Source organism: Pseudomonas sp. TMW22090, from assembly GCF_022496665.1.
GTDB classification, from domain to species: Bacteria; Pseudomonadota; Gammaproteobacteria; order Pseudomonadales; family Pseudomonadaceae; genus Aquipseudomonas; species Aquipseudomonas gregormendelii.
The window spans coordinates 1-55,917 of sequence record NZ_SCFH01000014.1 but is presented as its reverse complement, the minus strand read 5'-3'; the positions used below and the strand labels follow the sequence as shown (position 1 = coordinate 55,917).

The following is a 55,917-nucleotide window of genomic DNA, read 5'->3' as shown; positions in this document are numbered from 1 at the left end:
CGAGCATTCCCGAAGGTCAAGTGAGACTCGTGCTCTCGTTGCTTTTTGATCATCTCCGAGATGGCTTCGAAGTCTTCTTTCAAACGCTGTGTGAGCTCAATGGACTTGAAGGAAAACTCTTTACTTTTCTCAATAATCGCCAAAGAAAGTTCCGAGTCTTCATGGACGTTGTGCGCATCAATGGCAATGCTTCTGACCAAACCTACCGCTTCATTTTGCAAGTTGCGGAAGTAGGGCGGCAGCAGATTCAGGATGCTGATGATTTTGTGCGTCTCCAGAACCTCATCGATCTGTTTGACCGTTACTTTAATAGCCTCTGCCCGATTCTTGAGCTCCCGTAGCGGGATCAATATGGAGTCCGCTTCTCGTAATGCGTTTTCAAAGCAGCGATCGGCATAGGAGGGCATGACCCAGCGACGGCCATCGAGCAATGCTTCAATGACGGGCACATCCCGGGCTGCAACGGCCTTATTAAAAATGCGGTCGTACTGTGCTGAAAATGGATCGCTTAACCACTCCCTGAGCGCTTCGGAAACACTCACTCGCTCGATAAAATCGAGGGGCGACCACTCTTCGTCCAGAAGGAAATGGTTGATATCGCCTTTTGACAAAAACTCCAGAAGAGGTTTGCACTTATATACTTCCCAGTGATGGGAGGCGACCTCTATGTCGGACAGCTTTTCCGCTAACTCAATCGCCTTTGAACGATCGACAGTTAGCCCAGGCATCCAATGTAGTTTTCCCTCCTCAAGCTCAATTTCCTGAAGTAACGTCTTTTTCCATTTTTGGACAACCTTGGGTTCAAGATCACCGAAATCGAAGTCTTTCGGGCAATTCAGGAGCTGGAAAGGGTTGATGTAGATCGAGTACCACTGATCTTCCGCCTGGCAGAGTGACTTTCGGGACGATTGAACCTTGCGAGCCAAATCCAAAAGTGGAGCCTTGACAGACAGGATGCGGTTTGGCGCCTTTTCGTTAGACTCGTCTTTGCGCATGACCAAGCGCCAACAGTCAACGGCATCAACGTCTTGGGACACGTCATCCAAGTTGTAGGCGAGGCCCAGGTTGAAAAGCGATGCGGTGTCATCGCTTTGGTGCGCGTTGCGCGACCAGTATTTGATGGCATCAAAGCCATGGTTGTTGAGGAAATGTAGGATGCCTAATCGATTCAGGTGCCATGGACTGAGACTCTCAAGTTCATCGAGCTTGGTGAGTACTAGAATTTCTTCCGCTCGCTTCTCAGTGTCATTGTTCTGTCCGTAGATATGAGCAAGCCCTCGTAGCGCCTCAATCTCTTCATTGTCACAGTTAAGTGCAGTCTCGAACGAGCTTGCTGCTTCCTCAGGAGCCCCCAGATCAAGCTCCAAGCTGCCCCGTTTTGCCCACGCTTGGGCAAAGTATGGGACTTTGTCGTTGGTTTCCTTGAGAGCTTCTAGGGCAGCCTCTTTCCTGCCTAGGGAAATATTGTTGAGTGCCAGAAGCCACCAGCCATCAGCATTGTCGGGATCCTGGACCGTGGCTGCTTTGGCAGAAATTACTGCTTCCTCGTATCGATCGCGCCTACGTTGATCTCTAGCCTTTTCTATTAGCTCTTCTACGTCCATATTCGTATTTTGGATCCAGTTATGGCAGTGGCGAAACTGCCATGATTCTGGCAATTTCGGATATGCGCAAGAGCAAGCCGACCTCCCGCGACCAGCGCCGCATCAGAGTAGGGTCGATTTCTGCATTTCCTGACGCTCCAGCGTCCACCTCTATTGCCTCAACCTGACAGGCGAAGCGCTTAGCGTACGATTTATTCCGTCTTCTCTATCGTCCCCACGCCGATCTCCCGGGCGAAGCCCGCACCTTTCAGCCTGCGGATCCAAGGGGGGCACCCCCTTGGTCGCCGAAGGCATTCCGATGCAACAGCCAGCGCACGCAAAATCGCCCAGCGAGCGAGGCCCAACAAAGGCCAGAGCGAGCGGTGCAGTTGTCCACGGGCCGGGCGGCTTCTTGCCCGGGCGGTGGGCAACTGCAGGGTGATTTCCTGAGCCGGGCACAGATCCTGATCGCGGCTGTTGCATCGCCCGGGCGGGCCCGGGCCAACAGCGATTCGCCTGTATCGTACGTTACAAATTCCGGGTACGGCTCGCCCTGGCGCAATGCAAGCGGAGCGCGCAGCCCGGCACGGGCGAAGGCGTGAGGATGGAAGCCCGAAGGGCCAAGACTCGGCGCGCTCTTGGCCGGGGCTTGGTTCACGACAGCCGGTGAGGCGAAGCCGAGCACGCCCGGGGTATGCGGTGGCCACCACCCAACCGTGGCCAAAAACCCGCCGAAGCGGGTTTGATGGTTTCAACACCTGCAGCACGTTGAAATCTGACGCTGCTGCAGGGCAGTAGTACCGCAGATTTCAAGCAGACGCAGGGCGTTGCTTGCACTGGAAGCAAGTGCAGGCCATGCCTTCACTTTTGAGCTGAGCGCCTTTCGCGTAAACCTCGGTATACACCTGGTAGCTGATCCGGTTTTCGGTGTAGATCCGCATGGCCGTACGAGAGTCGTCGTGATAACCGGCAACAGTGATATGCGCAATCGCGTCTTTTCGTTTCATGAGTCCTCGCCCTACCAAAGAGGGGAGCGGCTTGCCGCTCCCTGGCTTCGTTACTGGTTTTGACGTGAGGCCAGCAGCGCAGGTGCTGCAGCTTCGACCAGGCGCACGACGTCTGCATGCGGAGTGGTAAAGAGGTCGGCGAACCGAAAGAAGTTTTCGCCGAGGCGAACATAGATCCGAGTTACTCGCCCGTTGTCGCGCTCGATCATCTTGAACGACTCGCAATCACCAGCGCGAACCCAGCCCGCAGGCGGCAGAACATTCAGCGCGTATTCAAACTGTTCACGATCGATCAGAACCGGCGCGGATTTAGCCGCGGCTTCGATCTGCTGCCACGCCTCATCCTCAGTGCAAACGATCATGTCGGGCTGTTTTTCCTTCAACTGATCGAGCGTGCGGCCGCTGCGTGTTACCCATTCGCCGCCGTCGAGCTGGACGGCGTAGTCATGCACCCAGCCCGTGCCAGGCTGATAGAAAACGTGGGAGGTGGTAGACATTGGTTCGCTCCTTCGCGATCCCCCAGGGCGGTTGCCGCCGCCTGGCCGGGGGGTTGGGTGAGTGTTTATGCTGCGTGGCGGATGCCGTGGGTGAATCGGCGGAAATCAGCGGTGGTCAGCCAATCCAAACGAGGCAGGCCATCTTCAATGGCGTCCTGCTGCGCTTTCGGCTCGACCTGGGCCAGCACTTCGGAATCAACATCCATGCCTTCAGGTTCTACACACAATCCAAGTACGTGAGTCATTTTGAAGCTCCTTCGCAGATTTCCCGGAGCGGTTGCCGCCGCTGGTTCCGGGTGTCGAAGCGGTATTGCTTCGACGGGATTAGTATCTCAAACGGCCTTCGACGCGTCAACTATTTGTAAAATGATATTGTACAGATAGTTATTGCCTTTCCGTAATTTATAAACTACAATGCTCCTATGAAAACGATCAAACAAACCGCTACTTACATGACGTGGGAACGCAAGCTGAGAGATCAGCGGGCAAAAGCGATCATCGCGGCGCGGGTCTTCCGGGTAGCCAACGGCCTATTGGGCGATGTTGAGCCGGTCGGCCAGGGTGTTAGCGAGTTGCGTATTCACTACGGCCCCGGCTACCGGGTTTATTTTCAGCAGCGTGGTAACGAGCTTGTATTGCTGCTGTGTGGTGGCGACAAAGGCAGCCAGACCCGCGATATCGAAACCGCCAAACTGCTTGCCAGCCAGTGGAGTGAGGATGAATGAAAGAGCCAATCTATGACTATGATCCAGCGGTTGCGCTGGTCGATCCTGAAACCATCGCCCTGTTCATGGCCGATGCTTTTGAAACCGGTGACGCTGGCCATATCGCTAAAGCCCTCGGCGTAGTCGCTCGCGCCAAAGGCATGACAGAGCTGGCCAAAGAGTCGGGGCTATCCCGCGAACAGCTTTACCGCTCGTTCAGCGACAAGGGCAACCCTACGTTGAAAACCATGCTCGCAGTGATGCGCGCCGTTGGCCTGGATCTGACCACACGGCAACACGTCCACCCCTGATTTCTCGCACGCGAGAAAGGCGGCAACGTCACTCGACGCCGTCGCTCTTTACTTCTTGCCTCCAGGTTGAGCATATGGCGCGGCCATCTGCTTGACCTGCTCGGCTAACTCAGGCGGCAACCAGACCATGACCGGCACCAGTTCTTGTGCCTCGTGTTCCTCTAGGATGTTGCGAACCCGCTTCACGGCGGCATAGACCAACTGCCGCGACACGTCGGCCTGTCTCGCCAGATCTGCAGGGCGCTGGCCATCGACCAACACGGCCTTGGCCATCTCGACAGTACCGACAGCCAACCCGCGAAAGGCAGGGGATACTTTTTCCCATTGATCGGCGGTGTACTTTGGCTGCATTCATATTCTCCATGGGTGAAGCGCCCGGTGATCTACCAGGCGCTTTTAGCTTCTAGTGTGAGTGGGTTGCGTAAGCCTGTCTAACTTCCGGCCCGGCTCCTGCAGCGCTCAGGGTGACGCGCTGGACAATCATTTGATGCGTGAGGGTGGCCAGGCCCACAAACGTCCAATACCGGCCATTGCAACGCGCATAAATTCGCGTGAGGTTCCCGACCTCGAATTTTTCCAGCTTGAACGAAAAGTCTTTGCCGACAGCGGCGAAGTCCAGCACCTGCAGGCGGGTTAGCGCGTACTCATAGCGGGCTTCGCTGATCTCCTGGGGCTGCGTTCCTAGCGCGGCTTCCTGGGCCAGCAAGAACGATTCTTCATCGCCAAGAACAGCGCCGGGATGGCAGATATGCAACTCGGCCAGCATCAGCATTCTGCAGCGGGTTGCCCACTGGTTCGGGCCGATCTCGCGGGCATAGTCAATGATCGAAGGTTGGCCCGGTACATAGAAAACTTTGGACATGGCTGTATCTCCCTACCACATGAAACCGGGCGCACTTGGCGCCCGGCTGGTTGGTTATGCGGCCTGCTGAGTGCGCAGAGCCTGTGCCAGAACCCACAGGGCGCGATTCAATTTCACGTCCTGGTCAATGCCATTCACGGCGCGGGTAGTTGTCCGGCGTCCTTGCTTATTGCGGCCACTCAAGCCGCCCTTGATGGTGTTTTCTTGTACGCGGTTGAAGGTCGTCCAGAGGTCGCTGCTCCTGTCCTCGCTGCGGCGTGCGCGCAGCAACTGCGAAGGGGTGACAGGCGCCGGGCCTTCGGATGGGTCGTAACGGTAGGCCAGTGCGGCCATGGCGAAGGCTTCTTGCTCTTCCGGGCGCAGTTGAATCTGTTTCATGCAGTCGCGTTTGTCGTCGATCTGCGTGAACTGGTTGAGCACTTCATAGGCTCCCTCGATCACGTCACCGACAACATCACCACGGCCACTGTGACGCACTTTCTGATCCATTGAGCAATCGCCCAGCACCAGGCCATTAGCACACACAAAACGAAAGCTACCGGCCATCATCTGATAGCTGCTGCTGCCATCATGGCTGTTCAGCAGAATGATTTCGTTCGCCTCTTTGTCCATGATGTTGCTGGCATGGCGCAGACGAATCATGTGTTTGGTGTGCTCGCGTTTGTCGGTGTTGCGCACACGGGTTTGGCAGGCCATGAACGGCTGGAACCCTTCGGCGCGCAGCGCATCTAGCACCTTTACAGTCGGGATATACAGGTAACGATCGGAGCGGCTGTCGTGTGCTTCCTCGGCAAAGATCGACGGCGCTACGCGGGCGATCTCGTCATTGCTCAGAGGTGCATCGCTGCGGACCATGCAAGGGTTACGGAAGTTACTGGATAGACGCATTTTTGAATCTCCTTCGCAGAATTCCCGGAGCGGTTGCCGCCGCTGGTTCCGGGTGACGAAGCGGTATTGCTTCGACGGGATTAGTATCTCAAACCCCGCTTATCATGTCAACTATTTGTAAAATATTACTTTACTAAACATTCCTGTTTTCGCGTGCGAGAAATTGCCCTTTCGACTTGACGCCGCCGCTCTCCCGGGCTGCTCCGAGGCTGAGTGTTGCGAGCGGTAAACAAACGCTTTTCAGCGCGTTCGCGCAGCGGACGCCGCAAGACCCTTCGCCCTGGAGCGCGCTGCCGGTGGTGGTCTGCTCGTCAGCGTCGGTCGGTCGCGGTAAGCCCGGACTATCCAGAGCTGGGCCGCGTGCAATGGGTCGTGGAATACCGGAGGGAGCCTGCGACCGAGGATATGCCGCGAAAGCCCGTTGCAGGCAAGGCGCGGCGGCGGATAGGCCATTGGGGCGTTCGCTACCGAACGATGATGATGAGCCACCTGGTGAACGCGGATGGGCGGCAAACCGTCCTGCAGGACGGTGCGCAGGCCGAAGGCCGGAGGCAAGCAGAGCGCGCAGCCCGGTACGGGCGAAGGCGTGAGGATGGAAGCCCGAAGGGCCAAGACCTGGCGCGCTCTTGGCCAGGGCTTGGTTCACGACAGCCGGTGAGGCGCAGCCGAGCACGCTCAGGAGGTGGGTGCATCGGGCAGAAAAAAGCGGGCCATCAAGACCCGCTTTCACTGGATAACCACTATATCTAGTGGCTAGATCAGCTGTCGGCGACACAAAATCTAGTGCTATTCCCTCCCTCAATTATCCCGCACGTCACCACGTTTTATTCTGACCAGCTCACTCAATAACAGCTCTCGTTGCGCTGCACTGATGATGCCGAAGTTCTGCAGCTTCCTGACACACCCGAGTGCTAGGCCATACCCTTTCAACGGATACGATAAGTCATGCTCTCGCCGCTTCAGCGAATCCTCTAGCACGTCCATAGCTTCTGCTAACTCGATGTGTTGGCTCCGAAGTCCCGACAACGTGACTCGATTTGCGAGCAGTTCGGGAAAGTCGTTCGCCAGGGCCGGACGGTCTGAATCCATCATGCACCTGATCGCCATTTTCAGGTCTTCTTTGGTGACACCAGATGCGACCAACATAGCGCCTTGAATCTCGGCAACCGAGGCGGTTTCCGTCCAGAAAAGGAGGCTTAGGTAGTCGTTCAGTTCACGCTCAGTCTGTTCGTCCATGCTTGCAGATCCTCAAATATCCATTTCGTCTGGAGTGTCCACGTCAACCAGCGAGCGGCACTGTTCGGCCTTGCGCAACAGCTCGGAACCGTTGCCGTGCGGCCATATTGACGCTGCAGCTTCGTAAAGTTCCGCAGCTGAATAATACTTCCGCCGATGTTCTGCCAGTCGAGCAGCCGTTTGCAGGGCAGCGCTGGAGCGTTGGGATTTGCTTGGGGTGAGGTCACGGAATTGCATCGGTGTATCTCCTTCGCAGTGTACCGGAGCGGTTGCCGCCGCTTGGCCCGGTTGGGTGCGCCCTGGTCTACAGGGCGCGGTTTGTTATTGCTGTTGAGTTGCGACCGTCAGACCGACCGCGATTGGTCGGACCCACACCGGCATATGGCTTAGCAGGAACGTTTCGCCTTGCTTGGCCAGCAGCAGCGTTCGGGCCATCACACCCGCGATGGCTTCCGCCGCGTCGGGCGGCACGGCGTTGCCGATCCGTTCACGCCATGCCTGATCGCTCAAGCCGTCCAGCTCTAACTGTTCCTCTGGCTCGACCAGGCTTTGCAGCGCCGCCATTTCAAAGGTGGTGAACGGGCGATGCCATGTACCGTCCAGGCTCTCGATCACACACGAAAGCCGATCATTAGCTGTAACGACCTGCAAACGAAAACGTTCCGACCTGCAATCAGCGCCGTTTTCGACCAGGATTAACTGCGACTGTCCGGCCCGGCAAACCAGCGTTAGCTGCGAATGAACCTGCATTGATCCACACCGACCTGCATTCCATCGTCGCCAACCAGCATTAACTGCAAGTCAGAGGATCTTGTGGGTAGGGATCACAGGTTTCGACGCAGACTTAATACCATGTTTGCCAACGAGCGGATTCCCCGGAATTTTTGTCACATTATGAGCTTGATGAATCCTTTGCATGTCTTAAATTAAATAACGGGTTAAGTGACAATTTTTGACGGCCAGAGCTTTCCGACTCAAACTGTCACATAATCGAACGTATATGTGACAGGTGAAGAGATGTTGATCGGCTATATGCGGGTGTCGAAAGCGGACGGATCCCAATCCACCGATCTGCAGCGCGATGCACTGATCGGAGCTGGGGTGAGTCCTTCACATCTCTACGAGGATCTGGCTTCAGGCCGACGTGATGATCGACCGGGGTTGGCTGCTTGTCTGAAGGCGCTCCGTGAAGGCGACACGCTGCTCGTGTGGAAGCTCGATCGGCTCGGCCGCGATCTACGCCATCTGATCAACACCGTGCATGACCTGACTGCGCGTAGCGTGGGATTGAAAGTCCTGACCGGTCACGGTGCTGCGGTCGACACGACGACTGCAGCAGGCAAGCTTGTGTTCGGTATTTTTGCTGCGCTGGCCGAATTCGAGCGGGAGTTGATTTCCGAGCGCACGATGGCAGGATTGGCATCGGCACGAGCACGCGGCAGGAACGGCGGGCGGCCGTTCAAGATGACCGCAGCGAAACTGCGATTGGCCATGGCGGCGATGGGGCAGACGGAAACCGTGGTTGGCGATCTGTGTGAGGAACTCGGTGTCACTCGACAGACGTTGTACCGGCACGTCTCGCCAAAGGGCGAGTTGCGTCCAGATGGCTTGAAGTTGCTTTCACGGGGCTGATCTTGGCTTGGTGGCGAATGGCTCACTACGGCCAGCAGCGGAAATTCGAGAGCCGAACCACCATCTGACCTGGCATCGGCTTTGATAAATGATGTGCCGCTCCTTGATCTTTTTCGTCTACAGCATATCAACCAACTCAGAGCTGCCTGAGCAAAGCCGCTGCGACTCTACCTGCCGTATTTGCCGGTAGAGGTTTCTTGAGAAGCAGCATTACGATCGCCTTGGTTAAAGGGCCAAAGCCTCTAGCCCTTGTTGGGCAAGTACATCTTTTTCGGTTCAGCGAGCTGACTCAGCAAGGTTCCAAGTTGCTCCGCTGGCAGTGGGCGGGCATAGAGGAAACCCTGCAACAAATCGACGTTCAACTGCTGCAATATTTGCGCCTGACCCGCTGTTTCTACCCCTTCGGCGACCACGGTCAGCTGCATGCTATGCGCCATATCCGTGACCGCTCGGACGATCGCCTGATCGACGTGGTCGTCCGCAATGTTCATTACAAATGACCGATCAACCTTAAGCGTGTCGACCGGGAATCGCTTGAGATAAGCCAGAGAAGAGTAACCAGTACCAAAGTCATCAATCGAAATCTGGGCACCGAGATCGCGCAATGCCTGCAGCGTCGTGGCAGCGGCTTCTGGATCACACATCACCGCCGTCTCGGTCACCTCGAAGCCAAATTCGATGCGGGTTGGATCGAAGGTGTTGGCGCGGAAGTACATCCGCCGGATTTTTCCCAACATTTCCATGCTGATCACCCTGTGTTCTCCTGCTCGGAAAGTGAGCAGAAGCAGTTGAACACCTGGGTCAGTTTTCAGTCGGCAGAACAGCCTTTACTGGGTCAGTTTTCGGTCAGCGGCAACAGATTGTCGTCACTGGCTGCCTGTCCGGCGCCACAGGCTGTACAGCGCAGATAGATTCCGGTCAGCAGCCAGTGCCGCGAATGCTCCGCACCTGCTGACCAAGTGCTGAGGGCCCGCCGCTAGCCTCTCAGAGGCAATGACGGAAGCCCGCAGAATTCGGAAAAATCGTACGCGTGCGGCAATTGAGGGACGCATGACCGGCCAAGTCCACAACTACTTGGGCTTGTTAGTTCGTCTTCGTGATTTTCGCGGACACGAAAAGACACAAAAAACTACAGATCAACTCCTCGCGGTAATTTAGTGCCGTGCACACACGGCAGATGACTTTCACAGGTTTCTGCCCCACGGCGCTGGCCCTATCTCGCAAGTCTACATCAATCATTTGCCAGCGCCGCGAACGCTTAAGCCCTTGCTAATCCAGCGTTTGCGGTGCTACGGCGCTGGATATTAACCCTACAGTTCACCCGTTGAATTTACGTACCGGATCTAGCAGTCTGGGATCGTCGCTCATGGATAGTGGCATTGCGCAATCAACGGCCAATGGCTGTGGCTAGCAATCGAACAGAATAGGACAGCCCACCACGATCCCTCCTCTTCAAGGCTACCGACATCATGTTGTTCAACGCCTCTAAAAAAACCATTAATGCGCAGCAACAGACCATCGCCCTGCAAGCCAGTCAGCTCGAAGCCATCAACCGCTCAATGGCGGTCATCGAATTCGACCTGAATGGCATCGTCCTAGCGGCGAATGAGAATTTTCTTAAGACCATGGGGTATCGCTCAGAGCAAGTGCTTGGCCAGCCGCACCGGCAGTTCTGCCTGCCAGACTACGCGCGTAGCGGCGAGTACCAAGCCTTCTGGCAGCACCTCAAAAGCGGCCAGTTCGAATCAGGAACCTTTGAAAGAGTGGGTGCTAATGGCCAGCCAATTTGGCTGGAGGCCAGCTACAACCCGGTCAAGGACGAGCAGGGCAACGTGGTGAAGGTGATTAAATATGCGTTTGACGTCACGTTGAAGGTACAACACGAGAGCCAAACCAAAGGCAAGTTGCAAGCCCTCGACCGGGCCATGGGTATTATCGAGTTCAACCTGGACGGCAGTATTGTTGATGCCAACCAGAACTTCTTGAGTCTGGTCGGCTACAGCTTGGCCGAACTCAAGGGCAAGCACCATCGACTGTTCTGCAAGCCTGCACTGGCGAACAGTAGCGAATACCAGGACTTCTGGCGGCGACTGAATCAAGGCGAGTTTTTCAACGGACAATTTGAACGAGTCGACAAACGCGGGCAAACCCTGTGGCTGGAGGCCAGCTATAACCCGGTGTATGACGCCAGCGGGCAGTTAAGCAAAGTGGTGAAATTTGCCTCGGACGTCACCGCGATGGTTGAGAAGCATAAGCAGGACACTCTGAGCGCTAGTCAGGCGTATCACATCTCAGTCGAGACACGCCAAGCTGCCGAACATGGCACGGGGGTTATCCAGCAAGCAGCGAGCGAAATGCGGGAAATCGCCGCTAATATCGAGGATTCGTCAGTCATCATCGCCAAGCTCGGAGAGCGCTCTGAGCAGATTACCGCCATCGTCAAGACCATTCACGGGATTGCCGATCAGACCAACCTGCTGGCTTTGAACGCGGCCATCGAAGCCGCCCGAGCGGGTGAGCAGGGTCGTGGATTTGCGGTGGTGGCCGATGAAGTTCGGCAATTGGCCTCACGTACCAGCGGCTCGACGATGGAAATTTCCGGGATGGTTAACATGATCCAGAGCGAAACTCAGCTAGCAATCAAGAGCATGGACGTCACCCGTGAACGGGCGACCAAAGGTGTCGACTTGGCGAATCAGGCCGGTGCGGTGATCCAGCAGATTCGCGATGGAGCAAACGATGCGGTGCAGGCGGTGAGCATGCTTGCCCATGAGCGTGGTCAGTGAGCATGGCGCTTGATTTGCTGGAAGCCATGTCCAGATGTGCAGTCGTCTTTTGGAAATGACTGGCGGCAACCTGGCAGATTGAGCACTTACGCATAATGACGTTTTCGTTCAGTCGCCCCCACAAAAAAACCCACTCAGTGGGTTTTTTTTTCACCTGCTGTACGCCAGACATGGGGGGGCTGGCCTAGCCTTCACAGGGTGAGTGGTATGACGTACAGGCCACCCCTTACTCTATAAGGATCTGATCCATGTCAAGCGATCCAACTGACCGTAATGTGTTGAATTCTCCCGCCGCGTATGAGGCTGTTTTGGGGCTAAGCAGCGGGCAGACGGCACAGTGGGGGAACCTGCTGCTCAAGATTATCGAAGGCAGATCCCTGCACCAGGTGATGGAAGTGGCCGGTCGTGCTGAGGGGTATGCCTTGGGCTTACGCGATGCGGGAGTCATCACTGAAATTCAGCGTGATCGAATGGCATGTGTGGCCATGGCCGTGGCCGCTGAAAAAATCCAGAGTTTGCCTAACGATGCGTGAAGGTATCCATGAGGACGCGCTGCGATCTTGGGCCAGCCTGACAGACAAAGCGCTTAGCGTACGAAAATTTCCGTTTTCTCTATTAGCCCCAAGATTGCCCGCAGCGTCCATGAAGCCGCTCGTGATGTGGCTCGGCGCATCGCAGCAGCGACGCCGGAGTACGCGCGCTCTCGCCACGAATGTAAGAAAAGTGAAATGTTGTTTGCCCACCTCAAACGCATCTTGAAATTGGATCGCTTGCGACTACGTGGCATGAGTGGCGCAAGCGATGAGTTCACTCTGGCGGCAGCGGTACAGAACCTGCGGCGATTGGGCAAACTTGCTTTTCAAGGGCCGCCAGTTACGGGATAGGTGCACCTGCTGTGCAGTCCGCTTCTGATCCTCAGTGCTGTTGCCTTTTGAAAGCGACAGAATTGAAGCGATGGAGGTTTTGCAGCGTATCCAACTACAGTCTCCATCTTTCAGCATCCGACTACACTGAGTTATCGCTGAATAGTTGGACAACACCATGTTGATTGGATACGCCCGTGTCTCAACCGACGACCAACTCCTCGATCTGCAACGCGATGCGCTGGCGAAAGTCGGTTGCGAGCGCCTGTTCGAGGATACCGCCAGCGGCGCCAAGGCCGAGCGGGTCGGGCTGACTGCCTTGCTGGCCACGCTTCGCCGTGGCGACAACGTGGTGATTTGGCGCCTGGATCGCCTCGGACGCTCGCTGAAGGATTTGATCCGGCTGGTCGAGCAACTGGACGCCGCCGGCGTCGGCTTACGCAGTTTGCAGGAGAATATCGACACCGCCTCGATTGGTGGCCACCTGGTGTTTCACCTATTCGGTGCCTTGGCCGAATTCGAGCGCAACCTGATCCGCGAACGTACCCAAGCCGGTTTGTCCGCCGCGCGGGCTCGCGGCCGCAAGGGCGGCCGTAAGAAGCGGCTTGATCCGGCCAAACAGGAGATGGCCCTACGCCTCTATCACGAGCGGCAACACACGGTGGCGGAAATCTGCCGGATGATGGGCATCGGCCGCTCGACGCTCTACAACTACCTGACCGAGGCCGAGCGTGATGCCCAGCGGGCGGCGTAAAATCATTCCGACCGATTCGCTGATTCAATTGCGGCAGCGGCTCGACCGCCTGCCGAAGAAAAGCCCGGAACGAACTACCCAGGTGGCTGCGATAGCCGAGTTGTACGGCGTGTCCCCAAGCACCGTTTATCGGGCGTTGAACTTTATCCATAAACCCCACGCGGCCCATCGCGCCGACCACGGCAAGCCGCGCGTATTGCAGCAGGCCGAGCTGGAACGCTACTGCGAGCTGATCGCCGCGCTGAAACTGCGCACCACCAACAAGCAAGGGCGGCACCTGTCCACCCGCCGCGCCATCGAGCTGTTGGAGGAATACGGGGTGGAGACCGAGCAAGGCTTGGTCAAGCCCCCCCAAGGGGTACTGACCCGCAGCACGGTGAACGAATACCTCAGCCGCTGGCATCTGGATCAGTCACGGTTGTTGCGGCAACCGCCAGCCACGCGCTTTCAGGCGGAGCATAGCAACGACTGCTGGCAGTTCGACCTGTCGCCCTCCGACCTCAAACACCTCGACAAACCGGACTGGATCGACCCGGCCAGGGGTGAGCCAACGCTGATGCTGTTCAGCGTGGTGGACGACCGCAGTGGTGTGGCCTATCAGGAATACCATTGCGTGTATGGCGAAGACGCCGAGTCGGCGCTGCGCTTCCTGTTCAAAGCCATGTCACCGAAGGCGGACCCGACCTTTCCGTTTCAGGGCCGCCCCAAGATGCTCTACCTGGACAACGGCCCGGTGGCCAAGCGCCGCGTCTTCCAGAACGTCATGCAGGCACTGGGTATCGAATGGCAGACACACATCCCGGCCGGCAAGGATGGCACCCGTACCACGGCTCGCTCGAAAGGCAAGGTGGAGCGGCCCTTCCGCACCGTGAAGGAAGCCCACGAGACGCTGTATCACTTCCATAAACCGGAAACCGAAGCTCAGGCCAATGAGTGGTTGCTGCGCTATTTGGTGCGCACCTACAACACCCAGGATCACCGATCCGAACCGCATTCGCGGATCGAGGACTGGCTGGCTAACTTGTCGACCGAAGGTCTGCGTGAGATGTGCACCTGGGAGCAATTTTGCCGCTTCGCCCGTGAGCCAGAACGGCGCAAGGTCGGCGTCGATGCGCGCGTCACCATCGAGGGCACAGCCTACGAGGTGGAGCCCGACATGGCGGGCGAAACTGTAATGTTGCTCTGGGGCTTGTTCGATGATGAACTCTATGCCGAGTTCGAGGGGGAGCGCTTCGGACCTTACTACCCTGTCTCCGGACCAATTCCATTGCATCGTTACCGCGCTTTCAAACGCGGTAAGGCGGACGAGCGTTCTGATCGCATCCGCTCGCTGGCCGACCAGCTTGGCCTGCCCATCGCCGCATTGGCCGGTAACGATGTACGCCTGACACCTCCCGCCACGCCTATGGCACTGCTGCGCCAACCCTTCAATGCCGAGGCGCACGAATATCGGTTTCCCAGCACCATCGCCGCCAAGCTCGCCATTGCCGATGATTTGGCGCAGCCGTTGGCTAAGCTTTCACCCGACGATCAAGCCTTCATCCACCAGGTGCTGAGCGAAACCCTGACACGCCGTATTGTGTTGGAGCGCGTGCGGGGCTACTTCCGCCACAAGAAAGCAGGAGAAGAACATGCGGGCTGAAGTGATGCAGCACTACGGACTGTCGTTGCCACTGAACCAGGCCGGCTACTTTGAAACCGCCCACCATCAGCAGTTGATCAAGGATATCAAGGGGGCGATCTTCGAAGGACGGTTGATTGCACTGTGCGGCGTCATCGGCAGCGGCAAGACCGTGATGCTGCGCAGACTGCAACAAGCGATGGAAGAGGAAAAGAAGATCACTGTCTCCAAGTCTCTCGCCATTGAAAAGCACAGCATCAAGCTGGCTACTTTCATCGCAGCGCTGTTCTATGACCTCTCCACCGAGAAGCAGGTACGCATTCCCACCCTAGGCGAAAAGCGTGAGCGTGACCTGCGCGAGTTGGTAAGGAAGAACAAGCGTCCAGTCGCTCTGTTCGTCGATGAGGCCCATGACCTCAACGGTCATACCCTGACCGGCTTGAAACGCTTGATGGAGCTGGTCGAGGATGGCAACGGGCGGCTGTCGATTGTGTTGGCCGGGCACCCTAAGCTACGTAACGACCTGCGCCGACCAACGATGGAGGAAATCGGCTACCGCACCGACATCTTCTCGCTCGACGGCATCACCGGCAGTCAGAGGGAATACATTCATTGGCTGCTGGAAACCTGCACCGAGGGAAAGGTCGAACCCGAGTCGATCCTGACCGAAGACGCCATTGACCTGCTCGCCACTAAGCTGCGCACGCCACTGCAAATCCAACTGCATCTCAGTTTAGCCTTGGAAGCGGGCTACCTGACCGGCGAGAAACCCGTGTCGGCAGATCTCGTGCTCTCGGTGCTGTCGCGCCAACTGGATGACCTGGAGCCGACCCTCACGCGTCACGGTTACCGCATCAAGGACCTGGTGGAACAGTTCGATGCCAGGCCCACGGAGATCAAGGCGTTGTTCAGCAACACGCTCGACCCGACTCGGGCCGTCGAATTACGCGACAAGATGCTGGCAGCGGGCTTACCGATCTGAGCCCCGTCATTTGCAGTTAATGCTGGTTGGCGACGATGGAATGCAGGTCGGTGCGGATCAATGCAGGTTCATTCGCAGCTAACGCTGGTTTGCAGGACCGGACAGTCGCAGTTAATCCTGGTCGGAAAACGCCTTGATTGCAGGTCGGGGAGTTTTCAAATGCAGGCCGTTACAATTAGCGGCGGGCATTCGCGGGTCGGCTACGCTCCAGCGGCCATTGTCCTGGCGAGCGCTGGCCGATACCGCACCGGATTGGCCATCCCAGCCAATGACGCCGTAATGGCCCCCAGTTAGGTACGCATCGCCCTTGCCACGGCGCAGGCCGGAGCGAGGATCCTGCACAGCAAAAGCCCCTTGGCCGGTTGTGCTACCGGCAATCACCGTCCGGGCGGAACCGTCCCAGCGCGTTACGTTGTATTTGCCGTGGCCCATAGCTGAGCCACGCGGATCCGCAACGCTGAAGGTGCCCTGCCCTGGTGATTTGACGCCGATGATCGCGCCGCTGCTGTCGTCCCAACGCCGGACGCCATACTGTTGGTATTGCAAAGCGCCTGCCTTGCTACGTGGATCCGCGACCGAAAATGCCCCATTAGTTGGGCCGGATTGCCCGGCGACGGTGCCTGCAGAATCGTCCCAGCCGTGGACGCCCAAGTACCCGGAGTACGCTTCGGGAACGATCACAAAGTCTCGTAGATAGCCGTCCTCGATGGCCAGCCGGTCAAGGCTGCGCCAATCCTTGCCAGCTTCGACCAAGGCCAAGCGCACCCACGTCTTCCACTGCAGCGCTGGAATGCGGTGCATTGGGCCTGCTAGCTCAATGTCGCCCGGCATGGGCATACGCCCGAGCACTGCGCCGACCGGCTGCAGCGACTTCTTGTCCGGCTCGTACAGGAACGGCGGCACTTTCTCGACGTGGCGTGCGACCAGTAGGAAACGCTTGCGGCTCTGCGCGAGGCCGCCAAGCTCGCCGCAATCATGCGTTGTCTCTGCCACGGCATAGCCATAGAAGCCGAGGATCTGCGCGATCTGATCGAGCAGATGACGGCCACGGGTGGCCAGCCTTGGGACGTTCTCGAAAACAATGAGGCCGGGCGGGTTGTGTCGCCATGCTTCGCACATGAGCCACACACAGCGCAGGGTCAGTTCGTTTAGTGCCTGATACTTCGGCGTCAGGCTCAACGCTTCGGAAAGAAGCCCGCTCGCGCCCTTGCATGGGCTGCTGATGAAAACGGTGTCGGGATCCTGAAAACCTGCAGCGCGGCGAATGTCTTCCGGCGTGGCTTCTGTCCAGCCAAGTGGCGGCTCTTTACCGTGAAAACGGATGTACTGATCGCGGGTGAAAAGATCCATCTGCGTGCCAGGCACACCGGCCAGGCGCTGGAAGTCACGCAAGGCCCCGGCATCAACATCGACACCGCCAATGCAGCGCCACTCTGCCTGCAGGTGGCCGACGATTTCTTTGTTGCGGTTGAAGCCTTTGGCCCCACCACCCAACCCACAGCAGAAATGGAAATGCTTGAGCACATACTTTTTCGGCATGTTCATCATGGTGTTCCTTCACAAAAGGCCCGGACGTTAGGGCATCCGGGCCTTGCGGGTCAGACTTGGGAGGCGGTTGCCTTGGCCATGTCGCGGAAGATCTCGGCGTGCAGTTCGAGCGGGAATTCCGCGACGACCTCACGTTGACCGCCATCGCGGCGCTCGCCGACGACCATGTAAAGGGTCACGGTGGCGGGATCTTGCCCTGGTCGTGCCTGATGGGTAGGCATGACGGTGAAGGTGCTGTAACGGCGCAGCTCTGCCGCGTCGCTGAAGTAGAGGATATGGGGCTCAAAAGCCATGAGTGAATCTCCTTCGCAGAATTCCCGGAGCGGTTGCCGCCGCTGGATCCGGGTATCGAAGCGGTATTGCTTCGACGGGATTAGTATCTCAAACCCCGCTTATCATGTCAACTATTTGTAAAATATTGTTTTACTAAATATTCCTATTCTCGCGTGCGAGAAATTGCCCTTTCGACTTGACGCAGCCGCTTTCCTGGACTGCTCCGAGGCTGAGTGTTGCGAGCGGTAAACAAACGCTTTTCAGCGCGTTCGCGCAGCGGACGCAGCAAGACCCTTCGCCCTAGAGCGCGCTTCCGGTGGTGGTCTGCTCGTCAGCGTCGGTCGGTCGCGGTAAGCCCGGACTATCCAGAGCTGGGCCGCGTGCAATGGGTCGTGGAATACCGGAGGGAGCTTGCGACCGAGGATATGCCGCGAAAGCCCGTTGCAGGCAAGGCATGGCGGCGGATAGGCCATTGGGGCGTCCGCTACCGAACGATGATGATGAGCCACTTGGCGACGCGGAGGGATAGCTTAGCTTTGACCTATAGATTCAAGGCAGGCATTTGAATGTTCATCGATGTCTTTGCGTTGCGCCGCCTCTGTAACCACGCGGCGAGCGCGGCCACCCGTTTGCATTCAATCTGACCAGTTATTTGCATTCGTTCTGACTACCGATTTCATCGGATTTAAACCAGAACGCTTTGTAACTAGGTTCGGCAGAGAATGGCCAGAAGCGGTCAGTTATGGTGGGCAGGCGAAGCTAGGTTGAATCAATATCGTGATCTGTCCTCGCTTATCCTGAACGATCATAACGCCACGCTATTGGGGGTAACAGCCTTCAAGAATAATGATAGAGGCGTAAATCGTCCTGATCCTTCCTTGTGGGAAGGCCGTTTCGATCAAATTCGATCAAGGAATCATGAGCATTTGAAGATAGCTGCTGATGCGGCTATCTGGCAGACTCACAACGATTTAAAGCGATTGAGATGTCTTTGAGCGTCAATGCCATGAATGCCGAACCTTGGGTTACCGCAATCGATGTTGCCCGGCATCTGGGGCGTAATGAAAGACACGGTTTACCGCTGGCGGGAGCATAAGGGTCTACCCGCGCACAAGATCGAGCGACTGTGGAAATTTCAGCTCCGAGATTAATGAATCGGTGCGCGCGGGTGGTGCCGATGACGACACGGAGAACGGGAACGACAAAATTGAATCCAGCGAGGAAGTATCTGGGCCAGGAAGAACTCTACTCGACAAGAAACTCTTACGGCCAGTAACCAGCAAAACCACGGGGCTGGGACGAAATCGCCGAAGATTGCATTGCTTTGTCAGTGCAATTGGTGACCTGTCTATTAACGGGCACGAAGGAGTTAAAGACGCCCCCGCCCCCGCTGATGACTACACCCAGGCACACCTGCCCGACACACCGCAGCGCCAGCTAACCGAGCCCACCAACGCCCCCAACACCACCCAGTCACTCTCACACACGATGGAGTGGCCAGTAAACCGAATGGAAATAGGCACAACAGTATGACAAGTACCCAACAACGCGCCGCACTGCAACGCCAGATCTGGCAAATTGCTAATGATGTTCGTGGCGCAGTCGATGGCTGGGATTTCAAGCAGTATGTGCTCGGCACCCTTTTCTACCGCTTCATCAGCGAAAACTTCGCCAGCTACATCGAAGGCGGTGATGACAGCATCAACTACGCAGAGCTGCCCGATAGCATCATCACCCTGGACATCAAAGACGATGCTATCAAGACCAAGGGCTACTTCATCTATCCCAGTCAGGTATTCGCCAAGGTGGCTGCCAGTGCCCACAGCAACGAGAGTCTGAATATCGATCTGGCTGCCATCTTTGCCTCCATTGAAAGCTCGGCCAACGGCTACCCTTCCGAGCGCGATATCAGAGGCCTGTTTGCCGACTTCGACACTACCAGCAACCGTCTGGGCAACACTGTCAAAGACAAGAATACGCGCCTCGCCGCCGTGCTCAAAGGCGTAGCCGGGCTGGACTTTGGTGGCTTTGATGCCAGCCACATTGACCTGTTTGGGGATGCCTACGAATTTCTCATCTCCAACTACGCCGCCAACGCCGGCAAGTCCGGTGGTGAGTTTTTCACGCCGCAGCATGTGTCCAAGCTGATTGCCCAGCTCGCAATGCACAAGCAAACAACGGTCAACAAGATTTACGACCCGGCCTGTGGCTCGGGCTCGCTGCTGCTGCAAGCAAAGAAGCACTTCGATGCACACATCATTGAAGACGGCTTTTTCGGTCAGGAACTCAACCACACCACGTATAACCTGGCGCGGATGAACATGTTCCTGCACAACGTCAACTACGACAAATTCAATATCCAGCTGGGCGACACCCTCTGCGAGCCACACTTTGGCGATGACAAACCTTTTGATGCCATCGTCTCCAATCCACCGTATTCGGTGAAGTGGAAGGGGGCGGGCGACCCCACCCTGATCAACGACGACCGCTTTGCCCCGGCCGGCGTGCTCGCGCCCAAATCCAAAGCCGACTTCGCCTTTGTGCTGCACGCACTCAGCTACCTCTCGGCCAAAGGCCGCGCCGCCATCGTTTGCTTCCCCGGCATCTTCTACCGGGGCGGAGCTGAGCAAAAGATCCGCAAATACCTGGTGGACAACAACTATGTGGAAAGCGTGATCTCGCTCGCGCCCAATTTGTTCTATGGCACCACCATCGCCGTGAACATTCTGGTGCTGTCCAAACACAAGACCGACACCACCACCCAGTTCATCGACGCCAGCGGCCTGTTCAAGAAAGAAATCAACAACAACATGCTGCTGGACACGCACATCAAGCAGATCATGCAGGTGTTCGATAGTAAGGCGAACGTGGATCACTTTGTCCAGTCCATCCCTTTTGAGCAGGTGGCTGCCAACGGCTACAACCTGTCTGTCAGCAGCTACATCGATGCCAAGGACAACCGTGAAGCGGTGGATATTGCTCAGCTCAATGCCGACCTTAAAGCCACGGTTGCCAAGATCGATCAACTGCGGGCGGAGATTGATGCCATCGTCGCGGAGATCGAGGCATGAGCAGCGTGAATTTCATGGAAAAACTGTTGGATGGCGTGGCAGTGGAGTGGGTGACTCTTGGATCCGTGGCGGACATTGGTACCGGAAGCTCAAACCGTCAGGATGAAAGCGAAACCGGAATCTACCCATTTTATGTTCGCTCAAAGAACGTCTTAAAGTCAGATACCTTTGAATTTGATGAGGTGGCAATAATCATTCCCGGCGAAGGCGGGATTGGCGAAATATTTCACTATGTAGAAGGAAAGTACTCTCTACACCAGAGGGCTTATAGAATTCGTGTTAAATCAGATGTCGTGAGTACGAAATTCTTGTACTACTTCATGTCGTCTAGTTTTAAGCAGTACATTTTGATGAAAAGCGTGGGATCAACTACTTCCTCGATTAGGAAGCCCATGCTTGAAGGATTCCAAGTACCCATCCCCTGCCCAGAAAACCCCATCAAATCGCTTGAAATCCAAGCCGAAATCGTCCGCATACTGGACGCCTTTATCGAGTTGATCGCCGAGGTAAAAGCCAAGCTAACCGCCGAGCTGACCATTCGTAAAATTCAATACATGCACTACCGCGACGAGTTGATGAGTTTTAAAGAAGGGGAAGTGGAGTGGAAAGCGCTGGGAGAGATTGGCGAATTTATTCGTGGAAAGCGTTTTACCAAAGCTGATTTTGTTGAAGATGGTATTAGCGTTATCCATTACGGCGAGATATACACGCGTTACGGCGCTTTTGCGACACGAGCTTTTTCTCAGGTAAGAAACGATATGGCTGGGTCACTGCGCTATGCAGAGCCAGGCGATGTAGTGATAACCGACGTGGGCGAGACCGTTGAGGATGTTGGCAAGGCCGTTGCGTGGCTCGGAGATGAAAAGGTCGCTATTCACGATCATTGCTATGCTTTTCGGCATTCAATGGATCCGAAATTTGTTTCCTATTGCATGAAAACGACATCTTTCATTGCCGACAAAGCAAAATATATAGCCAGAACCAAAGTTAACACATTGCTGATTAATGGGTTTTCAAAGATTAAAATTCCTGTTCCGTACCCAAGTGATCCAGATAGATCCCTAGCAGAACAGATTCGCATCGTTTCCATTCTTGATAGATTCGACGCGCTCACCAACTCTCTCGCTGAAAGTTTGCCGCGTGAAATTGCTTTGCACCAAAAACAATACGCGCATTACCGTGACTTGCTGTTGAATTTCCCAAAACTAGATAAGGTAGCGGCATAATATGGGCAAGACGCTGACGGAAATCGCCCAACAGCTAAAAGAAGCCAAAAAAAAGGTGCAGCTGATCTATGCCTTTAATGGCACAGGTAAAACGCGTCTGTCGCGTGATTTCAAGCAGCTAATCGCTCCAAAAGAGGATGGAAGTGAAGACGGCGATGAGACGGATCAACCCGGGTTGTCGCGCAACAAAATTCTGTATTACAACGCCTTTACTGAAGACTTGTTCTATTGGGACAACGACTTGGCCGACGATGTTGATCCCAAGCTGAAAATTCAGCCCAACACCTTTACGGATTGGGTGTTGATGGACCAGGGCCAAGATCAGAATATCATCACGACCTTTCAGCGTTACACCAACGACAAGCTCACGCCAAGGTTCAATGCAGAACGAAAAGAACAAGACAAGGACGGTAAAGAGATCACCATCAGAGCCTTCTCGGAGGTCACTTTCTCGATGGAGCGCGGTGATGCGACGCATTCGGGAAATCTGAAAATATCCAAGGGCGAAGAAAGCAACTTCATCTGGAGTATTTTCTACACGCTGCTTGAGCAGGTGGTTGGCGTACTCAATGTTGCGGAGCCGGTTGATCGAGAAACCGACCAATTCAATCAACTGGAATATGTGTTTATTGATGATCCGGTCAGTTCGCTGGATGAGAACCACCTGATTCAGCTAGCGGTAAACCTAGGGCAATTGATCAATTCGAGTGCATCGGATGTCAAATTTATTGTATCCACACATAGCGCGTTGTTTTATAACGTGCTTTACAACGAAGTTGGTGCAAAGAGCGGGTATATTCTGAGTCGCTTGGACGATGGCACATTTGTGCATGAAGAAAAGCAAGGCGATTCGAACAAAAGCTTTTCTTATCACCTGCACATTAGAAGCCTGATCGAGCAGGCTATCGCTACCAATAGCGTGCAGCGGTACCATTTTGCGCTGCTGCGCAATTTGTATGAAAAAACTGCCAACTTTCTTGGATATCGCAGATGGTCTGACCTGTTGCCGGACGACAAAAAAGCGTACTCCAGCCGGATTATGAATTTTTATCCTCACAATACTTTGTCCAACGAAGAGATCGCAGAACCGACACCGCCCGAGAGAGAGATGGTTGGTCTACTGCTTAGGAACCTGAATACCTATGGCTACTGGCAGCAGGAGCAATAAAATGGTTGATTACGCGAAGCCCATTGCTGAGTCCAATAATTTCATTGTTCTGGATAAATACAGCAAGGAATGGCAGGTTGCCGAGAGCTACCAAAGCGAAGGTGATCTGGAGCGCGAGTTTATTCAGGATCTGGTCAATCAGGGCTATGAATACCTGAGCGGCCTGAACACGCCGGAGGCCTTGTTAGCCAATGTGCGCGTGCAACTGCAAACTCTCAACAACGTGGAATTTTCTGATAGCGAGTGGTTGCGCTTTGTCGAGACCTGGCTCGACAAGCCCAGCGATGGCATTGTCGAAAAAACCCGGAAGATTCATGACGATTACATTCATGACTTTGTTTTTGACGACGGCCGCATTCAGAACATCTACCTGCTGGACAAGAAAAACATCACTCGCAACAAGGTGCAGGTGATCAAGCAGTTTGAGCAAAAGGGCAGCCACGCCAACCGCTACGATGTAACTATTCTAGTGAACGGCTTGCCGCTGGTGCAGGTGGAGCTGAAAAAGCGCGGCGTTGCGATTCGCGAAGCTTTCAACCAGGTACACCGCTACAGCAAGGAGAGCTTTAACAGCGAGCACTCTTTGTTTAAATATATGCAGCTTTTCGTGGTCTCTAACGGCACCGATAGCCGTTACTTTGCGAACACTACCCAACGCAACAAGAACAGCTTCGACTTCACCATGAATTGGGCGAAGGCGGATAACAGCCTGATTAAAGATCTGAAAGACTTTACCGCCACTTTTTTTCAGAAACGCACCCTGCTCAATGTGCTGCTGCATTACTCGGTATTTGATGTTAGCAACACGCTGCTTGTGATGCGCCCTTACCAGATTGCCGCCACGGAGCGCATTCTGTGGAAGATTAACAGCACGTATCAGGCAAAGAACTGGAGCAGTACCGAAAGCGGCGGCTTCATTTGGCATACCACCGGCTCGGGCAAAACCCTGACCAGTTTCAAAGTTGCGCGACTCGCTACTGAGCTGGACTTCATTGACAAGGTGTTCTTCGTGGTGGACCGCAAAGATCTGGATTACCAGACCATGAAGGAGTACCAGCGCTTTTCACCGGAAAGCGTGAATGGTTCTGACAGCACGGCTGGGCTGAAGCGTAACCTGGATAAGGACGACAATAAGATCATCGTCACCACCATCCAGAAGCTGAACAACCTGATGAAGAGTGAGGCTGACCTACCTATCTACGGCAAGCAGGTGGTCTTCATCTTTGATGAGTGCCACCGCAGCCAGTTTGGTGAAGCGCAGAAGAATCTAAAGAAGAGGTTCAAGAAGTTCTGTCAGTTTGGCTTTACCGGCACACCAATATTTACAGGCTATAACGCTTTAGGCGCGGAAGATACTGCAAGCGTATTTGGCCGTGAATTACATTCGTATGTAATCACCGATGCGATTCGTGATGAAAAGGTGCTCAAATTCAAAGTTGACTACAATGATGTGCGGCCGCAGTTCAAGGCCATTGAAACTGAGCAGGATGAGAAAAAGCTCAGTGCGGCGGAAAACAAGCAGGCCTTGTTGCACCCCGACCGTATCCGCGAGATAACCCAGTACATCCGGAACAACTTTAGGCAGAAAACCCATCGCCTACAAGCGGGCAATAAAGGTTTTAACGCCATGTTCGCGGTAAGCAGCGTGGACGCTGCCAAACTGTACTACGAGTCTTTCAGGGATCTACAGAAAGGCAGCGACAGGCCATTGAGGGTAGCCACCATCTTCTCGTTTGCGGCCAACGAGGAGCAGGACGCGGTCGGCGATATTCAGGACGAAAGCTTCGATGTTTCTGCCATGAATAGCAGCGCCAAAGAATTTTTGAGTGCTGCCATTGCAGACTACAATATGCTGTTCAAAACCAGCTTCAGCGTGGACAGCAATGGCTTCCAGAACTACTACCGCGATCTGGCCAAACAAGTCAAAGCCAAGGAGATCGACCTGCTCATTGTGGTGGGCATGTTCCTGACCGGCTTTGATGCCCCCATGCTGAATACCTTGTTTGTCGACAAAAACCTGCGTTACCACGGCTTGATGCAGGCCTACTCGCGCACCAACCGCATTTTCGACGCTACCAAAACCTTCGGCAACATCGTCACCTTCCGTGACCTGGAGCAGGCGACCATAGACGCCATCACTTTGTTTGGTGATAAAAACACCAAGAACGTAGTGCTGGAGAAGAGCTATACGGAGTACATGGAAGGCTTTACCGATGTAGTGACTGGTGAGGCGCGGCGTGGCTTTGTGGACGTAGTTCGAGAGTTAGAGCAACGCTTCCCTGATCCCTCTGCCATTGAAAAAGAGTCTGATAAAAAAGCTTTCGCGAAACTGTTTGGCGAGTATTTGCGTGTTGAGAGCGTGCTGCAAAACTACGATGAATTTGCCAGCCTGAAGGCCTTGCAAAACGTCGATATGAATGACCTGGCGTCGGTTGAAGCATTCAAAGCTCAGCACTACTTAAGCGATGATGACCTGACTGCATTGCAGTCGATCAGGATACCAGCTGAACGGAAAATCCAGGACTACCGCTCAACCTATAACGACGTTCGTGATTGGTTGCGCCGGGAAAAATCTTCCGCCGAAATGGAAAAGTCCACCGTCGATTGGGATGACGTGGTCTTTGAGGTAGACCTACTCAAATCACAAGAGATCAACCTGGACTACATTCTAGAACTGATTTTTGAGAACAATAGAAAGGCCAAAAACAAAGCATCACTAGTTGAAGACGTGCGCAGGGTGATTCGTGCCAGCCTGGAAAATCGTGCCAAAGAAGGCTTGCTGGTCGACTTTATTAACCAAACCGACCTAGACCAGATTGGTGACAAGGCCAGTGTGATTGACGCCTTCTTCACCTTTGCCCAAGCGGAGCAACAGAGTGAGGCACAAGAGTTAATCAGCACAGAGAACCTGAATGCAGAAGCGGCTAAGCGCTATATTACTACCTCACTAAAGCGGGAGTTTGCCAGTGACAGCGGCACTGAGCTCAATGCCGTTCTGCCCAAGATGAGCCCGCTGAACCCGCAGTACCTGAAAAAAAAGCAGACTGTCTTCCAGAAAATCGCTGCTTTTGTTGAGAAATTTAAAGGTGTGGGTGGACAGGTCTAATAGGATCCTTCCATTCGCCTGCTAAGACCTCCAAGACGCCCGCGTGGCCAACCGCAAAGCTGCGCTGCTGACACCGGCCCCGAGCCGGTGTTGTTTATGCGGCCTCAGATTCGGCCGCTTTTGGCCGCTTTTGGCCGATTTCTGCCGGTCAGGTCCACGAACCGTGTTGGTCAAATCCGATGCAAATGACTGGTCAGGTCAAATGCAACCAAAGCTACACGACGCGAATAGATCAGCTTTGGAAAGTAAAATGCAATTGAATGGGGTCCTGTGCATTCCACTTCCTAGCCTGTAGAATATTTGGATGGATTTTTGCTCCTTCGCAGAAAACCTAGAGACCCGCCAGCATTGCCGTGCTGCGGGTTTCGTCGTTTTAAGCCTTCTCATTGTCAGTGATCGATGGCAAATCAGGCAGCATGCCTTCCAGCGTTTCTTGAACTGGCGGACTCATGCCATCACCAGCAGGTAACTGCATATCACCTGGTTCCATGACCGGCGCTTTCAGCAGTTTTCCGGTGCCAAGGTCGCTTTGATCTTCCGACGACACCAGCACTCGCGCATTGAAACGCGCAAACCTGATGTTTTCTCGGCTATCAGCCCAAGCGATTCGGCTGTTGACCACGTACGCCAGTGCGCCGCCTCGATCACTGCCGAGCCTGATGGTTTGAATCCACGCCTGATCGATCAGCACCGACAAGGCCCGCTTGGTGGTCGCGGTCGAGGTTTCCATCAGCTTGGCCAATGTGGCCTGGCTGGCGATCAGAGCACCGCTCTTGTCCATGTTTGCAACTAGGATGTGTAGCAGCTGAGCAGCACGCGGAGCGTGCGCTATGAGCTGTGCCCAGGCTTCGTGCCCAGCACGCTCTGTCTGCACCCAAGTCCCGCGTGGAGCCGGCTGGTGTAGGTTGCGGATTTCCTCAGACATTGACCCTCCTGTCAGATCATCCAAGTTATGTTCGCTATCTCTCAAACTTGCTCGATAGCGTGCAAGAATGAGCCAAGGGTAGCTCACACCGTGCTCTATGGGTAGATCAAATTTGTTCGCTATCTCACAGGCTTGTCAGATAGCACGCAAGAAATGAGCTAGGGGTAGCTCACCGTATGAGCTAGGGGTAGCTCATGGCTGTTTGCTATCGAGCAAGGATGAGCCATGGGTAGCTCATGGTTTGGGGTAGCTCATCAGGTGAGCTAGGTTAGGTCACGCACTATGAGCGAGGTTGGTTCATCAACCGTGACCGAAGGTTCGCTCATATGTTGAGCTACCTACTGCTCTACAAGCCCCGTAAATCAAGGGCTCGCAACTCCTGCCTCTCATGATCTCTACCTGTCACCCTCTGCCTTTGATGTTAATCAGGCAAAGTCGCCTGCGGCAGCGGCCATTCGTAAGCGCCTGACAGACTACGGCTGCGCCTTCGCTAGTCAGCCACTTCCGACCGGCTCAACTGGTCACGGATTTTGAGCACAGTGGTTGTCGAGCATTTCGCGTGCCTGGCTGCAGCACGAATGCCAAAGTTCGCAGCGAGCAGTTCCCGTACACGTTTGTGCAAGTCCTGGTCTGCAGGACGGCCCTTGTATATGCCTCCCTGTTTGGCCTTCGCGATTCCCTGTGCTTGTCTCTCTCGACGCTGCTGATAGTCCTTGCGAGCGATAGCGGCCATCATTTCGACCATCATGTTGTTGATCGCTGCCAGCATGCGGCTGGTGAACTCGTCGATTTGATTCGTTCTCATTGCCAGGTGGCTGGTTGGCAGATCGAGGGCGACGATTCGCAAACCCTTTGAATCAATAGCGGCCTTGAGTGTTCGCCAGTCAGGATCTTCCATCCGTGATAATCGGTCGATGCTTTCGACAAGAAGAACATCCCCCTTCCGAGCATCTTTGAGCAGGCGCAGCAACTCAGGCCTGTCAGCTTCTGTGCCGCTGACGTTCTCGGTGTATGTGCTCGCAACAAGGTGTCCATGTTCACCGGCGAATTGCTCCAACGCTGCATTGGCCCGGTTTGCATCTTGCTCGACGGTCGAGGCGCGAAGGTATGAACGGATGAACATGGTGGACTTTACCTCGTTGTATCAGTTTGAGTGTTCACTTATTGACGTATCAAATTAGGCGTACCAGTAATCGAAGTAAAGCTCTGAGTGATGTACTCAAGGCTGTTTCAGCACGGGTATGCCCTAAAAACACACGTCTTATCCCGGCAGATCTTCGATTTCGATTTGATCCATATTGCCGTTCCAGCGCTGCCCCTCGGCATCGATCACGCTGACTCGTTCGGTGACCAGGTCTAGGGCGATGACCTGGCCTGTTCCGAATGAGGTGAGGTCGGTCTGAAACGTCACTGTTCTACCGATCAAAGGACGCTGCTCACTCAGTTCCATGTGGCTGATCTCTAAAGATAGGGGAGGCTACGAGTTGCGGCGCCGCTGAATACGATCCAGAGCGGGGAATGAGTCGCGAACTTTTTGTTCGTGTTTCAGTGTTTCCCCGCGAGCGTCCAAGGCTGCTTTCAATGGAGCGAAGATCCTGGTCGCTTCATCTGCGCCTTTCTCTTTCACCAACTGTTCATGCCCGCGTGGGTCAATGGCTTCACGTTCTTCCCGGGCCTTTTCGAGGGCTGCAAAAGCTGCAGCGTCTGCAGCTACTGCTGCGTTGATCTCAGCATAGTGACCCTGGCGTTTCGCCGGATCGGGCTGAAACTCCTTGGCGAGTTCGAGATCGGCCAGCAGCGAAAGAGATCGGTCGATGCCGTTGAGGGACTTCGCCAGTGGCTCCAGCAACTTGGCGAATGCTTCGAGGGTTTGTTTGTCGGTCATGCTTCGTAATCCTTCTTCGTCATGGATTTGTTTTGCCAATACTTCAACCGTTCTTCGTCCGCCTCTTTTACGAAACGATCGATCATCTGCTCTGGTGCGCAGATCTGCGCATAGGCCCATCCTTCGGGTGCCTGAAGCAAATAGGCTGAATAGATCTTGTCGCGGATGGCCATCGCTCGCTGTTTTGTCAGCCCGTGAGCGGTGGCCACGGCGACCAGCTTTTTGCCTTCGACAAGGATTTCAAAGGCGACGTCGAGGCTACGGCTGTGCATCTTGGACTTGCTGCGGATCCGCTCGAAGTCTTCGAGCGGTATCCGTAGATCCTGGTCAATGGTGCGGCCAGTCATTCTGCTGGCTTCCACTGTTCAGCGATTTGTTGCCGGGCTTTTTCCAGCTCCTGGGTGAGATACTCCTTTTCGGCTTCCAGAGCCTTTACCTGCTCGGCCAGAACGGCGTTCTGTTCTTTCAGCACGTCGAGTTCTGTGTCTTCGTCCGTGTTGGCGGCTGGTTTCGCGGTCTTGGTTTTGCCACCGGGTTTGATCCTCAGTGCCTTCGTGGTGCGAAGCTGGGTGCGAACCTCGTTGCGCAAATTGAGGTCGGGATCTTCTTCGGCACGCTGCACCAGCTCGACCGCTGCGGCTTGGTCAAGCCGTTCAAGTCGGGCCAGGTCATTGACCACGGAAATATCGGCAGTGACCCCGTTCTGTACGGCTGTGCGGCTCGCGCCTGGCTGCTCTACCGCATCCAGATAGGCGAGGCGTTCAGCAACCCAACTGACGCTCTTTTTCCACTCGTCAGCGACGGCCTGCAGGGTGCCCAATTCCTCTTTGTCTCCTTTGAGGGCAAGGGCCACCTCAAGCTGTGTCAGGTTCTCGCGCTGGACGTTTTCAGCGCGTTGAATCCGTTTCGCTTGGGCGTCAGTGAGCTCGCGCACAACGGCTTCAAGCAGGAGGCCTTTGAGCGCGCATGAACGCTGCCGGCGTTCACCGGCTACCATCAGATATTTGAAGCCGCTTTCAGGATTTGGGTGAGGCCGGAGGATGGCAGGCTCTGCCTGACCGTTCTGCTCAATGTCGTCGCCCAGCTCCATCAGCGACTCTTGAGTAAAGCCTGGATTCTGTTTCCCCCGGATCTGCGGCTTGCACTCAACTTCACCAGGGTTAACCTTGATGATGCGCTCGCCTTCCTGAATGGCTTTCTGCTTTTGGAAGTCAGACAGCTTGTTGACTGCTCCCCCGAATGCGTTCGGTTTCTTTGTCGTAGTCATGGGATCTCCCTCAAGCCGTGAAAACTTTATCGAGAACAGCCTTGCAGGCCCGTTTCATTTCTTTCCCAGCTTCGCGCTGGCTACCGCTGCGAGCTTTCCACCAGACGGGATTGCCTGCGGCCAAGGCTTTGTTGATGCAGGGCCGGTAAATGATTTGTTCAGCAAACATCGAGTCCCCATAGGCTTCGCGCAAACCGGGGAGGGCATCAATTTCTTCTGGTGATCGGCTGTTGACCAGGTTCGGCAGGTAACCCAAGAACTTCAGTTCCGGGTTGTACCGATCCTGCACAGTCTCGATGGTGTTCATCAGTTTCGGCAGCCGGGCCAAGGTGAAAGCACTGATGTTGAAGGGGGCGACCACCGCGTCAGAAGCCGTCAGAGCGGCGACCATACGACGCTGCAGATTGGGCGGGGTGTCGATCATGCATAGGTCAAAATCACCGGCAAAGCGGTCGAGGGCTGGCCGCAACTTGTGAATTACATCAAGAGGCATATCGTCCACATCGAGCAACGGTACGTCTGCTTCGATCAACCAAGTGTTAGGGCCAACCTGGCGTGGCTGATAACTGTCATGATCGCCGGTGAACAGTTGACTGGACATGAGGTAGGGCGTTTCATCACCGTCCTCTAGAGCGGCAAAGAACTGCGACAGGTCGCCTTCATCGAGGTCGACAACCAGCACACGCTTCCCTTCTTCGGCTGCATAGGCGGTCAAGTGACACTCCACGGTGGTCTTGCCTACACCGCCTTTCTGATTCGCTACAGTGATGATCTTCATGTGATCTCCGGCTGGTCCGATAGTGGAACATGGGGCAAGTGTGCAGATGGTAAACCCTTCAGTCAACCCCTAATAAGGGTTTACTTTGTTTTTCTCGCACGCGAGAAAATGGCAGGGGAAACCTGCTGTTCTCGCACGCGATAAAGCCCTGATCGGCTGCTAGAATTCGCGCCACGCTGCTCCCGGGTAGCGCGGGGTCAGTTTCCTTGCGCGCTTCTTGGACGGCTAGGGGTTTGTCCGGGGCGGCTCCCGGACAAACCCTGTTCCCTCCTTCCTATCACTACTGCTCGTCAGAGCTTTCCTCTGTAGTGAACAAACCAATATCCGTGTGGTCACACGCGCGGGCTGGTCTATCCACTCCCTTCTTTTCTTTACGCGTGGCATGAAGCCATCACAACACGCGCTTAGCGGTAAACATGGAAAACCGTTTGAAACTCAATCACTTATGCGGAATTCACTGGTATCGAGCTTTGTTTCGAGGTTTTGTCGTGCCTGTTATAGCGAACGGATCCAAAAATAAAACCAACGAAATGTTGATTTTGTGAAATGAAATAGCTAATCTAAGCCACGAAACACGGAAAACATCTTACGAAACTCGAAAGAGGGAAGAAAGGCGAGGTGGGATCTAGAAGAAAATCCTCGACAGCTCCAGTATCCGCTCTGTTTTTAGCGACCAGCTATCCAGAGGACATGATGCAGAGCCTAGATAAGAAAGAACTGACGGTTTTCGCCTTCGCTCAACCTGACTATCGAGTTCACTTAAAAGAACTAATTCAGAGCGATGGGAGGAAATGGATATTAATCATTGAAAGTCCATCTACTGGACAGATGTTCACCGTAGTAACTGCGTTAGGGAAAACCAGACTATTTAAGAACGCCGATACCGCTATCGACTTCATAAAGGAAACCTGCCCTAACAACCCAAATAACGTAATAACTGTAACGTACGGGGTTCCCCCGTCATGACATAGATGAGGCAAAGGTATGCAACTCGAATCTGGGAAAATGGTTTGTCATGAAGAAAAAAGCAACAAGCCTTCCTGGGCCACTCGGCTACAACAGAGCAAGGCTGTAACTTCCCTCCGTAGTCTGTTCGCGCAGAAACAACCGAGCCATGCGGCTCTGATGCGCAAGGACTGGACAGCAAAAGCAGAAAAGACCCTGCTCCTGGGGTCGCTGTTCTCCATCAGTCTCCTACCCGAAGTCGCTAACGCGGCGCTGAACTTCAGCTCGCTGACCAACCTGTTTAAAGATGTTGTCAGCTTCCTGATTTTCGATATCGGTTACTACCTCGGCATCTTGGCCATCGTGATTACTGGCTACAAAGCCAAGTCCGGCCATATCTCCTGGTCATCCTTTGGTTGGGCTGTCGCGGGTATCTTCCTGGTGTTCTTCGCACCGAACATCGTTACCGAGATCAAGAACGGCGCGGCGAACTCGCTATGACTACAGGCGAGCACAAACCCGATGAAGGGGAGGTGCTCGTCGTTGCGATGGCCCGGCCATCCATGGTCGGTGCCTTCACGATGTCGAGCGTACTCATAAGCATCTTTGCACCGCTCATAGCTGCACTGCTGATTCGTTCGCTATGGCCGGTTGCATTAATACCTGTTCTGTTTGGCGCGTCTTACTACATCTGCAGCAAAGACGTTTATTTGTTCGGGGTTATGCAAGCAGCTTTCCGCTTGCGCGCCTCACAGAATCGGAAAGTTTGGGGGTATCGGAGTTATGCGCCTCGTTGATAAAGCTTTTAAAAAGCTGACGCAAAACCTTGATCTCTCTCTTGGTGTTCAACATCCAGAGGGGTCCGAGCAAGATCTCTTGGAACTGCAAGTTAGCGAAATGGTGCCGTATGATTACCATTACGATGACGAAACAGTTATGACCAAGGAAAGTTCGTTGGTGCAAGTTGTCAAAATTGACGGCTTGCTCTTTGACTCTTTGTCTGACGAACAGGTTAAACAGTTTGAAGTTCGCCGTAATACCGTGCTGCGCACTATCGCTTCCAGCGACCTTGCGCTGTATGTGCATGTAGTCCGCCGCAAGGTGTTTGATTTCCCTGAAGGGCAGGGTTCCACTTGGTTCTCCAAGCAGTTCAATGCGGCCTGGCGTAAGCGCTACGAGAGCAAAGGCTTCTATGTTAACGAGATCTATATCTCGTTGGTGCGTAGCCGCTTCCGTGCCGGTATGCCAGGGATCATGGATCGAGGAATTGCGCTCATCACGGGCACCAGTGCTAACAAGCAGGATGCTGAATCCTTCGAGGAAATGGCGGACGATCTTTACAAGGCGTCAAACCTGCTGTTGCGCGGCCTTTCTGAGTACGGCGCTACCCGGCTGCAGATCCAGCGGCACCCGGTTTGCTCCACCACGCTCATGGGCCGTGACCAGGCCTTTGATGCTGTCAGCCGTTTCCGGTGGAGCTGGGACGAATTCAAAAAGGTGGTTGGCGATCAAGCTCAATACCCTGCTGAAGTTGTCCTCGATTACCTGGGGGAAGAATTCTCCGAACTCAGCTCGTTCTTCCACTACCTGATCAACCTTGAGGATCGCAAGATCCCCGTGAGCGATCAGAAAATCTGCGAAATGTTGCCATACGCACGACTCAATTTCCGCGTGTTGGCAACGATGTGTGAAGTCCGGGGTAGCACCAGTTCGAGAATCGGAGCGGTGTTGAGCATGGCCGAGTGGCCGCGTAAGACGCCATCGCGAATGATGAACAAGTTCCTGCAGCAGCCGGTGGAATTCATCATCACGCAATCGTTCTTCTTCTCGAACCGGATTGAAGCCGAGTCGTCGATGGTCGATGAACAGCGACGACTGACCGTATCGGACACCCACGGGATTTCCAACGATGACAGCCAGGAACTGACTGAAGGCATTCGTGCTCTGCGCCGTGGCGATACGGTCAATGGCCTGCATCACCTGACGATCTTCGTTCACGTGCCTTCGTTGCCAATGGACTCCGATGACCATCGCAAAGCGAACAACAAGGCGCTGGATAAAGCTGTTGGTTTGATCGAGGGATGCTTTGTCGACCTGAACGTCAAATCTGTTCGTGAGTGGATGGCCCTGGAAACCTTCTTCTGGTCGCAGCTGCCTGGCCAACAAGAGGCCTTGATCGGTCGTCGTGGGAAGATCAAATCGAGCAACTTCGCCGGGTTCGCTTCGTTGCACAACTTCGCAAGGGGCCGTCGCGACGGCAATTTGTGGGGGCCTGCGATCACGGCTTTTGAAACCGAGAGCGGCACGTCTTACAACTTCAACTTTCACCGCGAGCTGGAAGGGATGGTTGCAGGGCACACCGCAGTTGCAGCGGACACCGGCTCAGGTAAGACCACGCTGATTTCGGCGATGGTTTGTGAAGCCGACAAAGCCGGGCCGCGAGTGTTCTGGTTCGATAACCGCTTCGGCGCGAAGGTGTTCATGAAGGCAATGGGCGGGGTACACACCACGCTTTCCCCGCACAGCGGCATGAACTGGAATCCTTTCAAGCTGCCGGACACGGCTGAGAACCGGGCGTTTCTGGTCGATCTGCAGGTGCAGATGCGTCAGTGCTACGCCCCTACACCGGCTGACTCTGACGACATTAAGCGCTTCAAGGCCCTGGTAGATGAAAACTACTCGCTGCCGTATGAGGATCGGCGGTTGCGCAATGTGGTGTGGACGTATGGCCAGGGTGAGCTGGCAGACATTATGGCCATCTGGCACGGCGCCAAGGGCGTGACTGGTGCGAACGCTGGTGTGTTCGACAATCAACACGACTCTATCGACCTGACCACTTCCCGGCACTACTGCTTTGAAATGATGGAACTGCTCAAGGGCGGTGAGGCACGGCCTGAACTGCCGGTCGTCCTGAGCTACCCGCTCCACCGTATTGAGCAAGCGATGGATGGCACCCCTTTCATCCTGGTACTGGAGGAAGGGCAAAACCTGGTGAAGAACGATTATTGGAAGAAGCGAATCGACAACTTCATCATGCAGATCCGCCGCAAAAACGGGCTGATTATCTTCGTCACCCCTGATGCGAAGTACTTCCGCAGTGAAACCGACTCAATCGACAAGCAGACCTCTACCAAGATCTACCTGTCGAACGACGCGGCCACTGATGAAGACCATCAAAACCTGACCGTCGCAGAACGTAAGTGGATTCGTGAGATCGGCCAGGCTTCCCGCAAGTTTCTGATCCGTCGCGGGAAGGAGTCGATCAGGGCGGTTTTCGATCTGACTTCCGAAGTGGATGACGAAAACCTGTCCGACTTTATCCCGGTGCTGTCCTCAAACGATGTTGGTGTCGCCTTGATGGATTCCATCATCAAGCGCCTCGGCACCGACGACCCTGAGCAATGGGTTCCTGTCTTTATGGCGGAAGCCAAAGCGAAAAACACCCACAACCTGAAGGCGGTCAAATGATGGCAACTATGAAGAAAATCGGCCTCGCAGTGGCAGTGGCCATGGCTGTGAGCGGCCAAGTGAATGCTACCGGCGTTCCTACTGGTGACGCCGGAACCTGGGCGGCCCTGGCTCAACAGCTTGTTGTGCTGCGGGAACAATTCGAGACGCTGAAAGACTCGTATCAGACCCAAGGCAACATCCTGCGCAACCTCGAAGGTTCCTATGGCCGTGGTGCCATCGGCCTGAACGACTCGATCAACTCGGCTTCGGTCGTGCCGGGTTCCTGGCAAGAGGTCGTTGCACGGCAAGGCTCCGGTGCGTATGGCAGCAAGCAGTCGTACTACGAGGAATTGATCAAGACCTTGCCGCAAGAGCTGTTTGCCAACCCACAAGGCCAACGCGCCCAAGGCTACCAGCTCAGTTCTGATGCCGTTCGCGCAGCCATGTCTGGTGGCGATGCGCTCTACAGCGAAGTGCAGGTGCATCTGAACAACCTGGCCACCCTCTCGCGTCAAGTGGATATGACCACAAACGCCAAGGATGCCGCTGACCTGCAGAACCGCATTTCTGCTGAAAACGGCATGTTGGCCTCGGCCCAGTCGAAGCTGCAGGCGTTGAACATGAACCTGCAGGCGAACCTGAACAACGCTGAAAACCAGGCCACTGCGGATAACGAGAAATTCTTTCGCTGGACTGAACAGTAATTCTCGCGTGCGAGAAAAGGAGATCTGAAATGAAAGCAATCCTGCTGATGCTCAAAATTATCACCGCCCCAGTCTGGGGGCCGCTGTGGCTGATCGCCAAGCTCTGGAAGGTAATCGTTCTGGCGGTACTGGTCGGCGCAGCCTCCGGCTGTGTCACCAATACCGCCAAGCTGGACAAGTCACCGTGCGCTTGCCAGTTCACCCCGTTCGTAACCGCTGACCAGGAGCGCACCAATGCTTAAGTTCAAGCTGCACCATATCCTCTCTGTTTGCGTCGGTGTGGTCGTGGTCGGCGGGCTGGTTTACATCAACACCTCGTCCTACTTTTCGACCTCGCCGGTCGATGGTGAAGCCCCCACGGCGCCGGTGGCCACCTCGGAAAATCCGCTGCTGAAGGCAACCAAAAAGGATGTTGGCGACTGGTTCCCGGGCACCTGCTTTGCAGAGATCTACATGCAGTCGTCGTCCTACGGTGGTGCCTTGGTACAGGGGTGCATTCAGAAAACAGCACGAGAAATCAAGGCGCAGACCGGTGCGACCGTAAGCGCTGAAGACTTCCGCTCTCCTGAAGTGATCTCGCACTTCAAGGGTGTATATGGGGCATCGAATCCATGGCGCAGCTGACGCTTGAAGGTCTGATCGGGGCTACGGACGAAGTAACGACAAGTTTCGTCGCCGAAGTATTTCCCAACCTTGCGGAGCTGGTTTCACCACTGGTCTATGTCGTTGCTGTTGGGTACTGGGTCGCGTTGGGGCTTTCGATCTACAACGGCCAATCCGTCAAATACTGGGACATTACGAAAAGGGCAATGCTCACATCACTGATCTTTCTCACTTTGAACTGGGGTAGTGGCGGAGCTGTGTTTTACCAGGCATGGGGCACGTTCACTGAGTCGGTTGCCGCGAAAATTATGAGTGGCGGTAGCACTACCACTTCGATGCTCGACGCGCTGTATGTAAACGTGGGGAAGGTTGCCAGCGTTCTGATGAATGTTAGTTGGCGTCAGTTTGCGATGATCCTGATGGGCTACGGTCTTTTCTTGATTAACTGCATTTTGTTTGTGGTCGCCATTCTGAATATGCTGATTGCAAAGTTTGGTGCTGCTATCAGCATGGCAATTCTTCCGATCTTGATCGCGTTCTTCTTCTTTTCGGAGACTCGGCAATGGGGCATGAACTGGCTAAGTAAAATGCTGAACTTCTCACTTATCTACATTCTGTCCATCGCCATTATTCGTTTTGGTTATTCGGTTTTCGGGGATGCAATCAATGAAGTCGCGCAAACCGCCACTATCAGCGATGCAGCACTAATGACCGCGCAACAGTACGGAACAATCCTGATCGTAGAGGGCGTCTTGATTATCTGCATGTTGCAAGTGCGTGGCTGGGCGGCGGCACTGTCTTCGGGTGCAGCGGTACAAGGATCCTCGCTTGTAATGATGGCTATCAGAACTTTGGGAGTACGTCGCTAATGGACAAGACGTTTAAGAATGATGAACAGCTGCGCCGCAAGGCCTTGCGCGAAGGTCAGAAAACCAAGCAAGAACGCAACCGTTCATTCTACCTCAATGGCATCCAGGCCGTTGCCATTCTCGGGCTGGGCATAGCGGTAGCCGCGCTGGCAGAGATCCATACCGTCATTCCGGTGGTTGCGACCATCGGTGCGGATGGTGAGGTTTTGAAGATGCGTGTTATCGACCAAGACAACGTGTCTTCTGAAGATGCGTTGATCCAAGGTGCGCTGTATGACTTTGTGGGTGCATGTAATACGTTCGATCCGAAACGTAAACAGCAACTGTCCGATGCATGCCACTTGTTCATCACGCCGGACATTGCTCGGGAATATGAACAACTGATCAACCCGGAAAACCCTGATAACCCGTACCTGACGCTTGATGCGAAAGACTGGATTGAAGCTCAGGCGTATGGGATGAACAAAGTCGGAGACGTGTATCAGGTTTCTTTTAGATCCTATTTGCACAAGTGGGGTACGAAAGACCCGGTTGTTACCAACTACGTGGCAAACGTAAAAATCGATAACACACTGAAGCCAAGAGCACTTGGCGACCGTTGGGTAAACCCGCTCGGAACATTGGCTACTGTTTACCGTAAGAGTGAAGAACTGAGCCGCCGGTAATTCATTCAATTCAAGGAAACTGATCATGAAGAAAAACTGCATTCTGCCGACCGCTATCGCCCTGAGTTTGTGTTTTGCGGGTGGCATCGCACATGCCGCAAAGTTGCCAAAGCCGCTTATGAGCGATAGCCGGGTAAAACAAGTTCCTTACGACCCGAACCAAGTTTATGAACTGGTAGGGACGTACAACTATCAAACTTCGCTGGAATTCGAAGCAGACGAAATGGTCAAGGTTGTTGCGCTCGGCGATACCATCGCCTGGCAAACCATCCCATTCCGCAACCGGCTTTTCCTCAAACCGGTTGAAGAAAATGCGGACACTAACCTGACCGTTATCACCAGCAAACGCACCTATTACTTCCAGCTGGGCAGCACCAAAAAAACGGCTGGCCAGTCGTACCTGGTGCGCTTCATCTATCCGACCAGTCGGGTGGCCACCTACTCCGAGTTCAAAAGCAATGAGCCAGCGCCGGTGGCCAGCTCCGGCACCGCGAGCGAGCCGAACATCAACTACGGCTTTTCGGGTGACAAGGACGCAATCGGCCTGCAGTCGGTGATGGACGATGGCCAGTTCACCAAGTTCCTACTCAAGAAAGGTGCCGACATGCCGCAGTTCTACCGGGTGCTGCCGGATGGCACCGAGGCGATGGTCAACAAGCGTCGTGAGGGTGACTACGTGGTCGTTGAGCGCCTGGACAGCATGTTTGTTTTGCGTGACGGCAATTCCTACGTGTGTGTGCAGAACCTGGCGAATCCCTACAAACGCACTGTTACCCGTGGTGCCCGTGACGGCGGAGGGGCATAAGCATGGCCACTGAAGACAACAAGCAGACCCCTGAAAAACAAGCGACGGAGAAAACTCGCGAGGACGAAATTCGCGAGTGGAACGAATCGCAATCCAACTCGATGTTGAAGGCCAAAGGCGGCTCCAACAAAGCGACCGGCATTGCGCTGATCGTCGCAACCGTGGCGGGTTTGGGCTTCGTTTACTGGCTGAACAACAGCGGCGATAGCAAAGCTACGGGCGGCTTGAAGAAAGAAGAAGTGGTCGCAGCATCGCCCAAGCGTGTGTTGGATCCTTCGCCGAAACGTGAGGCGGCAAAGGTAAGCCCCGTTAGCAATGACGGCTCGGCTGCTCCTGCTGATACGCCGCGCTCGGTGGTGGATCGGCAGAACCAACAAACCGGCTTGAGTGAAGAAGAAAAGCGGCGGCAAGCGTTGGAAATGCAGATGGAGCTGGAGCGGCAGAAGATGCTTGCAGCTCGTCAGCGGTCGGCCATTTTCGCCAGTGCGAAAGAGGACGGCTTCAAGGATGGAGCAGGTGGCCAACAGGGTGGATCTGGCTCATCGCTTGGGGGGGGCAATGGCCCTTCGACACCGACCAATGCAAACGACGCTTACGCGGCATCGACCTTCTCCGATGGCGTGCCGGTTTCAACGGGTCGTCAGTTGGAAAATCTCGAGTACAAGGTTTTGCAAGGCGCCGTGATCGAGGGTGTTCTTCAACCTCGCGCCGTCAGCCAGTTGCCGGGCCAAGTCTGTGTAGACATTCAGCAGGACGTTTATGCGGCAGTCGGTCGCCGGGTCATGATCCCATGGGGTTCGACCGTTTGTGGAAGCTACAACGCGACTCTGCGACCAGGACAGGAACGCTTGTTCACGATCTGGAACTGGTTGCGCACGCCTGTCCTGCCTGGCAGGCCAGCGATGGAAATTGCCATCAACAGCGGTGGTGCTGACCAGCTCGGCACCGCTGGCCAGGGTGGCATTGTCGACAACCACTGGGCGCAGATTTTTGGTGTTGCTGCAGCGGTGTCGATCATTGGGGCCGGTGCCTCGAATTCCGGGGTTTCGTCCGGCGATCAGGAAAACTCGTCTTCGCGCTATCGCTCTGAGGTGCAGGAAGCCGCGGCTGACTCTGCTCAGACGATCCTGGGTCGCTACGCCAATATTCAGCCAACGCTGACCGTCCCGCACGGTTCGCGAGTGGTGATCTACCTGCAGCGCGATCTGGATTTCAGCTCGCATTTCAAGAAAGAGATCGAGCACGCCAGCAATGGCGGCGTGACCTACATCCAGTGAGGAAGCGGTATGTCTGTTATTGCATCTTTCCGTTCCAAGCTGAGAAATCTAGTCACGCTGCTGGATGATCCTGAAGTTTCCGAAATTGCGATCAACGGCCCGGACAATGTCTGGGCCGGATTTCGCGGCCATCGGTTCATGCAGCCAGTGCAGATCGAGGGTGTGACTGTTCCGCTGATTACCTCGCTTGGTGAGGTAATCGCTGCGCATACCGACCAGAAGGTTGATACCAGTACGCCGATCCTGTCGGGCCGTATCCCGATCAATCTTGCGGATGGTGTAGCAGACAACCAGCGCGGTGATTACCGCGTCCAGGTTGTGCTGGCTCCCGCTGTTGAGCAGCACATTGGCGGCATCGTTTGTATCCGTAAGCCAGGAATCACGCAGATCACCTTGAAAGAGTACGAGGAATTTGGCGCGTTCGAGCACATCAACAAACCTCGGGCGCACTCCGACTATTCAGACGATCACTTGATAGAGCTGTACCGGGCCAAGCGCTGGAAAGAGTTTTTCATCGGCATCATCAAGGCCCGCAAGAACATCATGATTTCTGCAGGAACCAACGCCGGTAAAACCACCTGGCTTAACGGAATGCTGCAGCACATTGATCCACATGAGCGGATTGTCACGATTGAAGACACCCGTGAGATCCGTATACCAGCCCGGAACGCGGTTCACCTGCTCTATTCACGCGGCGCCCAAGGCCGCGCCAAGGTGACGCCGTTCGACTTGCTTGAATCGATCCTCCGGCTGACGCCCGACCGGGCAATCATGGGCGAGATTCGCGGCGGTGAGGCATTCCCGTTTCTGGAATTGCTCAACACCGGTCACAGCGGCTCGCTGTCCTCGATACACGCGGACTCGCCGGAAATGATGTTTGACCGGTTGGCCTCAATGGCTGCCCGAGGTGGTGCGGATATGACCAAAAACCAACTGGTCGAGTATTCGCGGCAACTGATCGATGTAGTCATTCAGTGGGAATACGGCTTCGACGGCCGCCGCTACATTTCGGAGGTGCAATATGCAAAAGCTGCCTAAGTTCGCGGTAACGATGCTGGCTCTGGCTTGTACGGTCGGCCAGGCCTGGGCCGATGAGCCTGCCCCTATGCCTTTCTCTGAACTGGCGGCGAAGTGTGCACCGACAGTTCACCAGCAAACGCTGAAGTCCCTGATCGGTAATGAATCGACCTACAACCCCTATGCAATTGGGGTTGTAGGTGGACGGCTGGAGCGTCAGCCCCAGTCGTTGCGCGAGGCGGTGGCCACCGCTGAACGACTGGAGCGGGAGGGTCAGCGTTTTTCAGTGGGAATCGGCCAGCTCCTGGTCACCAACATGCGCGCCATGGGCATGACCTATGCCGAAGCCTTTGAGCCTTGCCAGAACCTCAAGGCAATCAGCGATCTCATGGTGAAGAACTACACCAAAGCGCTGACTTCGGGCGCTCAACCGCAAGAAGCGTTGCGTGATTCGTTCTCGATGTACTACAGCGGCAATCGCACCCGTGGATACCAGCCGGACAAGCCAGGCGATCCATCGTATGTGGAAAAGGTTGTTACTGGCGCTCTCAATCCCACTGCCACCGATCCAATTGTGCCCGCTGTAGAGGCGCTGGAAGGCGATGAGGCGATTGCCATGGCCGTTCCGTCGAAAGGGGCAAGCAAGGCACCTGTGCGCGCTCGTAGAGCCTCACAGCAACAGAGTGGCCCGTGGGTGATCGTGACCGACGAAAACGGTCAACAAGTGGCGCCAGTGCAGGCCGTGGCTTTCCAGAGTGCGCCTACTGGACAAGCTCAGGCGCCAGAACAACCCAAGGTGCAGGTTCACCTAAACACCGATGTTCCTGAAAGCGATCAGCGATTCCAGCGCTTTGACCAGCCGCTTGCAGCACCTGCAGCGGCTCCGGCTCCGGTGCAAGCCCAAGCCCAAGCAGCACCTTCTTTCGTACAGATCATCAACTGAATTTCTCGCACGCGAGAAAAGGGGGATTTATGAAAAAACTTCCATTTGCTGCGCTGCTCGGTGCGCTGTTTTTGTCCGGTGCTACCAACGCTGCCGATCTGCCATATGGGCATGACAGCGACCCGGATGCTTGTGGCGCAGTGCTCTGCCTGCTGGGCATGACCCGCGATGGCGACTGCGACAAGTACATCAAAAACTATTTCGGCATTAAGCGTTACAAGCACGGCAATTTCAGCCCGTCGCGTACGAAAGCAGCACGAGGAGACGCGGTTGCTTCGTGCAAGGACGATGAGGGCCTGGCTAAAAAGGCCAACGACATTTGGGGGAGCGTCCCGAATGGCTTCTAGTGTGCTCAAGCCATTGGCATTGGCGTTTGCATTGATCGCGGGGGCCAGCGTTCAGACGCTGGCCCTGGCCGCTGAAGTAGATGGCCCCCGGCGTATTGAAGTCGGCTTTTCGCCGGAGGGATCGGCGCAAAAACTGGTGCTGCGAACCATTGAGGTAGCAAGCAGCTCTATTCGCCTGTCTGCTTACGTGTTCACCAACCCGGACGTAACCCGTGCGCTGATTGCTGCGAAACAGCGCGGAGTCGATGTTGCCGTTGTTGCCGACCATCGCAGCAACCTGCAGGAACAACGCACGCCAGCCGCTCGCCATGCACTGACGCTTCTGGCGAAAGCAGGGATACCGACTCGCACTGTCGATGCGTACGCCATCCATCACGACAAGTTCATGGTGGTGGACGGCATGACGGTCGAAACGGGCAGTTTCAACTTCACCGCTGCAGCGGCCAAGAGCAACAGCGAGAACGCACTAGTGGTCTGGAATGACCCGGCGCTCGCTGAAACCTACTTGAACCATTGGCAAAGCCGCTGGGATCAAGGAATCGCCTTCAAGGCGAAATACTGAAAGGGAGCGCATATGGAAAAGCAAAACACTGATCAGACCACGTACCAACTGTTCCAGAAAGGCAAGGATCTGCAAACATTCACCGATCCGAAGGAAGCGGGCGCTGCCTGGTTCAAAGCCGAGCTTTCCGACAAGACTGTGATGACCGTTCAGCAAGGTGGCGGCGCTCGCGTATTCGCCCAGGTGGGCAAGGAAGGTAGCCAGTATTACAAGGATCTGCCATTCGACAACATGCCAGGCGCTGCCGACTTCAAAACCTCGTTCAAGGAAGCGCTGGAGCTGCAAAAATCGGGGCCTTCCGGTGCTGCCGCTGGCAAGCCTTCGGAAGCTCTGGCCGTTTCCAAACCGATTGATATGCCAGCCATTAAGAACGCTGAGCGTGGTCAGACCTACGAGGGAAAGATCCTTGGCTTCCAGGGCAATCAGGTAATCCAAGCTGTCAGCGACGGACAGAAGACCGTTCACATTGCACATGAACGTGCAGCTCTGAGCAGCGCCAAGGCCGGGATCCTGCATGCTGGCAAGGATCTTTCGATACGCTACCCATTCGCCGGGGTAGGCATTGTGCAAGAGCGTCAGCTTCAGCACGAACGGAAGGAGCATTCGCATCAGCCGAAAGGCTTTGGTGGCAAGGGCTTTTGACCTTAACGAGCCGTAGCTGGCCAACACAGCGCATGACACACTTTCAAGGGAGCCGGTAGGCTCCCTTTTTTGTAGATCAGCCGTTATGCCCCTTGCTCTTGCGAATGTCCGCAATGCGTGACGGTGCCACACCCGCCAGCTTTGCCAACACGTTGTTGGATACCATCCCAAGCAGATGCTCGTAACGAGCTACCCGCGACACCCGCTGATAGGGCTTGATGCCCAAAAACTCCCGCCGCTGTTCGACCACCGAAAATGGCACGCCCACTGCGCGACTGATCTTCGCCGAAGACATGGTGCCAAATAGCGACTCGAACCCAAGCCACGGCCCTTGATAGTTTGGAAGCGGGACGGGGTTCGGCGACTCAGGTAGGGGGGCAGCAGGCCCGAAGCCGAATGCTTCGCGCAATGCTTTGACTGTGGCGACGGTAGAGCCTGAAAGCTTGGCTATGTCCTGGTCAGTCACAAGACCCAACAACGCCTTGTAGGGTCTGACTGGATGGTTTGCCGGGATCCGTTGCTTTCTCGGCGTCGGTCGAGGTCTGGGCGGTATGCCCTGCGACTCGCGGTAGGTCGTCACACTGGAAACGGACACACCGCATCGAGCGGCAATAGCCGGGTCGGATTCAACCCCCAGCAAATCACGGAACGGCTCAATCACCTGATCGACCGTATAGGCCGCGATGCCAAGCATCAGGCGGCGCTGTCGGATCCTGTGTTGTGTCGTCCCGACCAACCTGGCCAATGTTCGATCCTTCATGCGGCCAAGTTTGCAGTCGTACCATCTGGCCAGCCCTACGTTTTTCCAATCTGTAGCCATACGTTCCTTTGCGTCCAATCCCAAATTTCCGTGCGTCATGACAGCAATTCTCGCACGCGAGAAAAAGCCCCTTCCGGAAGGGGCTTTGTTCACCCTACTTTGTCCACTCTCTACCCTCGCTTGGTGTCGCGGGCAGCACTCGCTGTTTCCGCTCCAGGGCGCGCTCATTGGTTGCGCCATCAGCGATGGTTTTGAGTGTGTGCGGTTTCTGCAGACGCATCACTTCACGCTCTTTCTGCAGGCTCAAAGCGGTGGTTTTGTCGTAGCGCTTGGCAATGGCCGCTGGTAGTCCGGCAATAGCGTCGGTGTATACACGCGCCTCCAGTCGCGCCCGGCTGATCGCCACATAGAACAGGTTGAGCGAGGTGGTTCGGCTCTTGGTGTTGATCGAGATCATTACCCGGTCGTTGGTCAACCCCTGCGCACTATGCACTGTCGCCGAATAGGCGTGCTCTAGGTGCAACGGCTTATTCGCTGGTAGCTTCACTACTCGCTCAGGTTTGCCGTTGCGCTCCTTGATCGATGCCAGCTCGATCAAACCGTTTTGCGTACTGACTACGCGCATCCGGTCGCCGTTGGTGAGGTCAAGAGCCGGATCGTTCCGGGTGATCCGAACGAGGTCGCCCATGGCCAGCTCCGGGCGTTCGTGCTTGTACACGCTGAGTTTCGTTACCTGGCGCGGGTTGAACTGGATGGGATTTCCATCGGCGCCGGTCACAATGAGGATGTTCCCCGGCAGTGCCTGCTTCACCGTGTAGGTTTCGCCCCGCATCAGGCCCGCTTTTTTGTAGTCTTTCTCCGGCTGGATCAGCATTCCCGCTTTGTAGGCCGGGGCATAGCGGCGCTCTGCCTGGGTCATGTCTACACGGTTCAGCGTATCGAACTTGGCCCCTGTCCCCTCCAGCCCCAAAGCTCGGCGGGCCAACGTGTTGATCTCTTTGCGATCCTTGTTCGTGCCCGCGACGATCAACACCTCTTTGCGCTCCTGGTCAGTGAGGCGAACGTAGTCGTTCACAATGGCCTGGTGCCGCTCGGAAGGGTTGCGCAGTTCCTCGATGTGTTTGATGTGCTGCAGCGAAAGTGGGGTATTACCATCGGCGGCGTGCTCGACGGCCCGTTTCAGCTCGGGGTCTTTCTGCCGCTGAATCTCTTTGATTCGAGCGGTCTGCATGCCGTTTTGCTGAAGCTGGGCGAACGGTTTACCCGCCTCGATAGCTTCGGTTTGCTTGGTGTCGCCCAGTTGAACCAAGCGAGCACCCGACTTCTCAACTAGGCGCATCAGTTGTTCCATCTGGCGAGCGCCGACCACACCGGCCTCATCGAGGACGATGATGGTTCGCTCGTCCAGTTTCTTGTCCTTGGTATGGAAGAAGCTGGCCAGCGTGTGCGCGTCCAGTCCCTCATTCTTGAGTGCTGCGACTTGGTTGCCATAGGGAGCCAATGCAAGGATCCGATAGCCGGGCTGATCTTCTGTCTTGCCGTGGTTCATCGCCTCGTTGACCGAGGAAAGCAGTTGCACCGCTCGATCCACGGAGTAGGTTTTTCCGGTACCGGCATCGCCCTGGATTCCGACGAACCTATTCGGGGTGCTGACAATGGTCTCGACCGCTTGCCGCTGGCCAGTGGTGAGGGTCGAGCCTTCGAGTGCTTTGGCTACCTGCTCCTGAGACATGAGCGGCGCGATCTGGCCCCGGCCTGTACGCTCGATGGCGAGGATCGCCTTTTCTCGCTTCAGCCCTTTCTGCGTGGTGTAGCGCTTTTCCGCCGCGACCAATGAACCCCGGTCGATGGCCTTGGCCACGTACTGCTGCGCTTGTTTGTCTGTCCAGCCTTTCAATTCCTTCAGGTGGGATTGCCAACCTGCAGGAGACAGCACCGGGTCTTCTGCGGATCCCTTGGCCATCTTGTAGGCCGGTGTCGATTCGATCAGCGTTCCCTGCTTCACCAGACGGTCAATCTCTGCAGAAACTTGGTCGGGTGTGGCCAAGCCAACCGCACGGCGAAGCGCGACGGTTTTCATATCCTGCTCGCCGACGACCTGCTCACGTTCGGTCAGGTGATTGATTGCGTACTGCACCACGGCTTGGCCGGGTGTCATGCCGGTGGGTAGATTGGAATCGGCGTGAACTCGCGCACCTGGTTCAGCGCGGCTCTCGCCATACTCGCGGCCATCAAGCCGACTGCGCGCGCCGTAGTCGATCCCCAGCTCGCGGCTTTTCGTGACCCAATACTGTTTCACCAGCTCGGCGTCGCGCTCATCCTTGCGCGGCCTGGTCGCCATGGCGATGATCTGCTTTTCGAGGGTGGTTGCGTCTGCGCGAGTCTTTCCGTCTTTGGCCAACGCATCCTCAATGACCTTGCTACGGCCTGAGAATGCCTCGATCTGTTCGCGGGTGATGTGGTTCAGCTCGAAGTTGCCTTCGTTGTCCAGCACACGGATTTCGTAGCCCAGCTCGCGCAGCTCATAGGCCAACAGACCTTTGTACATGGCGTCAACTTCGTGCTGAACCACAAAAATGTCGTCATTGAACAAGGCGCGCCATTCGCCATCGGCCCGCTGTGTCATGTTCATGACCACGGCGTGGGTATGCATCTGCGGATCTTTACCACGGCTCATTTCATGGCGAAATTTGCCAATGACCATGTTCCCCGTTCGCTCCCGCATGGTCTTGCCCTGTTCCTTGCGGCGAGCTTGAGCAAGCTTTTCAACGTGCTCCATGGCCTTGGTCACTGCGCGATCATGGGCGAGGACAACTGATTTGTCGCCGGCGACAAGCGCCTGCATCGAGACAGATTTCGGCGCTGAGAATGTCAGATCCAGGCCCATGCGCTTCTTGCCGGACTTCGGGTCGAAGGTGGTTGCTATGCGCTTGCCGTTCGGTAGCTTTCCATCGAGCAGTTTGGCCAGCTCCACGCTGTCGATCGGGCCGGTCAAACCGAGTCTTTCGGCACCTTCGCCTTGCCACTCGCCCGGCGATTCCTTCGCGTAGTAGTCATCTGCGGCAGAAAAATAGTGCGCTGCCGCATACTGGTTGTTTCCCTTGATGGGCGTGACGTTGAACATGCCGACCCCCGTTATGCCTGACCGGCTATGACGATGGACGGTGCCCGTTCTTTGTGATCGACATAGGGCAGCTTGATCTTGGTGATTGGGAAGTCTTCACCGAATTTCAGATAGGCCTCAAGGTCGTTGAGGTTGGAAATTTCGGAGGCCATCACCACGTATTCTTTCTTGATCTCCTGCGCTCGCGTTTGGCGTCCTGCAGTAAACGAAACCCGGGCGCGCCTAACCTCCTGCTCGCCGAGGATCGCACTGGCCTTGATCGCTGTTTCGGCGTTCGCGGCGGCGAGGATGACGTAATTTCGGAAGCAAGAGAGCACTGTTTCGGCATCCTCCTTGCCATAACTGGCAATGAGCTGCGACCAATCCTGCAGGCTGCCGACCATGCGCAGGCCGTGCTTACGGCCTTTGGTTGCAGCGGGCACAAAGGACTCAAGTTTGCCAAGCGATTGCAGCTCGTCCAGAAACAGCCAGAGGCGTTTCCCGGTCATGGGTTCGTAACTGAGGATCGTTGCGCAGATGGTGTCGATCCACATGGCTACCAGCGGCTGCATGGTCGAACGCATGTCCTCCCGCCAGGTGATATACAGGTTGCCCGCGTCTGGATCTGTCACCCATTTGTGGATGGAAAAGTTGCCCTTGGTCATGAAGCGCAACGGGCGAATGTACTTGTTCATCATGAACTGGATGCTGGCAATCGCCTTTTCGGCGTTGTCGCGGAAGTACCCTTCGGAGTCCGTATTGGCCAGGAACGCCCGGATGGTGTCGCCGTCTTCCCGTACCAGTAGATTTACCAGCGTGTCCTGGTTCGGGTTGTTGGTTTCCTTGAGCTTGCGCATGGTGTCGGCCAGCACGTCACGCGCATACGCACACCATTGCTCATCGCCTGGATCGACCTGCGGCGGGATGATCGACTTGGCCATGCGGTCAAAGTCGTGGACACCTTTGATCTCATTGAACAGCGTCCAACCGGCTGAACGAGCGTCGAATGGGTTGAGAATCACGTCGCCCTTGAAGCTGAATTTCGAGTAGAACGTCCCGTTGGGATCGACCACGGCCAGCTTGTCACCGCGCTTCAGCGCCGAGGCCATCATGCTTTCCATGGACACGGATTTACCCGCACCGATGGACGCGCAGATCATGGTGTTACGGTCTTCAAGGTGCAGCGGCATCGGTACTTTGCCGATCATGATCGGGTCGAGTTTCGGCATGCCTTTCTTGCGCCGCTGCCGATTGGTTTGGCCGTTTCGAGTGCGTACCTTGCTGTCTACGAAATGCCAGTTGCGAATGCGCGATCCCCGCAAGTGTTGCTGGAAGCGTTCGCCTCGAAAGCCATCGTCGCAATACTCATTGAGGTAGTAAACCAGCGCACCAGCCGCCGCGACGCTGGCCACCGTGCAACTGGCCATGATGGGGTTCTGCAGTGTCTGGTGGATTGTCTCCCGAAGGGCGTCGGGGAATGGGGTGAATGGCATTTGCGCGAGGTGAGCGCCGCCGAGCCAACCAGCCAACGGCAACCCTATGCCTGCCGTCATTGTCGCGTTTTCAACATCTTGTTTGTGCATCAGTCCTCTCCTGATAGACGTTCTATGTCCTTAGCCAACTCCGGCAGTAGGGTGGCTAACACTTCCTCGTTGCTTACCAATGCGGAAAGTTCGGCTCGCAATTCGTTGAGTTTTCCTTGTGTACTGTTCTGTCGCAGCAGGTAGACCACGATGGCCAGAATGGTTCGATTCGTCGCCTGGGCCTGGTCGAGTGATTCGAGCAAAGCCAAGGTGCGCTGCTGGTCGGCCCATTGGTCTACGCCGCCTTGGTGACTGTCGGTTTTGGACGGCTCAAGCAGGCGATCACGCATGTACGTAGACAGGTGTTTATAGCCTGCCAAAGCAGCCGATTCCTCGACCCTGGCCAGCTGCTGATCGTTCAAACGTATCGGTACTGTCTTCCCCACGGTGCCCCCTTTTGGCGGTTGAAAACCTCCCTGAAACGGGAGTTTTTTGTTGCTGGCATCTTGTATAACAAACGTACTACACAAAATGCTAGTAAAATATGGCTTGTATGGTATATGTGTAATACAAACGTATCACGCTGCATTACGCGGCAATTGCGCTGTAGCCCGTAGTGTACGCGGGCCACACCTCCCGCCAGGGTGGTGCGTGTTGTGTATTGAGATTTTGATCCTGTTAAGGATCAAAAATCATGCTCTTAAGAGGGCGTATTCAGTGCCTAGGCCGAAGGCCGTAGCAGGGGGGATACAAGGTAGGTGCAGAATGGGTGCTGTAAGGCTCCATAGTGATTGCAGTTAGGGTTTAGCTTGACTACAGATAGGTGGTGAGTAGGATGCATTTAGATAGCAAAAAGGGTGCATAGAGGGTGCAATATGGCAAGGTTAGACCTAGCAGCTGCACTGAAGGCAGTTGAACCGGAAACCAAGGCAGCACAGATACGCCAGGTGATGCCGATTATTGAGCAACAACTGAAGGCTGGAGTGAGACGCCAAGCGATCCTGGATGTGCTCAAAGAGCAGGGGATCGAGATCGGCATGGAGACGCTGAAAAGTTATCTGTATCGGTATCGGAAGGCGCTCAAGGCAGAGGGGAAAAGTGACGCGGTGGATGTACCCAAACAACCAGCGATGGAAGCCCAGCCCCAAGTCCAACCAGAACCAAAAACGGAATCTGTATCGTACGATTCAGACAAGGACGATAAGCAGCAACCCGCGCCAATGGCGCCGAGCGAACTGAGCAAAATCATGAACCCTGGGGACGATGTGAACGCCTCAGAACTGGCCCGCTACGAAAGTGCGGGCCGTAGCAGAAGGAAAAGCACATGAGCAAGATCGCAGTAGTCAATTTCAGCGGCAACACCGGCAAGACGACCGTATCGGATCAACTGCTGACGCCACGGATGAACGCGCCTCGGTTTGCCATCGAGACGATCAACGCGGGTGCATCTGACACCGCTGCCGAGATTGAGCGCATGAAGGGTCGCCAGTTCGGCGAGCTGCAGGAATGGCTGATGGTTGAAACCAATGCCGTGGTCGATGTGGGGGCCTCGAACGTCGAGGACTTTTTCAAGTACATGGGCCAGTTCGCAGGCTCGCATGAGGAATTCGATTACTTCCTGGTGCCCACGGTCGGCGAGAAAAAGCAGCAGGCCGACACCATCAATACGATCAAGACGCTGGCCGCGCTGGGCGTACCGGCCAAGAAAATCTTGATCGTGTTCAACAAGGTTGAGATCGATGACGCTGACGATCTGCCGCACACCTTCGCGGCTCTGTTCGGTTTCCATGAGCTGGAGAAGAAGTTCACCCTCAAGCGTGATGCGGTGATTTATTCGAACGAAGTGTTCGAGCGCCTGCGTGCGCTGAAAAAGAACATCGCCGAGGTGGTACAGGACACCACGCCATACCGTGAAATGTTGCGCGAGGCGAAGACCGAGCAAGACAAGGAACACGCCGTGCGGATGATCTCGGTTCAGCGCCTGGCCAAGTCGGCCTGGCAGAACCTCGATGACGTGTACGCGGCGCTGTTCGGCAAAGGGAAGTAACTGCGATGGCCAAGGATCCGACAACCGCCCGCGAAGCGTTGGCGGGCCAGATGCTCGAAGACATTGACGCCCTGGTGCGCCGCCTGGAAGAAGTCGACGGCGAACTGCGGGAGAAGGTCGCGAGCGCGATCAAGGATGCAGCGGGCAAGGCCTTGCTGCAGACGCAAATGAACTTCGAGTCGATGATGGAAACCCAGCAAGCGGCACTGCTCCAAGCAGGCCGCGAAGCTGCGGCGCGGATTGGTAACGAGCTGAACCGGAGCACAGCTCCGGTGCTGCTCGCTGCCGGTGGTCTGCGTCGTCGGCTGGTGGCCATCGCGCTGACGGCCTTGATAGCGGCAGTGGTTGCCGGTGCGGTTGGCGGCTTCCTCGGCTTCCGATTAGCCCTGGCGATGTGAGGGGGTTCGCCCCCCTTTTTTGGGATTTTTCCTGTATCGTACGATACAGGAAAAACTTTGCAGATGACCCATGACCTCCCCCCGCGGGTGGACAGCCTGGGGGGAATTCTCGCGTGCGAGAAAAGGAGGACACATGACAGCAACTGCGAGCCAAGAGCTTTACGAGGAAATTGAAGGCGCCTATGCGTACTTCAATGAGGTGCTTTTCCGTGGCCAGCTCCCTGGCTGCTTGTTCACGCTCCAGCGTAAAAGCAACACGTTCGGCTATTACTCCGAGTCGCGTTTCCTTCGTCGGAACGGCGATGGAAAAAGCGATGAGATCGCGCTGAATCCGGCGTACTTTGCACACCGTCGCGTTCACCAAACGCTTTCGACGTTGGTACATGAGCAAGTCCACCAATGGCAGGCTCATCACGGCAAGCGTTCGCGGAGCGGTTATCACAATGCCGAATGGGCTGACAAAATGGAGTCAGTCGGTTTGATGCCGTCCAATACCGGCGAGCCTGGCGGCAAGCGCCATGGCCAGCAGATGACGCATTACATCATCGAAGGTGGGCCGTTTGATGTGGCCTGCAATGAGTTGATCGAACAGGGCCGCATGTTGTCCTGGATCGACGTGGTAACTAAACGCGTGCCGATGTCAGCGGTATTGCTCTACGGGCCTGGCGGCGAACCGGTTCCCGGCATGCCCGAAGATCCGACGATTGATATTCCCGCGTTGACCTCGGCGGGGTTGCTGCAGCCAGATCCAGGCAAAGAAGACCCGAAGAACAAACGCAAGTACACCTGCCCGAGCTGCCACCTCAATTTGTGGGGCAAGCCTGGTCTGAGTGGCCGCATTGAATGCGTCGAATGCAAAGTCCAGTTCGTTGACTCGAAAGAGCTGGTCGAGGTCCCGCCCGAGGCGGTGGCCGAAACCGGCGATTAGTCCACGCCGGGGACGATAGAGAAGACGGAATAAATCGTACGCTAAGCGCTTCGCCTGGGCGCGCAGCCCGGAACGGGCGAAGGCAAGAGGGCTTATAGTGCTTCGTGGTGGAGCGACGGGCCGGTGAAGACCCGCCGCAAACGGCGTTGCTTAAACGATACCGGTATAGAGTCGCACGTCTTCCTCTGCGCGCTCGGTATCGGGAACAAGCATCCACAATTGACCATTTACATCACGCAAATCGTCCCAGTTCTTGGTCGCAACCAACCGGCGTCCATGGTCGATAAGTTGCTTGGCCTGCGCTTGATCGTTCATGGTCGGCCGTATCTCTTCCAAGTGCTGGAACATACCAACTAGGAAGTCGGGCTGGCGAGCTAGGATTTGGAAGTGAAGTCGCTGCAATTCGCCCGTCGCAGCGTCGATACGCTCTGGGTTGGTTGAGTGGATATGCAACTCCTCTCGCGCCAGGATTTCCTTCAGCTGATGCCGCTCGCGATCGTTGCCCGACTCTTGAACCATGGAGGCCGTATCGAACTTGACCTGAAGATAGTTTGCTTTTGCAGCATTGATCCGCTTGGATGCTGTCAGCTCAAAAATCCCTTGAGCAATCTTGCACTTCTTGTCTTCGAGCTTGAAGCGATCGTCGGTCACGTCATCGCTAGAAAGCGATGCGCTCTCAACTATAAGCGACTGGAGTTGGTCATTCAGTTTCTCCAACTTAGCTGCGCCATCATGGTTGTCGTTCGCCTGAGCGTCCTCAATCTCTGACTGTATCTTCGTTTCGAGCTGAAGCACCTCGGTGGCCAACAGGCGGGTATCGACATGGCGGGCCTGGCCCTTGAAGACCTGAGAGAACTCCTGTCCCGTACCGTTCAGGTAAGCGGACACCGTCAAATCTCGTGACTCCGACATTTCGAAGGTCAGATCCACCTCTGTGCCGCGAAGAAGGTCACGGCTAATTTGCTCACCGGTGATAGCCAATATTCCAATCGGCTTATTGGTCGATGAATGTTTTTCGGATGGTCCTTCAACGACCATGATGGTGATGGCGTCACGAGAGCCTTTGACGATGGTCTTGGCGATCTCAACGGTGCGCTTCCCTTTGGTAGGTAGTACGCAGTTCTTAGCAAAAACAAGGTCGAGTCGTGTGTCCTTGGTAGAACGATCGTCCTTAACTAGGCAAATGTCTTCTGGAAGCATCTGACCGGCGACGCTGTAGCGCCCCTGTGCAATCTGGATCGAATCAAAGCCAACATCGATGATGTTGTTCTGGCCGTCAAGGATCTTGAAGGTGAATAGATTGAAGGATCCTTCGCGCAGTGGAAGATCTTCAGCTATACGGGTCGTGAGGGGCTTCAGACCACTGTCAAAGGAGCCGTCGTCATTTGAGATCCTATAGAACAGACCGGCGGTATTTCCTTCAACCTTGGCGGTAAAGGTTTCTTCGCTTTCCTGGGAGTTGCGGTTGTAAACAGCACGAAACTTGATTTGTGAGTTCGTCTGGGCTTTCGGCGCAGCGCCTTCCTGCTTGAATTCCTTGCTGCCCGCAAAGTAAGCAGCTCCGATGGTAATCGCGCTGGTCGGATCAATCGATGTATTGACCGGGATGTTCATCATCTCCTCGACGCGCTTGCGAACGTAGGGGCTGGGGGTTTGGGGAGCAATGGAACCAAAAACCAACGTAAGCCCTACCAACGCTTTTCGGTGTCTTCTTCCCAGGCGCCCATCTCGACAAAACAGTTGCGCATGTCGGCCTCCTGGCTGATCTCGGTCAGCAGGTCATGCACGCTCTTGTCCAGCTCATCGTCGCTCCGATACGGAATGGTCAACTCATAGTGGCCGGCATCCAGCCGCTTCATGCCATAGGGCTCCAGGCAGTAGCGCTCAATGTTCTCCGTGGCCCGCTTCCGGCCGCGCACGAACTTGCTGTTATTCACCACCGCGAGGCGCAGGGTGACGGTGGCCACCCGCTCGGCGGCGGGCGGCTCTGCCGGCGACGCGGCCGAAGGCTGCTGGTCGCGTGACCTGGCGCTCTTCTGGTACGCGCCGATCTCGACACCACGGTGGCGCAGGTAGCTGTACAGGGGATGTAAGCCGGAACCCCAGAAATTTCCGTCACCCTAGTTGGGTGGGCTCAACACTCGTGTCACCAGCTACCTTCTGGAGAATCGAGCTCGGCCATCCCTCCCTGGACGGGCATCGCTCGACGATGTTCAACGGCTCCCTCACGGGGCCGTCGTTTTGTGGGGGCTATTCCATCCACAAGTCGTCGAGGTTCTTGAAGTTCCAGAGCGTCGGGTCTTCGGGGCCAGTGATACTGTCCTTGCAACTCGTGGCCGCCAGGTCGATGGTCTGCATCGGGATCGGCTCTCTCGAGCGTAGCGAGAAGAACACGCGAACCTTGGGAGTCAGCAGTGATTCCATTCCCGGCTCAACGACAACGGCCAGACGCTGAGAGGACAGGCGAACCAAGGAGCCGACGGGGTAGATGCCCACGGCCTTGACGAAGGCGTGGAAGATGCGTTTGTCGAAATGGCCCTCCCACTTGGCCATCTGCCGCATCGCCGCGGACGGGTCCCACGGCTTTTTGTAGGCTCGCTCCGACGTCACGGCATCATAGACGTCGCAGATTGCGCCCATGCGGGCCAGGAGTGAAATGGCGTCACCGGCCAAGCGATCCGGGTAGCCGGTTCCGTCGATCTTCTCGTGATGGTGCAGGGCAATGTCCACCACCCCGGGCTCGGCCCCGCCTGCGCGCAGCATCTTTGCGCCCTCCACAGGGTGGCGCTTCATGATGGCGAACTCGGCATCGGTGAGCTTGCCTGGTTTGTTAAGCACTTCCAGCGGCATCGCGGCCTTGCCTAGGTCGTGCATCAGTCCGCCGATGCCAGCCAGGCGCGTTTGCTCCTCGTCTAGATCGAGATGCCGGGCCAGCGATAGCATCAGGGCGCAGACGGCAACCGAGTGCAGGTAGGTGTAATCGTCGTGCGTTTTGATGCGTGCGACGCTGATGAGGGCATGAGGTTGGCGCAGCACCGAGGCAGCGATTTCTCCGACCAGCGGCAACGTCGTGCTTGGGTCGACGGCCTTGCCAAGCCGGGCTTCCTGGAACATGTCCATGACTTGGGACTTGGCCGCAAGACAGAGTTTCCGTGCATAACACATTTCGCTCTCCATTGAGGTTGCGCCGTCACTTTTCTTGCTTAGTGGACTAGACGGCAGAGATTGCTCCTCCGACAATTCTCTGGGCTCTGGGCTCTGGGCTCTGGGCTCTGGGCTCTGGGCTCTGGGCTCTGGGCTCTGGGCTCTCTGGGCTCTCTGGGCTCTCTGGGTCGACTTGGCTTTTGGCCAAGTCG

General features: G+C 55.5%; 55 protein-coding genes and 4 pseudogenes (1 of these 59 only partly in view). 32 read left to right on the top strand and 27 right to left on the bottom strand.

The genetic code is table 11. The annotated features are described in order from the left end of the window. The 4 genes from EQV97_RS28105 to EQV97_RS28090 all read right to left on the bottom strand — a co-directional run. On the bottom strand, nt 1–1,604 hold the 5' portion of the coding sequence (locus EQV97_RS28105; RefSeq protein ID WP_240890501.1) for a hypothetical protein. 517 nt of this gene lie to the left of the window's left edge; only the first 1,604 of its 2,121 coding nucleotides appear in the window; it begins with the start codon at nt 1,602–1,604; its stop codon lies beyond the left edge, outside the window. A gap of 788 nt (nt 1,605–2,392) precedes the next feature. Next, nucleotides 2,393–2,590: a hypothetical protein gene (locus EQV97_RS28100; protein WP_240890500.1), complete on the bottom strand. Its 198-nt coding sequence runs from the start codon at nt 2,588–2,590 to the stop codon at nt 2,393–2,395. A 50-nt stretch (nt 2,591–2,640) separates the two neighbouring features. Beyond that, nucleotides 2,641–3,087, bottom strand: a complete 447-nt coding sequence (locus EQV97_RS28095) for a hypothetical protein (protein WP_240890499.1) — start codon at nt 3,085–3,087, stop codon at nt 2,641–2,643. 65 nt (nt 3,088–3,152) lie between these two features. Then, nucleotides 3,153–3,332, bottom strand: coding sequence for a hypothetical protein (locus tag EQV97_RS28090; RefSeq protein ID WP_016715862.1), 180 nt, complete (start codon nt 3,330–3,332; stop codon nt 3,153–3,155). Nucleotides 3,333–3,509: 177 nt separating this feature from the next. On the opposite strand from EQV97_RS28090, the gene EQV97_RS28085 reads away from it, so the two are divergent. Then, nucleotides 3,510–3,812 carry a type II toxin-antitoxin system RelE/ParE family toxin gene (locus tag EQV97_RS28085; RefSeq protein ID WP_240890498.1) on the top strand — a complete coding sequence of 101 codons (303 nt, stop codon included), beginning with the start codon at nt 3,510–3,512 and terminating at the stop codon, nt 3,810–3,812. Then, on the top strand, nt 3,809–4,102 hold the full coding sequence (locus EQV97_RS28080) for an addiction module antidote protein (RefSeq protein ID WP_240890497.1): 294 nt from the start codon (nt 3,809–3,811) through the stop codon (nt 4,100–4,102). Before EQV97_RS28085 ends, EQV97_RS28080 begins: the two co-directional genes overlap by 4 nt. A 48-nt stretch (nt 4,103–4,150) precedes the next feature. Here EQV97_RS28080 and EQV97_RS28075 read toward each other — a convergent pair whose 3' ends face one another. The 6 genes and pseudogenes from EQV97_RS28075 to EQV97_RS28050 form a co-directional block, all read right to left on the bottom strand. Further along, on the bottom strand, nt 4,151–4,453 hold the full coding sequence (locus tag EQV97_RS28075; protein ID WP_016715865.1) for a TrfB-related DNA-binding protein: 303 nt from the start codon (nt 4,451–4,453) through the stop codon (nt 4,151–4,153). A gap of 52 nt (nt 4,454–4,505) precedes the next feature. Next, nucleotides 4,506–4,964 (bottom strand): hypothetical protein, encoded by a 459-nt coding sequence (locus tag EQV97_RS28070; RefSeq protein ID WP_130932296.1) that lies wholly within the window; start codon nt 4,962–4,964, stop codon nt 4,506–4,508. A gap of 54 nt (nt 4,965–5,018) precedes the next feature. Then, nucleotides 5,019–5,852 (bottom strand): DUF932 domain-containing protein, encoded by an 834-nt coding sequence (locus EQV97_RS28065; protein WP_134939441.1) that lies wholly within the window; start codon nt 5,850–5,852, stop codon nt 5,019–5,021. Nucleotides 5,853–6,650: 798 nt separating this feature from the next. After that, a complete protein-coding gene (locus EQV97_RS28060) occupies nt 6,651–7,088 on the bottom strand; it encodes a hypothetical protein (RefSeq protein ID WP_016715802.1) in 438 nt (145 codons plus the stop codon). Nucleotides 7,089–7,100: 12 nt separating this feature from the next. Then, the gene (locus tag EQV97_RS28055; RefSeq protein ID WP_240890496.1) at nt 7,101–7,325 is read right to left on the bottom strand and encodes a hypothetical protein; all 225 of its coding nucleotides are present in this window, start codon (nt 7,323–7,325) and stop codon (nt 7,101–7,103) included. A gap of 84 nt (nt 7,326–7,409) precedes the next feature. Further along, nucleotides 7,410–7,724 (bottom strand): annotated as a pseudogene (locus EQV97_RS28050) (DNA cytosine methyltransferase); the annotation flags it as partial. A 381-nt stretch (nt 7,725–8,105) separates the two neighbouring features. On the opposite strand from EQV97_RS28050, the gene EQV97_RS28045 reads away from it, so the two are divergent. Continuing rightward, nucleotides 8,106–8,720 (top strand): recombinase family protein, encoded by a 615-nt coding sequence (locus tag EQV97_RS28045; protein ID WP_054890147.1) that lies wholly within the window; start codon nt 8,106–8,108, stop codon nt 8,718–8,720. 242 nt (nt 8,721–8,962) lie between these two features. On the opposite strand, the gene EQV97_RS28040 is transcribed toward EQV97_RS28045, so the two are convergent. After that, nucleotides 8,963–9,463, bottom strand: a complete 501-nt coding sequence (locus EQV97_RS28040; protein ID WP_195156992.1) for an EAL domain-containing protein — start codon at nt 9,461–9,463, stop codon at nt 8,963–8,965. Between the two features lie 726 nt (nt 9,464–10,189). Here EQV97_RS28040 and EQV97_RS28035 point away from each other — a divergent pair. From EQV97_RS28035 to EQV97_RS28010, 6 genes and pseudogenes are all read left to right on the top strand, one after another. Beyond that, complete coding sequence (locus tag EQV97_RS28035; protein WP_121404315.1) at nt 10,190–11,506, top strand: PAS domain-containing methyl-accepting chemotaxis protein; 1,317 nt, start codon at nt 10,190–10,192, stop codon at nt 11,504–11,506. 248 nt (nt 11,507–11,754) lie between these two features. Continuing rightward, nucleotides 11,755–12,039, top strand: a complete 285-nt coding sequence (locus EQV97_RS28030; protein WP_054890144.1) for a hypothetical protein — start codon at nt 11,755–11,757, stop codon at nt 12,037–12,039. A 90-nt stretch (nt 12,040–12,129) separates the two neighbouring features. Next, nucleotides 12,130–12,390, top strand: a pseudogene (locus EQV97_RS28025) (transposase); the annotation flags it as partial. A gap of 157 nt (nt 12,391–12,547) precedes the next feature. Further along, the gene (locus EQV97_RS28020) at nt 12,548–13,123 is read left to right on the top strand and encodes a recombinase family protein (RefSeq protein ID WP_121404317.1); all 576 of its coding nucleotides are present in this window, start codon (nt 12,548–12,550) and stop codon (nt 13,121–13,123) included. A 4-nt stretch (nt 13,124–13,127) separates the two neighbouring features. Continuing rightward, complete coding sequence (locus EQV97_RS28015) at nt 13,128–14,765, top strand: DDE-type integrase/transposase/recombinase (protein ID WP_205577823.1); 1,638 nt, start codon at nt 13,128–13,130, stop codon at nt 14,763–14,765. After that, nucleotides 14,755–15,726 carry an AAA family ATPase gene (locus tag EQV97_RS28010; RefSeq protein WP_063977281.1) on the top strand — a complete coding sequence of 324 codons (972 nt, stop codon included), beginning with the start codon at nt 14,755–14,757 and terminating at the stop codon, nt 15,724–15,726. Before EQV97_RS28015 ends, EQV97_RS28010 begins: the two co-directional genes overlap by 11 nt. 111 nt (nt 15,727–15,837) lie before the next feature. On the opposite strand, the gene EQV97_RS28005 is transcribed toward EQV97_RS28010, so the two are convergent. Both EQV97_RS28005 and EQV97_RS28000 read right to left on the bottom strand, forming a co-directional pair. Beyond that, nucleotides 15,838–17,271, bottom strand: coding sequence for a DNA cytosine methyltransferase (locus EQV97_RS28005; protein ID WP_240890495.1), 1,434 nt, complete (start codon nt 17,269–17,271; stop codon nt 15,838–15,840). A gap of 53 nt (nt 17,272–17,324) precedes the next feature. Then, complete coding sequence (locus EQV97_RS28000) at nt 17,325–17,567, bottom strand: hypothetical protein (protein WP_016715805.1); 243 nt, start codon at nt 17,565–17,567, stop codon at nt 17,325–17,327. A 986-nt stretch (nt 17,568–18,553) separates the two neighbouring features. On the opposite strand from EQV97_RS28000, the pseudogene EQV97_RS27995 reads away from it, so the two are divergent. From EQV97_RS27995 to EQV97_RS27975, 5 genes and pseudogenes are all read left to right on the top strand, one after another. Then, nucleotides 18,554–18,738 (top strand): annotated as a pseudogene (locus EQV97_RS27995) (helix-turn-helix domain-containing protein); the annotation flags it as partial. Between the two features lie 338 nt (nt 18,739–19,076). Next, on the top strand, nt 19,077–20,618 hold the full coding sequence (locus tag EQV97_RS27990; RefSeq protein WP_240890494.1) for a type I restriction-modification system subunit M: 1,542 nt from the start codon (nt 19,077–19,079) through the stop codon (nt 20,616–20,618). After that, a complete protein-coding gene (locus EQV97_RS27985; RefSeq protein ID WP_240890493.1) occupies nt 20,615–21,844 on the top strand; it encodes a restriction endonuclease subunit S in 1,230 nt (409 codons plus the stop codon). The genes EQV97_RS27990 and EQV97_RS27985 overlap by 4 nt, the downstream gene beginning before the upstream one ends. A 1-nt stretch (nt 21,845) precedes the next feature. Continuing rightward, entirely contained in the window at nt 21,846–23,012 is a 1,167-nt protein-coding gene (locus EQV97_RS27980) for an anticodon nuclease (RefSeq protein ID WP_240890492.1), read from the top strand. 1 nt (nt 23,013) lies between these two features. Next, nucleotides 23,014–26,118: a type I restriction endonuclease subunit R gene (locus EQV97_RS27975; RefSeq protein ID WP_240890491.1), complete on the top strand. Its 3,105-nt coding sequence runs from the start codon at nt 23,014–23,016 to the stop codon at nt 26,116–26,118. Between the two features lie 373 nt (nt 26,119–26,491). On the opposite strand, the gene EQV97_RS27970 is transcribed toward EQV97_RS27975, so the two are convergent. The 7 genes from EQV97_RS27970 to EQV97_RS27940 form a co-directional block, all read right to left on the bottom strand. Further along, nucleotides 26,492–26,899 (bottom strand): hypothetical protein, encoded by a 408-nt coding sequence (locus tag EQV97_RS27970; protein ID WP_240890490.1) that lies wholly within the window; start codon nt 26,897–26,899, stop codon nt 26,492–26,494. A 634-nt stretch (nt 26,900–27,533) separates the two neighbouring features. Further along, nucleotides 27,534–28,166, bottom strand: a complete 633-nt coding sequence (locus EQV97_RS27965) for a recombinase family protein (protein ID WP_240890489.1) — start codon at nt 28,164–28,166, stop codon at nt 27,534–27,536. A 138-nt stretch (nt 28,167–28,304) separates the two neighbouring features. Next, nucleotides 28,305–28,493: a hypothetical protein gene (locus EQV97_RS27960; protein ID WP_240890488.1), complete on the bottom strand. Its 189-nt coding sequence runs from the start codon at nt 28,491–28,493 to the stop codon at nt 28,305–28,307. A 27-nt stretch (nt 28,494–28,520) separates the two neighbouring features. Next, nucleotides 28,521–28,928 carry a hypothetical protein gene (locus EQV97_RS27955; protein ID WP_240890487.1) on the bottom strand — a complete coding sequence of 136 codons (408 nt, stop codon included), beginning with the start codon at nt 28,926–28,928 and terminating at the stop codon, nt 28,521–28,523. Further along, nucleotides 28,925–29,275 carry a TrfB-related DNA-binding protein gene (locus EQV97_RS27950; RefSeq protein ID WP_240890486.1) on the bottom strand — a complete coding sequence of 117 codons (351 nt, stop codon included), beginning with the start codon at nt 29,273–29,275 and terminating at the stop codon, nt 28,925–28,927. Before EQV97_RS27950 ends, EQV97_RS27955 begins: the two co-directional genes overlap by 4 nt. Further along, a complete protein-coding gene (locus tag EQV97_RS27945; RefSeq protein WP_240890485.1) occupies nt 29,272–30,195 on the bottom strand; it encodes a ParB/RepB/Spo0J family partition protein in 924 nt (307 codons plus the stop codon). The genes EQV97_RS27950 and EQV97_RS27945 overlap by 4 nt, the downstream gene beginning before the upstream one ends. A gap of 10 nt (nt 30,196–30,205) precedes the next feature. Then, a complete protein-coding gene (locus tag EQV97_RS27940) occupies nt 30,206–30,973 on the bottom strand; it encodes a ParA family protein (RefSeq protein WP_240890484.1) in 768 nt (255 codons plus the stop codon). Between the two features lie 984 nt (nt 30,974–31,957). On the opposite strand from EQV97_RS27940, the gene EQV97_RS27935 reads away from it, so the two are divergent. From EQV97_RS27935 to EQV97_RS27870, 14 genes are all read left to right on the top strand, one after another. Beyond that, complete coding sequence (locus tag EQV97_RS27935; protein WP_240890483.1) at nt 31,958–32,419, top strand: TrbC/VirB2 family protein; 462 nt, start codon at nt 31,958–31,960, stop codon at nt 32,417–32,419. Between the two features lie 282 nt (nt 32,420–32,701). Next, nucleotides 32,702–35,386 (top strand): type VI secretion protein, encoded by a 2,685-nt coding sequence (locus EQV97_RS27930; protein WP_240890482.1) that lies wholly within the window; start codon nt 32,702–32,704, stop codon nt 35,384–35,386. Continuing rightward, nucleotides 35,383–36,072, top strand: a complete 690-nt coding sequence (locus EQV97_RS27925) for a type IV secretion system protein (RefSeq protein ID WP_240890481.1) — start codon at nt 35,383–35,385, stop codon at nt 36,070–36,072. The genes EQV97_RS27930 and EQV97_RS27925 overlap by 4 nt, the downstream gene beginning before the upstream one ends. Nucleotides 36,073–36,101: 29 nt before the next feature. Next, on the top strand, nt 36,102–36,314 hold the full coding sequence (locus EQV97_RS27920) for a hypothetical protein (protein WP_016715819.1): 213 nt from the start codon (nt 36,102–36,104) through the stop codon (nt 36,312–36,314). Beyond that, nucleotides 36,307–36,696, top strand: a complete 390-nt coding sequence (locus tag EQV97_RS27915; RefSeq protein ID WP_016715820.1) for a hypothetical protein — start codon at nt 36,307–36,309, stop codon at nt 36,694–36,696. The genes EQV97_RS27920 and EQV97_RS27915 overlap by 8 nt, the downstream gene beginning before the upstream one ends. Further along, nucleotides 36,684–37,544: a type IV secretion system protein gene (locus EQV97_RS27910; RefSeq protein WP_138962772.1), complete on the top strand. Its 861-nt coding sequence runs from the start codon at nt 36,684–36,686 to the stop codon at nt 37,542–37,544. The genes EQV97_RS27915 and EQV97_RS27910 overlap by 13 nt, the downstream gene beginning before the upstream one ends. After that, nucleotides 37,544–38,209 (top strand): type IV secretion system protein, encoded by a 666-nt coding sequence (locus tag EQV97_RS27905; RefSeq protein WP_016715822.1) that lies wholly within the window; start codon nt 37,544–37,546, stop codon nt 38,207–38,209. The genes EQV97_RS27910 and EQV97_RS27905 overlap by 1 nt, the downstream gene beginning before the upstream one ends. A 25-nt stretch (nt 38,210–38,234) precedes the next feature. Then, the gene (locus EQV97_RS27900; RefSeq protein ID WP_194693894.1) at nt 38,235–39,014 is read left to right on the top strand and encodes a TrbG/VirB9 family P-type conjugative transfer protein; all 780 of its coding nucleotides are present in this window, start codon (nt 38,235–38,237) and stop codon (nt 39,012–39,014) included. A 2-nt stretch (nt 39,015–39,016) separates the two neighbouring features. Next, complete coding sequence (locus tag EQV97_RS27895; RefSeq protein WP_240890480.1) at nt 39,017–40,291, top strand: TrbI/VirB10 family protein; 1,275 nt, start codon at nt 39,017–39,019, stop codon at nt 40,289–40,291. A gap of 9 nt (nt 40,292–40,300) precedes the next feature. Next, a complete protein-coding gene (virB11, locus tag EQV97_RS27890; RefSeq protein ID WP_130932305.1) occupies nt 40,301–41,329 on the top strand; it encodes a P-type DNA transfer ATPase VirB11 in 1,029 nt (342 codons plus the stop codon). Beyond that, nucleotides 41,313–42,251, top strand: a complete 939-nt coding sequence (locus tag EQV97_RS27885) for a lytic transglycosylase domain-containing protein (protein WP_240890479.1) — start codon at nt 41,313–41,315, stop codon at nt 42,249–42,251. Before virB11 ends, EQV97_RS27885 begins: the two co-directional genes overlap by 17 nt. 29 nt (nt 42,252–42,280) lie before the next feature. Next, the gene (locus EQV97_RS27880) at nt 42,281–42,598 is read left to right on the top strand and encodes a TrbM/KikA/MpfK family conjugal transfer protein (RefSeq protein ID WP_240890478.1); all 318 of its coding nucleotides are present in this window, start codon (nt 42,281–42,283) and stop codon (nt 42,596–42,598) included. Then, a complete protein-coding gene (locus EQV97_RS27875; protein ID WP_240890477.1) occupies nt 42,588–43,160 on the top strand; it encodes a phospholipase D family protein in 573 nt (190 codons plus the stop codon). The genes EQV97_RS27880 and EQV97_RS27875 overlap by 11 nt, the downstream gene beginning before the upstream one ends. Nucleotides 43,161–43,172: 12 nt before the next feature. Next, a complete protein-coding gene (locus tag EQV97_RS27870) occupies nt 43,173–43,802 on the top strand; it encodes a hypothetical protein (protein WP_240890476.1) in 630 nt (209 codons plus the stop codon). 76 nt (nt 43,803–43,878) lie between these two features. Here EQV97_RS27870 and EQV97_RS27865 read toward each other — a convergent pair whose 3' ends face one another. Genes EQV97_RS27865 through EQV97_RS27850 form a run of 4 tightly spaced genes read right to left on the bottom strand, consistent with a single transcriptional unit; the run spans nt 43,879 to nt 49,610 of the window. Next, on the bottom strand, nt 43,879–44,661 hold the full coding sequence (locus EQV97_RS27865) for a hypothetical protein (protein WP_240890475.1): 783 nt from the start codon (nt 44,659–44,661) through the stop codon (nt 43,879–43,881). Between the two features lie 55 nt (nt 44,662–44,716). Further along, nucleotides 44,717–47,686 (bottom strand): MobF family relaxase, encoded by a 2,970-nt coding sequence (gene mobF / locus EQV97_RS27860; RefSeq protein ID WP_240890474.1) that lies wholly within the window; start codon nt 47,684–47,686, stop codon nt 44,717–44,719. 11 nt (nt 47,687–47,697) lie between these two features. Continuing rightward, on the bottom strand, nt 47,698–49,248 hold the full coding sequence (locus tag EQV97_RS27855; RefSeq protein WP_016715832.1) for a type IV secretion system DNA-binding domain-containing protein: 1,551 nt from the start codon (nt 49,246–49,248) through the stop codon (nt 47,698–47,700). Next, complete coding sequence (locus EQV97_RS27850; RefSeq protein ID WP_233428456.1) at nt 49,248–49,610, bottom strand: hypothetical protein; 363 nt, start codon at nt 49,608–49,610, stop codon at nt 49,248–49,250. The genes EQV97_RS27855 and EQV97_RS27850 overlap by 1 nt, the downstream gene beginning before the upstream one ends. Nucleotides 49,611–50,063: 453 nt before the next feature. On the opposite strand from EQV97_RS27850, the gene EQV97_RS27845 reads away from it, so the two are divergent. The 4 genes from EQV97_RS27845 to EQV97_RS27830 all read left to right on the top strand — a co-directional run bounded on the left by EQV97_RS27845 (nt 50,064) and on the right by EQV97_RS27830 (nt 52,561). Further along, nucleotides 50,064–50,516 (top strand): hypothetical protein, encoded by a 453-nt coding sequence (locus tag EQV97_RS27845; protein WP_240890473.1) that lies wholly within the window; start codon nt 50,064–50,066, stop codon nt 50,514–50,516. Then, nucleotides 50,513–51,235: a StbB family protein gene (gene stbB, locus EQV97_RS27840; RefSeq protein WP_240890472.1), complete on the top strand. Its 723-nt coding sequence runs from the start codon at nt 50,513–50,515 to the stop codon at nt 51,233–51,235. The genes EQV97_RS27845 and stbB overlap by 4 nt, the downstream gene beginning before the upstream one ends. Nucleotides 51,236–51,240: 5 nt before the next feature. After that, the gene (locus tag EQV97_RS27835; protein ID WP_138962805.1) at nt 51,241–51,633 is read left to right on the top strand and encodes a hypothetical protein; all 393 of its coding nucleotides are present in this window, start codon (nt 51,241–51,243) and stop codon (nt 51,631–51,633) included. A 133-nt stretch (nt 51,634–51,766) separates the two neighbouring features. Then, nucleotides 51,767–52,561 carry a SprT-like domain-containing protein gene (locus tag EQV97_RS27830; protein ID WP_240890471.1) on the top strand — a complete coding sequence of 265 codons (795 nt, stop codon included), beginning with the start codon at nt 51,767–51,769 and terminating at the stop codon, nt 52,559–52,561. A 150-nt stretch (nt 52,562–52,711) separates the two neighbouring features. Here EQV97_RS27830 and EQV97_RS27825 read toward each other — a convergent pair whose 3' ends face one another. From EQV97_RS27825 to EQV97_RS27815, 3 genes and pseudogenes are all read right to left on the bottom strand, one after another. Beyond that, entirely contained in the window at nt 52,712–54,175 is a 1,464-nt protein-coding gene (locus EQV97_RS27825; RefSeq protein ID WP_240890470.1) for a hypothetical protein, read from the bottom strand. A 74-nt stretch (nt 54,176–54,249) separates the two neighbouring features. Next, nucleotides 54,250–54,645 (bottom strand): annotated as a pseudogene (locus EQV97_RS27820) (recombinase family protein); the annotation flags it as partial. Between the two features lie 166 nt (nt 54,646–54,811). Continuing rightward, complete coding sequence (locus EQV97_RS27815) at nt 54,812–55,681, bottom strand: HD-GYP domain-containing protein (protein WP_223198360.1); 870 nt, start codon at nt 55,679–55,681, stop codon at nt 54,812–54,814. Nucleotides 55,682–55,917 lie beyond the last annotated feature (236 nt).

Bases quoted from the DNA above. Each gene is read 5' to 3' on its own strand.
- EQV97_RS28005 (WP_240890495.1), bottom strand. From the start codon at position 17,271: ATGAACATGCCGAAAAAGTATGTGCTCAAGCATTTCCATTTCTGCTGT.
- EQV97_RS28035 (WP_121404315.1), top strand. From the start codon at position 10,190: ATGTTGTTCAACGCCTCTAAAAAAACCATTAATGCGCAGCAACAGACC.
- EQV97_RS27870 (WP_240890476.1), top strand. From the start codon at position 43,173: ATGGAAAAGCAAAACACTGATCAGACCACGTACCAACTGTTCCAGAAA.
- EQV97_RS28065 (WP_134939441.1), bottom strand. From the start codon at position 5,852: ATGCGTCTATCCAGTAACTTCCGTAACCCTTGCATGGTCCGCAGCGAT.
- EQV97_RS28100 (WP_240890500.1), bottom strand. From the start codon at position 2,590: ATGAAACGAAAAGACGCGATTGCGCATATCACTGTTGCCGGTTATCAC.
- EQV97_RS27855 (WP_016715832.1), bottom strand. From the start codon at position 49,248: ATGCACAAACAAGATGTTGAAAACGCGACAATGACGGCAGGCATAGGG.
- EQV97_RS28085 (WP_240890498.1), top strand. From the start codon at position 3,510: ATGAAAACGATCAAACAAACCGCTACTTACATGACGTGGGAACGCAAG.
- EQV97_RS27975 (WP_240890491.1), top strand. From the start codon at position 23,014: ATGGTTGATTACGCGAAGCCCATTGCTGAGTCCAATAATTTCATTGTT.
- EQV97_RS28090 (WP_016715862.1), bottom strand. From the start codon at position 3,332: ATGACTCACGTACTTGGATTGTGTGTAGAACCTGAAGGCATGGATGTT.
- EQV97_RS28020 (WP_121404317.1), top strand. From the start codon at position 12,548: ATGTTGATTGGATACGCCCGTGTCTCAACCGACGACCAACTCCTCGAT.
- EQV97_RS27835 (WP_138962805.1), top strand. From the start codon at position 51,241: ATGGCCAAGGATCCGACAACCGCCCGCGAAGCGTTGGCGGGCCAGATG.
- EQV97_RS28040 (WP_195156992.1), bottom strand. From the start codon at position 9,463: ATGGAAATGTTGGGAAAAATCCGGCGGATGTACTTCCGCGCCAACACC.
- EQV97_RS27815 (WP_223198360.1), bottom strand. From the start codon at position 55,681: ATGGACATGTTCCAGGAAGCCCGGCTTGGCAAGGCCGTCGACCCAAGC.
- EQV97_RS27925 (WP_240890481.1), top strand. From the start codon at position 35,383: ATGATGGCAACTATGAAGAAAATCGGCCTCGCAGTGGCAGTGGCCATG.
- EQV97_RS28030 (WP_054890144.1), top strand. From the start codon at position 11,755: ATGTCAAGCGATCCAACTGACCGTAATGTGTTGAATTCTCCCGCCGCG.
- EQV97_RS27895 (WP_240890480.1), top strand. From the start codon at position 39,017: ATGGCCACTGAAGACAACAAGCAGACCCCTGAAAAACAAGCGACGGAG.
- stbB (WP_240890472.1), top strand. From the start codon at position 50,513: ATGAGCAAGATCGCAGTAGTCAATTTCAGCGGCAACACCGGCAAGACG.
- EQV97_RS27960 (WP_240890488.1), bottom strand. From the start codon at position 28,493: ATGGAACTGAGTGAGCAGCGTCCTTTGATCGGTAGAACAGTGACGTTT.
- virB11 (WP_130932305.1), top strand. From the start codon at position 40,301: ATGTCTGTTATTGCATCTTTCCGTTCCAAGCTGAGAAATCTAGTCACG.
- EQV97_RS28060 (WP_016715802.1), bottom strand. From the start codon at position 7,088: ATGGACGAACAGACTGAGCGTGAACTGAACGACTACCTAAGCCTCCTT.
- EQV97_RS27920 (WP_016715819.1), top strand. From the start codon at position 36,102: ATGAAAGCAATCCTGCTGATGCTCAAAATTATCACCGCCCCAGTCTGG.
- EQV97_RS27990 (WP_240890494.1), top strand. From the start codon at position 19,077: ATGACAAGTACCCAACAACGCGCCGCACTGCAACGCCAGATCTGGCAA.
- EQV97_RS27915 (WP_016715820.1), top strand. From the start codon at position 36,307: ATGCTTAAGTTCAAGCTGCACCATATCCTCTCTGTTTGCGTCGGTGTG.
- EQV97_RS28055 (WP_240890496.1), bottom strand. From the start codon at position 7,325: ATGCAATTCCGTGACCTCACCCCAAGCAAATCCCAACGCTCCAGCGCT.
- EQV97_RS27880 (WP_240890478.1), top strand. From the start codon at position 42,281: ATGAAAAAACTTCCATTTGCTGCGCTGCTCGGTGCGCTGTTTTTGTCC.
- EQV97_RS27845 (WP_240890473.1), top strand. From the start codon at position 50,064: ATGGCAAGGTTAGACCTAGCAGCTGCACTGAAGGCAGTTGAACCGGAA.
- EQV97_RS27830 (WP_240890471.1), top strand. From the start codon at position 51,767: ATGACAGCAACTGCGAGCCAAGAGCTTTACGAGGAAATTGAAGGCGCC.
- EQV97_RS27940 (WP_240890484.1), bottom strand. From the start codon at position 30,973: ATGAAGATCATCACTGTAGCGAATCAGAAAGGCGGTGTAGGCAAGACC.
- mobF (WP_240890474.1), bottom strand. From the start codon at position 47,686: ATGTTCAACGTCACGCCCATCAAGGGAAACAACCAGTATGCGGCAGCG.
- EQV97_RS28075 (WP_016715865.1), bottom strand. From the start codon at position 4,453: ATGCAGCCAAAGTACACCGCCGATCAATGGGAAAAAGTATCCCCTGCC.
- EQV97_RS28095 (WP_240890499.1), bottom strand. From the start codon at position 3,087: ATGTCTACCACCTCCCACGTTTTCTATCAGCCTGGCACGGGCTGGGTG.
- EQV97_RS27980 (WP_240890492.1), top strand. From the start codon at position 21,846: ATGGGCAAGACGCTGACGGAAATCGCCCAACAGCTAAAAGAAGCCAAA.
- EQV97_RS27910 (WP_138962772.1), top strand. From the start codon at position 36,684: ATGGCGCAGCTGACGCTTGAAGGTCTGATCGGGGCTACGGACGAAGTA.
- EQV97_RS28080 (WP_240890497.1), top strand. From the start codon at position 3,809: ATGAAAGAGCCAATCTATGACTATGATCCAGCGGTTGCGCTGGTCGAT.
- EQV97_RS27900 (WP_194693894.1), top strand. From the start codon at position 38,235: ATGAAGAAAAACTGCATTCTGCCGACCGCTATCGCCCTGAGTTTGTGT.
- EQV97_RS28045 (WP_054890147.1), top strand. From the start codon at position 8,106: ATGTTGATCGGCTATATGCGGGTGTCGAAAGCGGACGGATCCCAATCC.
- EQV97_RS27950 (WP_240890486.1), bottom strand. From the start codon at position 29,275: ATGACTGGCCGCACCATTGACCAGGATCTACGGATACCGCTCGAAGAC.
- EQV97_RS27885 (WP_240890479.1), top strand. From the start codon at position 41,313: ATGCAAAAGCTGCCTAAGTTCGCGGTAACGATGCTGGCTCTGGCTTGT.
- EQV97_RS27965 (WP_240890489.1), bottom strand. From the start codon at position 28,166: ATGTTCATCCGTTCATACCTTCGCGCCTCGACCGTCGAGCAAGATGCA.
- EQV97_RS28070 (WP_130932296.1), bottom strand. From the start codon at position 4,964: ATGTCCAAAGTTTTCTATGTACCGGGCCAACCTTCGATCATTGACTAT.
- EQV97_RS27865 (WP_240890475.1), bottom strand. From the start codon at position 44,661: ATGACGCACGGAAATTTGGGATTGGACGCAAAGGAACGTATGGCTACA.
- EQV97_RS28010 (WP_063977281.1), top strand. From the start codon at position 14,755: ATGCGGGCTGAAGTGATGCAGCACTACGGACTGTCGTTGCCACTGAAC.
- EQV97_RS27945 (WP_240890485.1), bottom strand. From the start codon at position 30,195: ATGACTACGACAAAGAAACCGAACGCATTCGGGGGAGCAGTCAACAAG.
- EQV97_RS27875 (WP_240890477.1), top strand. From the start codon at position 42,588: ATGGCTTCTAGTGTGCTCAAGCCATTGGCATTGGCGTTTGCATTGATC.
- EQV97_RS27970 (WP_240890490.1), bottom strand. From the start codon at position 26,899: ATGGACAAGAGCGGTGCTCTGATCGCCAGCCAGGCCACATTGGCCAAG.
- EQV97_RS27825 (WP_240890470.1), bottom strand. From the start codon at position 54,175: ATGAACATCCCGGTCAATACATCGATTGATCCGACCAGCGCGATTACC.
- EQV97_RS27935 (WP_240890483.1), top strand. From the start codon at position 31,958: ATGCAACTCGAATCTGGGAAAATGGTTTGTCATGAAGAAAAAAGCAAC.
- EQV97_RS27985 (WP_240890493.1), top strand. From the start codon at position 20,615: ATGAGCAGCGTGAATTTCATGGAAAAACTGTTGGATGGCGTGGCAGTG.
- EQV97_RS28000 (WP_016715805.1), bottom strand. From the start codon at position 17,567: ATGGCTTTTGAGCCCCATATCCTCTACTTCAGCGACGCGGCAGAGCTG.
- EQV97_RS27905 (WP_016715822.1), top strand. From the start codon at position 37,544: ATGGACAAGACGTTTAAGAATGATGAACAGCTGCGCCGCAAGGCCTTG.
- EQV97_RS27955 (WP_240890487.1), bottom strand. From the start codon at position 28,928: ATGACCGACAAACAAACCCTCGAAGCATTCGCCAAGTTGCTGGAGCCA.
- EQV97_RS27930 (WP_240890482.1), top strand. From the start codon at position 32,702: ATGCGCCTCGTTGATAAAGCTTTTAAAAAGCTGACGCAAAACCTTGAT.